General features: G+C 73.6%; 50 protein-coding genes (1 of these 50 only partly in view). 27 read left to right on the plus strand and 23 right to left on the minus strand.

Features of this window, described 5'->3' with window-relative positions; genetic code table 11:
- From AC6H2I_RS22345 to AC6H2I_RS22365, 5 genes are all read left to right on the plus strand, one after another.
- A partial coding sequence (locus AC6H2I_RS22345) for a type II secretion system protein GspD (protein ID WP_497502931.1) occupies positions 1-999 on the plus strand: 999 nt, incomplete at its 5' end.
- The gene (locus AC6H2I_RS22350) at positions 996-1,868 is read left to right on the plus strand and encodes a hypothetical protein (RefSeq protein WP_497502932.1); all 873 of its coding nucleotides are present in this window, start codon (positions 996-998) and stop codon (positions 1,866-1,868) included. The genes AC6H2I_RS22345 and AC6H2I_RS22350, both read left to right, overlap by 4 nt.
- Complete coding sequence (locus tag AC6H2I_RS22355; protein WP_497502933.1) at positions 1,865-2,656, plus strand: prepilin peptidase; 792 nt, start codon at positions 1,865-1,867, stop codon at positions 2,654-2,656. The genes AC6H2I_RS22350 and AC6H2I_RS22355 overlap by 4 nt, the downstream gene beginning before the upstream one ends.
- A complete protein-coding gene (locus tag AC6H2I_RS22360; protein ID WP_497502934.1) occupies positions 2,653-4,329 on the plus strand; it encodes a GspE/PulE family protein in 1,677 nt (558 codons plus the stop codon). Before AC6H2I_RS22355 ends, AC6H2I_RS22360 begins: the two co-directional genes overlap by 4 nt.
- Positions 4,326-5,585 (plus strand): type II secretion system F family protein, encoded by a 1,260-nt coding sequence (locus AC6H2I_RS22365; RefSeq protein WP_497502935.1) that lies wholly within the window; start codon positions 4,326-4,328, stop codon positions 5,583-5,585. Before AC6H2I_RS22360 ends, AC6H2I_RS22365 begins: the two co-directional genes overlap by 4 nt.
- A 30-nt stretch (positions 5,586-5,615) precedes the next feature.
- Here the strand turns inward: AC6H2I_RS22365 and AC6H2I_RS22370 are convergent, their stop codons facing one another.
- Entirely contained in the window at positions 5,616-7,565 is a 1,950-nt protein-coding gene (locus tag AC6H2I_RS22370) for a hybrid sensor histidine kinase/response regulator (RefSeq protein ID WP_497502936.1), read from the minus strand.
- Positions 7,566-7,742: 177 nt separating this feature from the next.
- Between AC6H2I_RS22370 and AC6H2I_RS22375 the strand changes: the two genes are divergently transcribed.
- Positions 7,743-8,762, plus strand: coding sequence for a chemotaxis protein CheB (locus AC6H2I_RS22375; RefSeq protein ID WP_497502937.1), 1,020 nt, complete (start codon positions 7,743-7,745; stop codon positions 8,760-8,762).
- Between the two features lie 18 nt (positions 8,763-8,780).
- Here AC6H2I_RS22375 and AC6H2I_RS22380 read toward each other — a convergent pair whose 3' ends face one another.
- Positions 8,781-10,349 (minus strand): PAS domain S-box protein, encoded by a 1,569-nt coding sequence (locus AC6H2I_RS22380; protein ID WP_497503028.1) that lies wholly within the window; start codon positions 10,347-10,349, stop codon positions 8,781-8,783.
- A 105-nt stretch (positions 10,350-10,454) separates the two neighbouring features.
- Entirely contained in the window at positions 10,455-11,174 is a 720-nt protein-coding gene (locus AC6H2I_RS22385; RefSeq protein ID WP_497502938.1) for a LuxR C-terminal-related transcriptional regulator, read from the minus strand.
- A gap of 438 nt (positions 11,175-11,612) precedes the next feature.
- On the opposite strand from AC6H2I_RS22385, the gene AC6H2I_RS22390 reads away from it, so the two are divergent.
- Complete coding sequence (locus tag AC6H2I_RS22390) at positions 11,613-12,416, plus strand: aminotransferase class IV (RefSeq protein WP_497502939.1); 804 nt, start codon at positions 11,613-11,615, stop codon at positions 12,414-12,416.
- 28 nt (positions 12,417-12,444) lie between these two features.
- Here the strand turns inward: AC6H2I_RS22390 and AC6H2I_RS22395 are convergent, their stop codons facing one another.
- Positions 12,445-12,633 (minus strand): DUF3008 family protein, encoded by a 189-nt coding sequence (locus tag AC6H2I_RS22395; protein WP_497502940.1) that lies wholly within the window; start codon positions 12,631-12,633, stop codon positions 12,445-12,447.
- 214 nt (positions 12,634-12,847) lie between these two features.
- Here AC6H2I_RS22395 and AC6H2I_RS22400 point away from each other — a divergent pair, with 214 nt between their 5' ends.
- Together AC6H2I_RS22400 and AC6H2I_RS22405 are read left to right on the plus strand one after the other, a co-directional pair.
- Positions 12,848-13,870: an AAA family ATPase gene (locus AC6H2I_RS22400; RefSeq protein ID WP_497502941.1), complete on the plus strand. Its 1,023-nt coding sequence runs from the start codon at positions 12,848-12,850 to the stop codon at positions 13,868-13,870.
- Positions 13,860-14,723, plus strand: coding sequence for a ParB/RepB/Spo0J family partition protein (locus AC6H2I_RS22405; protein WP_497502942.1), 864 nt, complete (start codon positions 13,860-13,862; stop codon positions 14,721-14,723). The genes AC6H2I_RS22400 and AC6H2I_RS22405 overlap by 11 nt, the downstream gene beginning before the upstream one ends.
- Before the next feature lie 9 nt (positions 14,724-14,732).
- Here the strand turns inward: AC6H2I_RS22405 and AC6H2I_RS22410 are convergent, their stop codons facing one another.
- From AC6H2I_RS22410 to chvE, 7 genes are all read right to left on the minus strand, one after another.
- Positions 14,733-15,671: a Gfo/Idh/MocA family protein gene (locus AC6H2I_RS22410; protein ID WP_497502943.1), complete on the minus strand. Its 939-nt coding sequence runs from the start codon at positions 15,669-15,671 to the stop codon at positions 14,733-14,735.
- 10 nt (positions 15,672-15,681) lie between these two features.
- Positions 15,682-17,424 carry an IlvD/Edd family dehydratase gene (locus AC6H2I_RS22415; protein ID WP_497502944.1) on the minus strand — a complete coding sequence of 581 codons (1,743 nt, stop codon included), beginning with the start codon at positions 17,422-17,424 and terminating at the stop codon, positions 15,682-15,684.
- Between the two features lie 11 nt (positions 17,425-17,435).
- On the minus strand, positions 17,436-18,869 hold the full coding sequence (locus AC6H2I_RS22420) for an aldehyde dehydrogenase family protein (protein ID WP_497502945.1): 1,434 nt from the start codon (positions 18,867-18,869) through the stop codon (positions 17,436-17,438).
- 26 nt (positions 18,870-18,895) lie between these two features.
- On the minus strand, positions 18,896-19,894 hold the full coding sequence (gene araD1 / locus AC6H2I_RS22425; protein WP_497502946.1) for an AraD1 family protein: 999 nt from the start codon (positions 19,892-19,894) through the stop codon (positions 18,896-18,898).
- A 28-nt stretch (positions 19,895-19,922) separates the two neighbouring features.
- On the minus strand, positions 19,923-21,140 hold the full coding sequence (gene mmsB / locus AC6H2I_RS22430) for a multiple monosaccharide ABC transporter permease (protein ID WP_497502947.1): 1,218 nt from the start codon (positions 21,138-21,140) through the stop codon (positions 19,923-19,925).
- Positions 21,141-21,144: 4 nt separating this feature from the next.
- The gene (mmsA, locus tag AC6H2I_RS22435) at positions 21,145-22,671 is read right to left on the minus strand and encodes a multiple monosaccharide ABC transporter ATP-binding protein (protein ID WP_497502948.1); all 1,527 of its coding nucleotides are present in this window, start codon (positions 22,669-22,671) and stop codon (positions 21,145-21,147) included.
- Between the two features lie 74 nt (positions 22,672-22,745).
- Entirely contained in the window at positions 22,746-23,840 is a 1,095-nt protein-coding gene (gene chvE, locus AC6H2I_RS22440; protein ID WP_497502950.1) for a multiple monosaccharide ABC transporter substrate-binding protein, read from the minus strand.
- 150 nt (positions 23,841-23,990) lie between these two features.
- Here chvE and AC6H2I_RS22445 point away from each other — a divergent pair, with 150 nt between their 5' ends.
- A complete protein-coding gene (locus AC6H2I_RS22445; RefSeq protein WP_497502951.1) occupies positions 23,991-24,959 on the plus strand; it encodes a LysR family transcriptional regulator in 969 nt (322 codons plus the stop codon).
- Positions 24,960-24,971: 12 nt separating this feature from the next.
- Here the strand turns inward: AC6H2I_RS22445 and AC6H2I_RS22450 are convergent, their stop codons facing one another.
- The gene (locus AC6H2I_RS22450; RefSeq protein ID WP_497502952.1) at positions 24,972-27,305 is read right to left on the minus strand and encodes an acetamidase/formamidase family protein; all 2,334 of its coding nucleotides are present in this window, start codon (positions 27,303-27,305) and stop codon (positions 24,972-24,974) included.
- A 281-nt stretch (positions 27,306-27,586) separates the two neighbouring features.
- Between AC6H2I_RS22450 and AC6H2I_RS22455 the strand changes: the two genes are divergently transcribed.
- Positions 27,587-29,035, plus strand: coding sequence for an acetamidase/formamidase family protein (locus AC6H2I_RS22455; RefSeq protein ID WP_497502953.1), 1,449 nt, complete (start codon positions 27,587-27,589; stop codon positions 29,033-29,035).
- Positions 29,036-29,114: 79 nt separating this feature from the next.
- Here the strand turns inward: AC6H2I_RS22455 and chrA are convergent, their stop codons facing one another.
- Positions 29,115-30,530 carry a chromate efflux transporter gene (gene chrA, locus AC6H2I_RS22460; protein WP_497502954.1) on the minus strand — a complete coding sequence of 472 codons (1,416 nt, stop codon included), beginning with the start codon at positions 30,528-30,530 and terminating at the stop codon, positions 29,115-29,117.
- 10 nt (positions 30,531-30,540) lie between these two features.
- Complete coding sequence (locus AC6H2I_RS22465) at positions 30,541-31,545, minus strand: chromate resistance protein ChrB domain-containing protein (RefSeq protein ID WP_497502955.1); 1,005 nt, start codon at positions 31,543-31,545, stop codon at positions 30,541-30,543.
- A 236-nt stretch (positions 31,546-31,781) separates the two neighbouring features.
- Here AC6H2I_RS22465 and ytfQ point away from each other — a divergent pair, with 236 nt between their 5' ends.
- The 6 genes from ytfQ (at position 31,782) to AC6H2I_RS22495 (ending at position 38,106) form a co-directional block, all read left to right on the plus strand.
- A complete protein-coding gene (gene ytfQ / locus AC6H2I_RS22470; RefSeq protein ID WP_497502956.1) occupies positions 31,782-32,744 on the plus strand; it encodes a galactofuranose ABC transporter, galactofuranose-binding protein YtfQ in 963 nt (320 codons plus the stop codon).
- An 86-nt stretch (positions 32,745-32,830) separates the two neighbouring features.
- A complete protein-coding gene (locus tag AC6H2I_RS22475; RefSeq protein WP_497502957.1) occupies positions 32,831-34,354 on the plus strand; it encodes a sugar ABC transporter ATP-binding protein in 1,524 nt (507 codons plus the stop codon).
- Positions 34,354-35,382: an ABC transporter permease gene (locus AC6H2I_RS22480; protein WP_497502958.1), complete on the plus strand. Its 1,029-nt coding sequence runs from the start codon at positions 34,354-34,356 to the stop codon at positions 35,380-35,382. The genes AC6H2I_RS22475 and AC6H2I_RS22480 overlap by 1 nt, the downstream gene beginning before the upstream one ends.
- A gap of 3 nt (positions 35,383-35,385) precedes the next feature.
- On the plus strand, positions 35,386-36,375 hold the full coding sequence (gene yjfF / locus AC6H2I_RS22485) for a galactofuranose ABC transporter, permease protein YjfF (protein WP_497502959.1): 990 nt from the start codon (positions 35,386-35,388) through the stop codon (positions 36,373-36,375).
- 1 nt (position 36,376) lies between these two features.
- A complete protein-coding gene (locus AC6H2I_RS22490; protein WP_497502960.1) occupies positions 36,377-37,240 on the plus strand; it encodes a FadR/GntR family transcriptional regulator in 864 nt (287 codons plus the stop codon).
- The gene (locus AC6H2I_RS22495) at positions 37,237-38,106 is read left to right on the plus strand and encodes an SMP-30/gluconolactonase/LRE family protein (RefSeq protein WP_497502961.1); all 870 of its coding nucleotides are present in this window, start codon (positions 37,237-37,239) and stop codon (positions 38,104-38,106) included. Before AC6H2I_RS22490 ends, AC6H2I_RS22495 begins: the two co-directional genes overlap by 4 nt.
- Positions 38,107-38,192: 86 nt before the next feature.
- On the opposite strand, the gene AC6H2I_RS22500 is transcribed toward AC6H2I_RS22495, so the two are convergent.
- A complete protein-coding gene (locus AC6H2I_RS22500; protein WP_497502962.1) occupies positions 38,193-38,642 on the minus strand; it encodes an RrF2 family transcriptional regulator in 450 nt (149 codons plus the stop codon).
- Between the two features lie 253 nt (positions 38,643-38,895).
- Here AC6H2I_RS22500 and AC6H2I_RS22505 point away from each other — a divergent pair, with 253 nt between their 5' ends.
- Positions 38,896-39,321: a PAS domain-containing protein gene (locus tag AC6H2I_RS22505; protein WP_497502963.1), complete on the plus strand. Its 426-nt coding sequence runs from the start codon at positions 38,896-38,898 to the stop codon at positions 39,319-39,321.
- A 79-nt stretch (positions 39,322-39,400) separates the two neighbouring features.
- On the plus strand, positions 39,401-40,420 hold the full coding sequence (locus AC6H2I_RS22510; RefSeq protein WP_497502964.1) for a transglycosylase SLT domain-containing protein: 1,020 nt from the start codon (positions 39,401-39,403) through the stop codon (positions 40,418-40,420).
- A 7-nt stretch (positions 40,421-40,427) separates the two neighbouring features.
- On the opposite strand, the gene AC6H2I_RS22515 is transcribed toward AC6H2I_RS22510, so the two are convergent.
- The 3 genes from AC6H2I_RS22515 to AC6H2I_RS22525 form a co-directional block, all read right to left on the minus strand.
- Positions 40,428-40,697: a DUF1858 domain-containing protein gene (locus tag AC6H2I_RS22515; protein WP_497502965.1), complete on the minus strand. Its 270-nt coding sequence runs from the start codon at positions 40,695-40,697 to the stop codon at positions 40,428-40,430.
- An 82-nt stretch (positions 40,698-40,779) separates the two neighbouring features.
- Positions 40,780-41,013 (minus strand): hypothetical protein, encoded by a 234-nt coding sequence (locus AC6H2I_RS22520; RefSeq protein ID WP_497502967.1) that lies wholly within the window; start codon positions 41,011-41,013, stop codon positions 40,780-40,782.
- Positions 41,014-41,255: 242 nt separating this feature from the next.
- A complete protein-coding gene (locus tag AC6H2I_RS22525; protein ID WP_497502969.1) occupies positions 41,256-41,987 on the minus strand; it encodes a Crp/Fnr family transcriptional regulator in 732 nt (243 codons plus the stop codon).
- 165 nt (positions 41,988-42,152) lie between these two features.
- Here AC6H2I_RS22525 and nirK point away from each other — a divergent pair, with 165 nt between their 5' ends.
- Together nirK and AC6H2I_RS22535 are read left to right on the plus strand one after the other, a co-directional pair.
- On the plus strand, positions 42,153-43,238 hold the full coding sequence (nirK, locus tag AC6H2I_RS22530; protein ID WP_497502970.1) for a copper-containing nitrite reductase: 1,086 nt from the start codon (positions 42,153-42,155) through the stop codon (positions 43,236-43,238).
- A gap of 95 nt (positions 43,239-43,333) precedes the next feature.
- Positions 43,334-43,765 carry a GlcG/HbpS family heme-binding protein gene (locus AC6H2I_RS22535; protein WP_497502972.1) on the plus strand — a complete coding sequence of 144 codons (432 nt, stop codon included), beginning with the start codon at positions 43,334-43,336 and terminating at the stop codon, positions 43,763-43,765.
- 96 nt (positions 43,766-43,861) lie between these two features.
- Here the strand turns inward: AC6H2I_RS22535 and AC6H2I_RS22540 are convergent, their stop codons facing one another.
- Positions 43,862-44,158 (minus strand): helix-turn-helix domain-containing protein, encoded by a 297-nt coding sequence (locus tag AC6H2I_RS22540; RefSeq protein ID WP_497502973.1) that lies wholly within the window; start codon positions 44,156-44,158, stop codon positions 43,862-43,864.
- Between the two features lie 25 nt (positions 44,159-44,183).
- Positions 44,184-44,405 (minus strand): hypothetical protein, encoded by a 222-nt coding sequence (locus AC6H2I_RS22545; protein ID WP_497502974.1) that lies wholly within the window; start codon positions 44,403-44,405, stop codon positions 44,184-44,186.
- Positions 44,406-44,530: 125 nt separating this feature from the next.
- On the opposite strand from AC6H2I_RS22545, the gene AC6H2I_RS22550 reads away from it, so the two are divergent.
- The 4 genes from AC6H2I_RS22550 (at position 44,531) to AC6H2I_RS22565 (ending at position 48,859) form a co-directional block, all read left to right on the plus strand.
- Positions 44,531-44,905, plus strand: a complete 375-nt coding sequence (locus tag AC6H2I_RS22550) for a DUF2087 domain-containing protein (RefSeq protein ID WP_497502976.1) — start codon at positions 44,531-44,533, stop codon at positions 44,903-44,905.
- A 93-nt stretch (positions 44,906-44,998) separates the two neighbouring features.
- The gene (locus AC6H2I_RS22555) at positions 44,999-47,284 is read left to right on the plus strand and encodes a nitric-oxide reductase large subunit (RefSeq protein ID WP_497502978.1); all 2,286 of its coding nucleotides are present in this window, start codon (positions 44,999-45,001) and stop codon (positions 47,282-47,284) included.
- 164 nt (positions 47,285-47,448) lie between these two features.
- Positions 47,449-47,922 carry a type III secretion system chaperone gene (locus AC6H2I_RS22560; protein ID WP_497502980.1) on the plus strand — a complete coding sequence of 158 codons (474 nt, stop codon included), beginning with the start codon at positions 47,449-47,451 and terminating at the stop codon, positions 47,920-47,922.
- 31 nt (positions 47,923-47,953) lie between these two features.
- Complete coding sequence (locus AC6H2I_RS22565; protein WP_497502982.1) at positions 47,954-48,859, plus strand: hypothetical protein; 906 nt, start codon at positions 47,954-47,956, stop codon at positions 48,857-48,859.
- A gap of 11 nt (positions 48,860-48,870) precedes the next feature.
- Here AC6H2I_RS22565 and AC6H2I_RS22570 read toward each other — a convergent pair whose 3' ends face one another.
- From AC6H2I_RS22570 to AC6H2I_RS22580, 3 genes are all read right to left on the minus strand, one after another.
- Positions 48,871-49,920 (minus strand): serine hydrolase domain-containing protein, encoded by a 1,050-nt coding sequence (locus tag AC6H2I_RS22570; RefSeq protein ID WP_497502984.1) that lies wholly within the window; start codon positions 49,918-49,920, stop codon positions 48,871-48,873.
- Between the two features lie 67 nt (positions 49,921-49,987).
- Positions 49,988-52,300, minus strand: coding sequence for a TonB-dependent receptor (locus AC6H2I_RS22575; protein WP_497502985.1), 2,313 nt, complete (start codon positions 52,298-52,300; stop codon positions 49,988-49,990).
- A gap of 104 nt (positions 52,301-52,404) precedes the next feature.
- Positions 52,405-53,388, minus strand: coding sequence for a FecR family protein (locus tag AC6H2I_RS22580; RefSeq protein ID WP_497502986.1), 984 nt, complete (start codon positions 53,386-53,388; stop codon positions 52,405-52,407).
- 184 nt (positions 53,389-53,572) lie between these two features.
- Between AC6H2I_RS22580 and AC6H2I_RS22585 the strand changes: the two genes are divergently transcribed.
- Positions 53,573-54,088 (plus strand): RNA polymerase sigma factor, encoded by a 516-nt coding sequence (locus tag AC6H2I_RS22585; RefSeq protein WP_497502988.1) that lies wholly within the window; start codon positions 53,573-53,575, stop codon positions 54,086-54,088.
- A gap of 225 nt (positions 54,089-54,313) precedes the next feature.
- Positions 54,314-55,890: the 5' portion of an ABC transporter substrate-binding protein gene (locus tag AC6H2I_RS22590; RefSeq protein ID WP_497502990.1), read on the plus strand. It continues 61 nt past the right edge of the window; the window shows 1,577 of its 1,638 coding nt (coding positions 1-1,577); it begins with the start codon at positions 54,314-54,316; its stop codon lies beyond the right edge, outside the window.

A 55,890-nucleotide genomic window follows, 5' to 3' on the forward strand; every position in this document is an offset into this window, starting at 1 on the left:
GGCGGCGACGCACCCGCCGCCGGGGCGGCGGCGCGGCCCGACGCCATGGCCGGGGCGGCGGCCGACGCCCGCCTCGCCACCGGGCCCCAGCCGCGCGGCCGGGCGTCCAGTGGCGTGCGCATCGTCGCCGACACCGCGTCGAACGCCCTGCTGATCCTGGCCCGCCCCGCGGTCTACGCGCAGATCGAGCAGAGCCTGCGCAAGCTCGACGTGGTGCCGGCCCAGGTGCAGATCGAGGCGACCATCGCCGAGGTCCGCCTCAACGACGCGCTGCGCTTCGGCGTCCAGTACTTCATCGAGAGCGGCAACCACGCGGTGCGCTTCTCCACCCTGGCCAGCGGCGCCGTGGCGCCGGCGGCGCCGGGCTTCTCCTACCTGTTCGCCGGCGGCAACGCCAACGTCGTGGTCGACGCGCTGAAGCAGATCACCGACGTCAACGTGCTGTCGACGCCGACGCTGATGGTGCTCGACAACCAGACCGCGCGCCTGCAGGTGGGCGAGCAGGTGCCCATCGTCACCCAGCAGGCGCAGAGCGTGACCGACGCCGACGCCCCCATCATCAACCAGGTCCAGCTCAAGGACACCGGCATCATCCTCGCCGTGACCCCGCGCATCACCGCCAGCGGCGTCGTGCTGATGGACGTCTGGCAGGAGGTGAGCGATGTGGTGCGGACCACCAGCTCCAACATCGACTCCCCCACCTTCCAGCGCCGCCGGGTCGAGAGCTCGGTCGCCGTGGCGAGCGCCGAGACGGTGGCGCTGGGCGGGCTCATCCGCCAGAACCGCGGGCGCGGCAACAGCGGCGTGCCGGTGCTGTCGGAGCTGCCGGTGCTGGGCGCCCTGTTCGGCACCCGCGACGACACCGTCGAGCGCAGCGAGCTGCTGGTGATGATCACCCCGCGGGTGGTGCGCTCCACCGGCGACGCCCGGGCGGTGACCCAGGAGCTGCGCCGCCGCCTCGCCGACCGGCCCTTCCTGCGCCCGGCGGTGCTGCCGTGACGGGCGCGGCGGCGGCGCGGCGACGCGGCTTCGCCCTGCTGGCGGTGCTGTGGGGGGTGGCCCTGCTGGGCCTGCTGGCGGTGGCCCTGGGCGCCACCGCCCGTAGCGAGGCGCGGCTCGCGGCCAACACCGCGGCGCGCGACGCCGCCCAGGCGCTGGCCGACGGCGGCGTGCGCTACGCCCTGGCCGCCCTGGCCGCCCCGGGGGCCGCGCTGCGCCGCGACGGCGTCCCGTTCCCGGTCGTCGTCGACGGGGTCGCCGTGCAGGTGTCGGTGACCGAGGCCGGCGGGCTCGTCGACCTCAACGCCGCGCCGGCGCCGCTGCTCGCCGCCCTGTTCCGCGCCGCCGGGGCGGAGGACGCGCGGGCGGCGCGGCTGGCCGATGCGGTGGTGGACTGGCGCGACGGCGACGACGCGCCCGGCCCGGCCGGCGCCGAGGCCGGGGCCTACGCCGCCGCCGGCCGGGCCGGGCCGGCCAACCGCCGTTTCGAGACCCTGGGCGAGCTGCGCGGCGTCCTGGGCGTGGACGCCGCGCTGTGGGCGGCGGCGCTGCCCTTCGCCACGCTCCAGTCCCGGCGTCCCGGGGTGGACCCGCGGGTCGCCCCGGCGGCGCTGCTGTCGGCCCTGCCGGGGGCCGACCCGGCGGCGGTGGAGGCGCTGGTGGCACGGCGGCCGCTGGGCCGCGACGCCCCGGTGGGCACCGGCGGCCTGCCGGCGGGGCTGCTCGCGGCCTCGGTCGGCGACGCGCTGGAGGTGGCGGCGCGCGCCGCCCTGCCGGAGGGGCCGGCGGCGACCCGGCGGGCCACGGTCCGCCTCACCGGCATGCTGGCCGATCCAGTGTGGCTGCACGCCTGGGAGGACGGGGCGTGACCGCCGGCGAGCCGGGCCTCGCCGGGCTGCCGGCCGCCGCGACGCTGTTCGCGGTGCTGGCCGCGCCCTTCGTCGGCAGTTTCGTGGGCCTGGTGGCCGACCGGCTGCCGCGGGGCGAGCCGGTGGCCGTGGGGCGCTCGCGCTGCCGCGCCTGCGGGCGCACCCTGGGCCCGCTGGAACTGGTGCCGCTGCTGTCCTGGCTGGCCCTGCGCGGCCGCTGCGCGGGCTGCGGCGCGGCGATCCCGGCGGCCCTGGCGGGGGTGGAGGCGGCGGCCCTGGCGGTGGCGCTGTGGGCGGTGGCGGTGGTGCCGCCGCCGGCGCTGTGGCCGACCCTGGGCCTGGGCTGGACGCTGCTGGCGCTGGCCGCGGTCGACGCCTGGACCGAATGGCTGCCCGACCGGCTGACCCTGCCGCTGGGCCTCGCCGGGATCGCGGTCAACGCCTGGATCGCCGGCGGCGTCCCGGTCGACGCCCTGGTCGGCGCCGCCGCAGGCTGGGCGGCCTTCGCCGCGGTGATCCTCGGTTACCGGCGCTGGCGCGGGCGCGATGGCCTGGGGTGGGGCGACGCCGCGCTGCTCGGCGCCGGCGGCGCCTGGGTCGGCTGGCCGGGCCTGCCCGGGGTGGTCCTGCTGGCCGCCCTGGCCGGGCTTGCGGCGGCGCTGGCGCTCGGCCACCGCCGCGCCGACGCGCGGCTGCCGTTCGGGCCGGCGCTGGCGCTGGCCATCTGGGTGGTGTGGCTGCACGGGCCGCCGCTGGTCGGGGCGGCGCCGGGGGGAGCGCCGTGGTGACGCCGTTCGATCCCGGCGCGCTGGCCGCGGCCCTGCGCGGGCGCGGCCTGGTCGACGCGGAATCGCTGGCCCGGGCGCGCCGGCTCGAGGCGGAGACGGGCGAGCGGCTGGACCGCGTGCTGACCCGTCTCGGCCTGGTGCCGGAGCGGGCGATGGCGGAGGTCCTGGCGGCGCTCCTCGGCCTGGCGGTGGCTGGCCCCGAGGACTATCCCGACGCGGCCGTCGCCGACGACCGCCTGTCGCCGCGCTTCCTGCGCGAGCACCAGGTGGTGGCGCTGGAGGCCGCGGACGGGGCGTTGCGCCTGGCCATGGTGGATCCGCTGGACGGCTTCGTGCGGGCCGCGGTGGAGATGGCGACGGGCCTGCCGGTGCGCCCGGTGGTCGCGGTGCCGGCCGATTTGGAGGCCGCCTTGCAGCGGCTGTTCCGGGCCGCCGACGGGCGTGCGGTGGTCGACGCGGCGGTGGCCGACGGCGAGGCGCCGGACGACGTGGAGCGGCTGCGCGACATCGCGTCGGAGGCGCCGGTGGTGCGCCTGGTCAACCAGATGATCGCGCGCGCCGTCGACCAGCGGGCGTCCGACATCCACATCGAGCCGTTCGAGACGCGGCTGGCCGTGCGCTACCGCGTCGACGGCGTGCTGCAGGAGCAGGAGGCGCCGCCGCGCCGTCTCGCCGCCGCCATTGTCTCGCGCCTCAAGATCATGGCCCGCCTCGACATCGCCGAGCGCCGGCTGCCCCAGGACGGGCGCCTCAAGCTGGTGGTGCGCGGCAAGGAGATCGACTTCCGTGTCGCCACCGTGCCGACCCAGCACGGCGAGAGCGTGGTGCTGCGCATCCTCGACTGGAGCGCGGTGCGCCTCGACTTCGCCTCCCTGGGTTTCGACGCCGGCGCGCCGCTGGACCGCTTCCTGCGCCAGCTCGACCGGCCCAACGGCATCGTCCTGGTGACCGGCCCCACCGGGTCCGGCAAGACCACCACCCTCTACGCCGCCCTGGCCCGCCTCAACACGCCGCAGCGCAAGATCCTGACCGTCGAGGACCCGGTCGAATACCAGGTCGAGGGCATCAACCAGATCCAGGTGAAGCCGGAGATCGGGCTGGGCTTCGCCGGCGCCCTGCGGTCCTTCCTGCGCCACGACCCCGACGTCATGATGGTCGGCGAGATCCGCGACCTGGAGACCGCCCAGGTCGCCACCCAGGCGGCGCTGACCGGCCACCTCGTGCTTTCCACCCTGCACACCAACGGCGCCGCGGCCAGCCTCAGCCGGCTGCTCGACATCGGGCTGGCCGACTACCTGATCGTGTCGGCCCTGGCCGCGGTGGTCGCCCAGCGCCTGGTGCGGGTGCTGTGCGGCGAGTGCCGCGAGCGCTACGTCGCGGCACCGGAGCTGGCCACCCGCCTCGGCCTGGCGCCGGGGTCCGCCCTGTGGCGGCCGCGCGGCTGCCCGGCCTGCGGCCACAGCGGCTACGCCGGGCGCACCGGCATCTACGAGGTGCTGGAGCTGGACGAGCCGCTGCGCCGCGCCGTTCTGGCCCGGGCCGACGCGGTGGAGCTGCACCGCCTCGCCGTGGCCGGCGGCATGCGCACCCTGTTCGCCGACGGGGTGCGCAAAGCCGCCGCCGGGGTCACCACGCCCGAGGAGGTGTGGCGGGTGACCGAGGACGCGGGGTGACCGGCGGCGACACCCTGTTCCGCTACACCGCGGCGACCCGCGACGGCGAGGTGCGCGACGGCGAGCGGCTGGCGCCGGGGCGTGCGGCGGTGGTGCGCTGGCTGCAGGAGCAGGGGCTGGTGCCGATCGCCGTGGAGGCCGCCGTGGAGGCCGCCGTGGCGGGCGCCGCCGCGCCGGCCGTGGCGCCCGCCATTGCGCTGTGGCGCCCGACCGCCGCCCGCCGCCCGCTGCGGCCGGCCCGCCACCTCGCCCTGGTGCGCGAGCTGGCGACGCTGCTCCAGGCCGAGCTGGCGCTGGAGGACGCGCTGGCGCTGATCGCGGAGCTGAGCGCCGACCGGCGGGAGCGGGCGCTGGTGGCGGCGGTGTTGGACCAGCTGCGCGCCGGCCGCCCGCTGTCGGCGGCGCTGGCGGACAGCGGCGCCTTCCCGGCGGACCAGATCGCCCTGGTGCGGGCGGGCGAGACCGGCGGCGCGCTGGCCGCCGTGCTCGGCAACCTCGCGCGGGCGCTGGAGCGCGCCCATGCGGTGCGCGAGCGGGTGCGCTCCGCCCTGATCTACCCGCTGATCCTGGCGGCCGCCGCGATCGGCTCGGTGGTGCTGCTGCTGACCGTGGTGGTGCCGGCGTTCGAGCCGCTGTTCGCCGACAGCGGCCGCGCCCTGCCACCGGCGACCCGGCTGCTGCTGGACGTCTCCGCCGTGGTGGAGGCCGGTGCGCTGCCCGGGCTGCTGGCGATGGCCGTTGCCCTGCTGGGGCTGGCGCGCGCCCGCCGCGTTCCGGCCGCGGCCGCGGCGCTGGACGGTTGGGCGCTGCGGGTGCCGCTGGTGGGCGGTCTGATCGCCCGCATCGACGCGGCGCGCTTCGCCCGCACCCTGGGCACCCTGTTGGGCAACGGGGTGGCCCTGCTGCCGGCCATGGATCTGGCCGCCACCGCGGTGGCCAACCGCCACCTCGCCGCGGCGCTGGCCGGGGCGTCGGAGCACCTGCGCGGCGGTGGCCGGCTGGGCGAGCGGCTGCTGGCGACGCCGGGCTGGCCGCGGCTGGCGGGCGCGCTGATCCGGGTCGGCGAGGAGACCGGGCGGCTGCCGGCCATGCTGCTGCGCGCCGCCGATCTGCTGGAGGAGGAGACCGGCCGCACCATGGACCGCCTGGTGGCGCTGATCACGCCGGCCGTCACCCTGGTGCTCGGCGGCGTCGTGGCCGGCGTGGTGGTGGCCCTGCTGTCCGCCGTCCTGGCCGTCAACGACGTGGCGCTGTAGGGCGGGCGCGCCGCGGGGGCCGGGACGGCCTCACCCCCTCAGGGCGTCGCACAGGGCGCCGGCCAGCTCGGCGGCCTCCACCGGCTTGTGCAGGAGCTGGCAACCGATCGACGTTGCCTCGCGCAGGCGCTCCGGCGCGGTGTCGCCGGTGACGATGACGGCGGGGATGGCCCAGCGCCGCCGCACCGCGTCGACGACGGTGCGCGCGGTGACCCCGGCGGGCAGGCGGTAGTCGGCGATCAGCAGGTCCGGGGCGGCCGTCTGCGCCTCCAGCACCGTGCCGAGTTCGTCGGCGTCGGCCGCCGCGATCACCGCGATCCCCCAGTCCTCCAGCAGCAGGGTCACCGCGTGGCGGACCGCCTGGTCGTCCTCGACCAGCAGCACCGTCCGGCCGCTCAGGCCGGCCATGTCCTCGGCCGAGGGGCCGTCGTGGTCGATCGCCCGCACCGTGCCGGCGTCGGACGCGGGCACAGACACGGCGAAGACCGATCCGCGGCCGAGTTCGGAGCGCACCTCCACCGTGGCGCCGATGAGGCGGGCGATGCGGGCCACGATCGCCAGGCCGAGGCCGAAGCCGCGCACCGGGTTGCGCTCCGGATTGTCGAGCTGGCGAAACTCCTCGAAGATCCGCTCGCGGTCTTCGGCGGCGATGCCCGGGCCGTTGTCCCACACCTCGAACGCCACCCGTTCCCCGGTGCGCCGGCAGCTCAGGGTCACCTGCCCGCCCTCGTCGCGCGCGCCGTGCTTGAGGGCGTTGGACACGAGGTTGCGCAGCACGCGCTCCAGCAGGTGCGGGTCGGTGGCCACCGCGTCCGTGCCGGGAATGCACCGCAGCGCGATGCCCGCCACCTCCGCCTCGGCCTGGAACTCGGTGGCGAGCCGGGTCATCAGCGTGTCGGGGACGAAGTCGACGACGGCCGGCTCGATGACCCCGGCTTCCAGGCGCGACAGGTCGAGCAGCCCGCTGAGCATGCGGTTCAGCCCCTCGATGGAGGCGCCGAGAAGGTCGAGCACCTCCTGGGCCGGCGAGCCGTCGACGTGGCGGCGCAGCACCTCAGCGTAGAGGGCGGCGGCCTGGATCGGCTGGCGCAGGTCGTGGCTGGCGGCGGCGAGGAAGCGCGTCTTGGCGTCGTTGGCGCGCTCCGCCTCGTCCTTGGCCTCGCGCAGCTTGTCCTCCAGCGCCTTGGTGGCGGTGACGTCGAGGGACAGGCCGACGATGCGCCGGGGCCGCCCGTCGACGCGCTCGACCACGCGGCCGATGGCGGCGATCCAGCGCAGCCCGGTGCGGGGGTGGCGCACCCGGAACTCCATCCGGAGCTCGTCGGTCGCCGCCGCCTGCACGGCCGCCGCCGCCTCCTCGGTGATGGTGCGGTCGTCGGGGTGGAGGACCGCCAGCCAGCGCTGGGCCGCCGGGACGCGGGGGTCGGCGTCGATCCCCAGAAGCTCCAGGCATTCCGCCGACCACACCACGTCGCCGCTGTCGACGTGCCATTCCCAGGTCCCCGCGCCGGCGCAGCGCTGCGCCAGGCGCAGCCGCTCGTCGCTGTCCCGCAGCGCGGCGTTGGCCGTGCTCAGCTCGGCGGTGCGCTCGTCCACCCGATGCTCGAGTTCCGCGTTCGCCTGCTCCAGCTCCTCGGCGAGCACGCGAAGCTCCTCGATGGTCGCCTGCAGCTCCTCCTCCATGGGGCCGATGCCATCGGCATCGCCTTTGCCTTCGCTTCGGCCGCGGCGCCGCGCGGAGGGCGCGGCAGCGGTCCGCCACCCCGCCGCGGCGTCGGCGAGCTGGCGGCGCAGGATCGCCATCCCGCGGTCGCGGGCGGCCAGGGAATCGAGCAGGCGGTCGCGCTCCTCGGCCAGCCGGCAGGCTTCCTCGCGGGCGTCCTCGGCGGCGACGAGGGCCTGTTCGAGGTCGCCGTCCAATTGCTCGAGGCGCCGACGCAGGGCCTCGGCTTCGTTGACCGGATCGTCGATGCGGTTCACTGTGCCCCCTGGAGTGCGGGTTGGGCGGTCGCCACGCCCGCTCGGGCGATGCCACCTTCGAGTGGCGCTCTTGGGACAACATCGCACGGCGGCGTTTTGTGCCGCATTCCTCCTTAGGTGATACAACCAGCGCGGCTGGGCGCGGGACGGCGCGCACGCCCGGCTGTTGAGGCCACCATGAGCGGTCACGACATCATCGTCATCGGGGCGTCGGCGGGCGGCGTCACCGCGTTGCGCACCCTGTTCGCGGCGATGCCGGCGGACAGCGCGGCCACCGTCTTCGTGGTGCAACACGTGGCGCCGGAGGCGCGCAGCGTGCTGCCGCAACTGCTGACCCGGGTGGGCTGGCTGCCGGCCTTCCACCCCGAGGACGGGGAGGCGATCCGCGTCAACCACGTCCATGTCGCCCCGCCGGACCACCATCTGCTGGTCAGGGGCGACCGCGTGCTGGTGCGCCGCGGCCCGAAGGAGAACCGGACGCGGCCGGCGCTCGACCCGCTGTTCCGCTCCGCCGCGGCCGCCTTCGGGCCGCGGGTGGTGGGGGTGGTGCTCACCGGCCTGCTGGACGACGGCACCGCGGGCCTCCGCGCGGTGAAGCGGTGCGGTGGCTGCGCCGTGGTCCAGGACCCGGACGACGCGGAGTGGCCGGGCATGCCGCGCAGCGCCCTGGCGAGCGTCGCCGTCGACCATTGCGCCGCGCTGCCCGCGCTGGCGCCGCTCCTGGCCCGGCTGATCCGGCTGCCGCCGGGGCCGGCGACCCCGGTCCCGGCCGACATCCTGCGGGAGGTCGCCATCTCCGAGAAGGAGTTCACCACCATGAGCCAGGACACGCAGAAGCTCGGCCGGGCGACCACGCTGAGCTGCCCCGAATGCGGCGGCGGGCTGTCGGAGATCGACGACGGCCCGATCCTGCGGTTCCGCTGTCAGGTCGGCCACGCCTTCAGCCCGGAGGCGCTGCGCGCCGCCCAGCACGAGGAGGTGGAGCGCGCCATGTGGGTGGCCCTGCGCACCCACGAGGACCGGGTCAACCTGTTCGACCGCCTGGCCGAGCACGCGCGCGTCGGCGGCCACGTCCGGGTCGCCGCCACGTGGGACGAGCACGGCCGTGAGGCGCGGGCCACGGTGGCGCTGCTGCGCCATGTGCTGGAGGGGGCGTCACCGCTGGAGGCCGAGGCGGTGCGCGGCGACGGCGATTGAGGGGGCGGCGGCTGCGCGCTACGCCTGTTCGTCGGCCACCGCCGGCTGGCCGCCGAGCCGGGTGCGCTCGGTGGTGTCATGGACGATGGCGACGAGGACCGGCGGCTGTTCGTCCGCCAGCAGCTGCAGGCAGACCTCCACCGGATGGGGCACCCCGTTGCGCGCCTCCATCCATGTCTCGAAGACCACCTCCGCCTTCTCGCCGCTGACCAGCGGCGCCACCAGGGACTGGAAGGCCGCCGCCGACACCTCGGGCATCAGCTCGTACAGGGCGAACTGGCGGAGCTGCTCCATGGTGTAGCCCAGCTTCGCCTCGGCGCCGCTGTTGACGACCTGGAAACGCAGCGTCGCCGGGTCGAGGATGTAGAGTTCGTTGAGGGACTGGCCGATGATGCGGCCGAGGTACTCCGCAAAGGTTTCGACGCGGCGCTGCTCGGTGATGTCCTCCACGATCAGCACGACGCCGCGCGCCTCGCGCGTGTCGTAGACAAGGGGGGTGAGCTGGACGCGGCATTCGATGCGCCGGCCGCGGCGGTCGATGGCGTCCAGGTGGATCTGCCGCGGCCGCGGGTCGGCCCCCAGGGTGGACTCCAGCGCGGCCTGCAGCTTGAGGACGGGCAGGCCGATGTCGAGATCGAGCAGCGGCTCACCGGTCACCTCCTCGCCGCGCAACCCCCACTGGTTCTCGCTCCAGCGGTTCCAGGACCGCACCTTGAGCGCGCGGTCGAGCACGATGATGCCGACGTCCATGCTGCGCAGCACAGACTCCGCGTAGCGCCGGTACTCCCCGGACTCCTCGCCATGGCGCCGCAGCTCCTCGTTGGCGACCTCCATCTCCTCGTTGGCGGAGCGCAGCTCCTCGTTCATGGTCTCCAGTTCCTCGTTGGTGGACTGGAGCTCCTCGTTGGTGGTTTCCAGGCTCTCCTGGGCGGCCTCCAGGTCCTGCTGCAGGGCGTAGACGCGGGTGGTGTCGGTGAAGGTGAAGAGGATGGCGAACAGCTTGCCATCGCGGCCATAGAGCGGCGCCGCCTCGATGGTCACCCGGATCGGGTCGGCCGGCGGGCGCAGGAACTCCTGATGCTCCAGCCGCACCATCCGGCCGGTCTTCTGCACCTCGTCCAGCCGGCTGCGCAGCTCCGCCGGGCGGTAGGAGACCACCAGATCCTGGAAGGGGCGGCCGATGTCGGCCTCGCCGACGTCGAGCATGCGGCGCGCCGTGGCGTTGGCGAACATCAGGTTGCCGTCGACGGCGATGGCGACGTAGGCGGCCGCGGCACCGTCGACGATGCTCTCCAGAAGGCGGGTCTGGCGGTCGGCGCGGCCGGCCGCGCTGTCCGGCGCCAGGGCCAGGCTGCCGCCCTTGCTGCGCCGCCATTCCTGCGGCACCTTGCGGAACAGGCGGCTCTTCAGGTCGACCGCCTCGAACAGCTTGGAGCGGGCGAGCTGCGTTTCGGCCTTGCCGAGGAACATGAAGCCGTCGTTGACCAGGGCGTAGTGGAGCCGCGGAAGCACCATGTTCTGCGTCTCGCCTTCCAGGTAGATCAGCAGGTTGCGGCTCCGTGCTGGGCATCGTCGCCTGTCGGGCAGGAGGAGGACGCCCGCAGCATAGAGGGGACGGCGCCGGGTCCTGCCCGGTCGGCCCCGTGGCGGCCGGCGTGTGCGGCCTGGGCGTGCAGGCCTGGGCGTGCAGGCCTAGGCGTGCAGGATGTCGCCGGCGCGCGCGGCCACCAGCGCCAGCTGGGTGCGGTTGCGCACCCGCAGCTTCTGCATGATGGCGCGCAGGTGGACCTTCACGGTTCCTTCCAGGACCCCCATCTCGCGGGCGATCTCCTTGTTGGAACGGCCGTCCATCAGCAGGGCGAGCACGGTGCGCTGGCGCTCCGTCAACTCGGACAGCCGGTCGGGGGCGCCGGCGCGCTCCGGCGCCGCGGCGGGGAGGGAGGCCATCACCACCATGGGGGCGTAGACGCCGCCGCCGAGCACCAGCGGCAGCGCATGGTCGAGCACATCGGCGTTGCAACTCTTGGGCAGCACGCCGCGGGCCCCGGCGCGCAGGCAGTCGCCGACGATGCGGCTGTCCAGCGAGCCGGAGACGACGATCACCGGCGCCGCACCGGCCGCCTGCAGCATGCCCTTGAGCCCGGTCACGCCGCTGGCGTCCCCCAACTGGAGGTCGTAGAGCACCGCCGACAGCGGGGGGCCGCCGGCCAGCCGCCGCGCCTGGGCCAACGACCCCGCCTCCAGCACGGTGCAGTCGGCGTTGCGCGCCTTCAGGGCCAGGGCCAGCCCGTGCCGGACCAGGCCATGGTCGTCGACCACCAGGAAGCGCTCGCCGACGGCGTCGCCGCCGTCGCGGCCGCAGGCCGTCTCGACGCGGTTGGTCCCGATGCGGAATCGATGCGTGTCATGCATGCCGACCTCCCTTTCCTCGCCGTGGCCCGTCCGCGGATGCTGTCGCCTGCCGCGTTTCCGGCCATCAACGCACTGGCTATTCCAACAGTTTCAAGACCCGCTGTGGCATTGCCCATCCTGTCACTGCCGAAAGGGGAGCGCGGTTGGCCGACCACGGCGACCCGTCCGCTGCGATGCCGCTCGACACGGTGGGCCATGTCCCCCGGCCGATGTTTATTGTTCCAAGGGCATCCTGGCACGTGGCGGGCACACCCACACTCCCACACCGACGGCATACGGATGTTGCTCCTTCGGGCATGTCGCGCAGTGGCGGCGCCAATGCAAGCCATGTCCCCCGCCGCGCTTTCGGGCATCGGTGGTACGCCATTGGTGGCCAGACCCGCCGCCTCTTCCCGTGCCACCGCGCGGTTGCTACCCTCCGCCCGGGGGGATGGGATCATGACGGTGTGGTTGAACGGACGGCTGACCGCCGCCGAGGCGGCGCGGATCGACCCGGCGGACCGTGGCTTCACCCTGGGCGACGGTCTGTTCGAAACCCTGCGGGTGACCGGCGGGCGGGTCCGCCACCGCGACCGGCACCTGGCGCGGCTGGCCGCCGGCGCCACCGTGCTCGGCATCGCCCTGCCGTTCGACGCGGTGGTGCTCGGCGACGCCATGGCCCGCCTGGTGGGGGTCCATGGGCTGGACGATGGCGCGCTGCGGCTGACGGTGAGCCGGGGCCCCGGTGCGCGCGGCGTGCTGCCGACGGCCGGGTCCGTGCCCACGGTTCTGCTGACCGCCGCCCCGGCGGCGGCGCCGGCCGGCGCGGCGCGGGCGGTGGTCGCCACCGTGACCCGGCGCAACGAGCACTCGCCGCTGTCGCGCCTGAAGACCCTCAGCTATCTCGATTCCGTCCTGGCCCGGCGCGAGGCGGCGGAGCGCGGCGCCGACGAGGCGCTGCTGCTCAACACCGCCGGCCGGCTCGCCGAATCCTCCGTGGCGAACCTGTTCGTGGTGGTCGGGGGCCGGGTGGCCACGCCGCCGGTGGGCGAGGGGGCGCTGCCCGGGGTGCGGCGGGCCCTGGTGCTGGAGGGGGGCGGGGTCGAGGAACGGGCGCTGACCCTGGACGACCTGGCGGCCGCGTCGGAGGCGTTCCTGACCAACAGCCTGGGGGTGCGACCGCTGGTCGCGGTCGACGGCCGGCCGGTGGGCGGCGGCGGCGCCGGCCCGGTGACGGCCCGGCTGATCGCGGCCGATCGCTAGAGACGGGAGCGCGCCGGCGGGCGGGCCGTCAATCCTCCTTCTTTCTTGGCAGGTCCTTGCGCTTGGTGTGGGCCATCTCGCTCAGCTCCTTCTCGCTCATGGACTCGGCCATGCCCTTGGCGGCGCCGCGCAGGCTGGCCTTCGGCTGCTCGCCGCGCTTGGCCGAGAGGGCGGCGCCCGCCGCCATCTGCTGCTTCTTGGAACGCGCCTTCACCATCGTGCCCTCCGTGACCGGTGGAAGCTGGTGGGACTCAACCCCCTCACCCTGGAAAAGATCGCGCGCGGCCCGGCCATGCGACGTCGCATGGCCGGGCCGGCCGCCATTACAGGGCCGGGGCCGGCCGATTGACGCAAGTGGCGACCCGCGTCTTGACAGGTTGCGTCAAGCGATCCAGCATCGCCGCCGACCGAAGGGAACCGCGGGGGGAAGGATGACCGGGGAGGACCTGCGCGCCATGCGCGAACGGCGCGGCGACGACCAGCAGGGGTTCGCGGCCTGGCTGAACGGCCAGCTCGGCCGGCGCTACGACCGCTCGCGCATCAGCCGGTGGGAGAGCGGGGCCGAACGCATCCCGCAGCAGGTGGCCGCACTGCTGTGGCCCGGTGTGCCGGCGGTCGCGCCGGCGGCCGCCGCGCCGCCGCGCCGCCGCGTCGTGCTGGCGGTGGCCAACCAGAAGGGCGGCGTCGGCAAGACCACCACCGCGGTCAATCTCGCCTACGCCCTGACCACCCTGGGCCGCTCGGTGCTGCTGGTGGACTGCGATCCCCAGGGCAACGCCACCGTCCATCTCGGCCTCGACCCGGGCGAGATCGAGACGCGCCGGCGCGGCCTTTACGCCTCGATCCGCGGCGGTCAGCCCCTCGACAGCATCCTCGTGCCGGTGTGCGGCGGCGCTTTCACCCTGGCGCCGTCGTCGATCGGCCTGGCCGCGGCGGAGACCGAGCTGGTGGCCGAGCCCGACAGCTCGCTGGTGCTGAAGGAGCAGCTGGCGGAGGTGCGCGGGCGCTACGACGTGGTGATCATCGACTGCCCGCCCAACCTCGGCCTGCTCACCATCAACGCGCTGGCGGCGTCGGACCTGGTGCTGATCCCGGTGCAGACCGAGGTGTTCGCGGGGCTGGGCGTGCCGCTGCTGCTGGAGACCATCGCCAAGATCCGCCGCCGCTCCAACCCCGCGCTGGAGGTGTTCGGGGTGCTGCCCACCATGTACTCGGCCCGCCTGACCCAGGACCAGGCCAGCCTGAAGGAGATCCAGGCCCATTACGCCGGGCGCACCCGGGTGCTGGCGCCGGTGCCGCGCGCCACCCTGTTCGCCCAGGCCTCGGGCGCCGGCCGGCCGGCCATCGAGGCCGACCCCGGGGCGGCCGCCGTGCGCGCCTACGCCGACCTGGCGGGCGAGCTGGACGCCTGCCTGGCACCCGTCGGGACGGGGAGTGCCGCCCATGTCGCGTAAGCTTGTCCGCACCAGCACGACGATCTTCGACAAGGCGGCGCAGCGCGGCGGCGACGCCCTGTTCGGCCTGTCCGCCGATTTCCCGCGCCTGCTGGAGATCGACCTGGAGCGCATCGAGCGCAACCCCGACCAGCCGCGCCGCCGCTTCGACGAGGCGGCGCTGGCGGAGCTGGCCCGCTCCATCGAGCGCCACGGGCTGAAGCAGCCGGTGCTGGTGCAGGAGGCGGGGGAGGGCCGCTACCGGCTGGTGGCGGGGGAGCGGCGGCTGCGCGCCTGCGCCCTGATCGGCCGGCCCACCATCTTCGCCATCCTCACCGACGGCGACCCCGACGAGCTGGCGCTGATCGAAAACATCCAGCGCGTCGACCTCGACGCCCTGGAGCTGGCCCGCGCCCTGGCCCGCCTGATCGAGCGCCACGGCTACACCCACGAGGCGCTGGGCACGGCGATCGGCCGCAGCCAGGGCGACGTCAGCCGCACCGTCTCCATCCTGCGCCTGCCCGAGGCGGTGCTGGCGGAGTACGAGGCGGGCGACCGCCGCGTGCCCAAGAGCGTGCTGACGGAGATCGCGGCGGTCGACGACCCGGCCCTGCAACGCCGCCTGTGGGAGGCCGCCAAGGACGGGCTGACGGTCAAGGCGCTGCGCGCCGCCAAGCGGGCGGATGGGGCGGCGCCCGCGGCGGCGTCTCCGGCCGAGCCGGTGCAGCGGCTGGTGGCCGCGGCGCAGCGGCTGGCCCGCGAGTTCGCCGCGGTCGATGCCGGCGACCTGCGCCGCCAGGGCCACACGCTCAGCGACGCCCAATGGCAGGAATTGCGCCGCCTGCACGCGCTGCTGGACCGGCTGCTGGCGTAAGCGGGGCGCTCAGCCCCCGCCGTGGAACGCGGCGACGGTGCGGCGGCGGCCGATCAGGAAGGCGTCGGCGACGAGGCGCAGAGGCGCCACGTCGACGTCGCTGCGCCCGCTCGCCAGCAGCTCGGCGAAGCGGGCGTAGAGGCCGGGGTATTCGCGGTCGGGGGCGTCCACCAGCACCGCGCCGTCGGCGACGAGGCGGCGGCCGCCCTCCGACAGGAGGAGGGTGCCGGTGTCGGTCTCGACCGCGATGTCCCAGGTCTGCGGCCCCTCCTGGCGCCAGTCGAAGTCGGCCGTGACCTCCCGGTCCGGGCCGGCGGTGAAGCGCAGCCGCGCGGCGATCGGCGTCTCGCAATCGGCCGGCACCTCCAGCTCGGCGTCCGCGAGGTGGAGCGGGAACGGGGCGATCGCGGTGAGGATCGACAGGGCGTTGATGCCCGGGTCGAAGACGCCGAGCCCGCCGGCCTGCCAGATCCACGCCTGGCCGGGATGCCAGCGCCGCACGTCCTCCTTCCAGGTCACGGCGATCCGGCGCACGGTGCGCCCGGCCAGCCACGCCGCGGCCTGGGGAACCGCGGCGGCGAACCGGGAATGCCAGGTGGCGAACAGGGTGACGCTCGCCGCAGCGGCCTGGTCCGCGAGGTCGGCCACCTCCGACAGGGTGGCGCCGGGCGGCTTCTCCAGCATGACGTGGCGGCCGGCCGCGATCGCCTGGGCGGCCAGCGAGTGGCGCACCTGGGGCGGCGTGCACAGGGCCACGGCGCCGATGTCGGGGCGGTCGCGCAGCAGGGCGCCCAGGTCGGTGTGGGCCGGCACGCCCTCCAGGCTGGCGTGGCGGCTGACGGTGGCGGCCAGCGTGAAGGCGGGGTCGGCGTCGATCGCCGGGCGGTGCTGGTCGCGGGCGATCTTGCCGACCCCGACGAGGACGATGCGGTGGGGGGCGGGCGGCATGGCGTCTCCGTCAGTGGGAATCGCGGCCGACCGCGCGGCCGCGGCAGCCCTTGAGGAAGTCGAGGTCGGCGCCGCGGTCGGCGCCCTCCACATGGGCGCGGAACAGGCTGGCGTAGCCGCCGCCGGGCGGCTCGGGCGGCGGCCGCCACGCCGCCAGCCGGGCCGTCAGCTCGGCGTCGGGGACCTCGAGGTGGAGGCGCCGGGCCGCCACGTCCAGGGCGATCACGTCGCCGTCGCGCACCACCGCCAGCGGCCCGCCCACGGCGGCCTCGGGCGCGGTGTGCAGCACCACGGTGCCGTAGGCGGTGCCCGACATGCGGGCGTCGGAGATGCGCACCATGTCGGTGACCCCGGTCTTCAGCACCTTGGGCGGCAGCCCCATGTTGCCGACCTCGGCCATGCCGGGATAGCCCCTGGGGCCGCAGTTCTTCAGCACCAGCACGCAGTCGGCGTCGACGTCGAGGGCGGGGTCGGCGATGCGCGCCTTGTAGTGGTCGATGTCCTCGAACACCACGGCGCGGCCGCGGTGGCGCATCAGCGCCGGCGTGGCGGCCGACGGCTTGAGCACGGCGCCGGCCGGGGCGAGGTTGCCGCGCAGCACGGCGATGCCGCCTTCCGCCGTCAGCGGCCGGTCCAGCGGGCGGATGACCTCGGGGTTCGCGTTGCGCGCGCCGGCCACCTCCTCGCCCAGGGTGCGGCCCGACACGGTCAGCGCGCCGCCGTCGACCAGCCCGGCGTCGACCAGGGCCTTGAGGACCACCGGCAGGCCGCCGGCGTAGCAGAACTCCTCCATCAGGAAGCGCCCGGAGGGCTGGAGGTCGACGATGGTCGGCACGCCGCGGCCCAGCCGGTCCCAGTCGTCCAGGGTCAGCGGCACGCCGACCCGTCCGGCAACCGCCAGGAGGTGGATCACCGCGTTGGTGGAGCCGCCGACGGCGCCGTTGGTGCGGATGGCGTTGGCGAAGGCGGCGGGGGTCAGCACGTCCGACGGCTTCAGGTCGTCCTTGACCATGGCGACGATGCGCCGCCCGGTGAGCTGGGCCAGCGCCCGGCGCCGGCTGTCGACGGCGGGGAACGCCGCGTTGCCCGACAGGGCCATGCCCAGCGCCTCGGCCATGGCGGCCATGCTGGAGGCCGTGCCCATGGTGTTGCAGCTGCCGGCCGAGCGGGACATCGCCTGCTCCGCCTCCAGGAAGTCGTCGGTGGTGAGCTCGCCGGACTTCACCGCCTCGCTCATCCGCCACAAGGCGGTGCCGGAGCCGACATCGGTGCCCCGCCACTTGCCGTTCAGCATGGGGCCGCCGCTCAGCAGGACGGCCGGCAGATCGACGCTGCACGCCCCCATCAGCAGGGCCGGGGTGGTCTTGTCGCAGCCCGCCATCAGGACCACGCCGTCGACCGGGTTGCCGCGCAGCGCCTCCTCCACGTCCATGGCGCAGAGGTTGCGGAACATCATGGCGGTCGGCCGCAGCGAGCTCTCGCCGGTGGAGAACACCGGGAACTCCAGCGGCAGGCCGCCGGCCTCCCAGACGCCGCGCTTGACCCGCTCCGCCAGGTCGCGCAGATGGGCGTTGCAGGGCGTCAGCTCCGACCAGGTGTTGCAGATGCCGATCACCGGCCGGCCGTCGAACACGTCGGCGGGCAGGCCCTGGTTCTTCATCCAGGAGCGGTGATAGATGTTGTCCCGGCTGGTGCCGCCGAACCACTCCGCCGAGCGGAGCCGGCGCGGCCACGGCGCCTTCTCGAACCCCATGACGCTCCCCTTCACGCGGCGACGTAGCCGGTCTTCACGATCGTGAAGAACTCGGCGGCGTGGCGGCCCTGCTCGCGCGGGCCGTAGCTGGATCCCTTGCGGCCGCCGAAGGGGACGTGGAAGTCGACGCCGGCGGTCGGCAGGTTGACCATCACCATGCCGGCCTCGGCGTTGCGCCGGAAATGGCTGGCGTGCTTGAGGCTGGTGGTGCAGATGCCGGCGGACAGGCCGAACGGCGTGTCGTTGGCGACGGCAAGCGCCTCGTCGTAGCCGGCCACCGCGATCACCGTGGCGACCGGGCCGAAGATCTCCTCGCGGCAGACGCGCATGGTGTTGGCGCAGCCGGTGAAGAGGGCCGGCTGCAGGTAGTGGCCGGGGGTGGAGCGTTGCAGCCGGGCCCCGCCGAAGGCGAGGACCGCACCCTCCTGCCGGCCCAGCTCGATGTAGCCGAGGTCCTGCTCGAGCTGGATCTCGTCGACCACCGGGCCGATGTGGGTGCCGTCCTTGAGCGCGTGGTCGACCACCAGCCCGTCGAGGCGCCTGGTCAGCGCGTCGACGAAGGCGTCGTGGATGCCGCGGGCGACGATGAGGCGCGAGGACGCGGTGCAGCGCTGGCCGGTGGAGAAGAAGGCGCCGTTGACCGCGCACTCCACGGCGGTGGCGAGGTCGGCGTCGTCCAGCACCACCAGCGGATTCTTGCCGCCCATCTCCAGCTGCATGCGGCGCATGTGGCGGGCGCACGCCGCCGCCACCCGCCGCCCGGTGGCGACCGAGCCGGTGAAGGTCACGGCGTCCACCGCCGGGTCCTCCAGCAGCGCCTCGCCGACCTCGCGGCCCGACCCCATGACCAGGTTGAGCACGCCCGCCGGCAGCCCGGCGCGGTGCAGGATGTCGGCCAGTTCCCAGGCGCAGCCGGGCACCAGCTCCGCCGGCTTCAGCACCACGGTGTTGCCGTGGCACAGCGCCGGCGCCAGCTTCCAGGCGGGAATGGCGATGGGGAAGTTCCACGGGGTGATGGCGGCGACCACGCCGACCGGCTCGCGGGTCACCTCCACGCTCACCCCGGGGCGCACGGAGGGCACCAGATCGCCCGTCAGGCGCAGCGCCTCGCCGGCGAAGAAGTCGAAGATCTGCGCGGCGCGCCCCGCCTCGGCCACCCCCTCGGCCAGGGTCTTGCCCTCCTCGCGGGCCAGCAGCCGGCCCAGCTCGTCGCGGCGCCGGGCGATCTCGTCGGCGGCGGCCCGGAGGACGCCGTGGCGCTGCAGGGGGCCGGAGCGCGACCAGGCGGGGAAGGCGGCGCGCGCCGCGGCCACGGCGGTGCGGGCGTCCTCGGCGCTGGCGCGGGCGTAGAGGCCGACCACCTCGTCGGTGTCCGACGGGTTGCGGTTGGGCCGGCCGTCGTCGCCGACCCAGGCGCCGTCGATCAGGTTGCGGTGCAGGTCCACGGGCGGTTCTCCTTGTTCAGGCGCGTTCACAGCACCCGCACGGCGACGGCGCTGCCGTCGGGCTGCGGGGCCTGGACCAGCGGGTTGCGCAGGGGCAGGCCGAAATCGGGCGCGTCGATCTCGAAGACGTCGCCCGGCTCGGCCCGCACCCCGTCGGCGAAGGAGATGGTGGCGGTGCCGAACATGTGGACGTGGACGTCGCCCGGCTGGCGGAACAGCGCGTACTTGAAATGGTGATGCTCCAGATTGGCGATGGTGTGGGACATGTTGGCCTCGCCCGACAGGAACGGCCGCTCCCACAGCACCGCCCCGCCGCGCCGCACCCGCGAGGCGCCGCGGATGTCGTGGGGCAGGGGACCAACCAGGATCTCCGGGCCGTAGGCGCAGGGCCTGAGCTTGGAATGGGCGAGGTAGAGGTAGTTGGCGCGCTCCATCACGTGGTCGGAGAACTCGTTGGCCAGCGCGAAGCCGACCCGCACCGGGGTGCCGTCGCCGGCGACCACGTAGAGCCCGGCGATCTCCGGCTCCTCCCCGCCGTCCTCGGCGAAGCCCGGGGAGAGCAGCGGCGCCCCGGGAGCGGCGACGGCGTGGCCGTTGCCCTTGTAGAACCATTCGGGCTGCACCCCGACCCGGCCGGCCGCCGGCTTGCCGCCGGTCAGCCCCATCTGGAACATCCGCATGCTGTCGGAGACCGCCGCCTCGGGGGTGACGGTGGCCTGGTGCATGGCGTCGCGCGCCGCCGCGGAGCCGAGATGGGTGAGGCCGGTGCCGGTGAGGTGGAGATGCGCCGGGTCGGGGTGGGTGAGCGGTGGCAGCATCCGCTCCTCCTCGTAGGCCCGGGCGAGGTCGACCGCCTCGTCGAAGCCCAGCGCGGCGATCCGCTGGGCCAGCGTGGCGCCGGCGCCGGCGGCGTCGAGGGCCAGGGCGTACACGCTGGCGGCGCCGCGCACCAGATAGGCTTCGTGGCCGTCGCGCGCGACCACCCGGGTGCGGCCGTCCTCGCCGCGGATCTGCGAAACGAACATGGAAAAGGTCCTTTCCAGTGGGATGGCCTCACGCGCGCGACTTCGAGGTGACGTCGAAAATGACGGCGGCCAGCAGCACCAGCCCCTTGATGAGCTGCTGCCAGTCGATGCCGATGCCGAGGATGGACATGCCGTTGTTGGTGACGCCCATGATGAAGGCGCCGACCACCGCCCCCATGATGGTGCCGACTCCGCCCGACATGGAGGCGCCGCCGATGAACACCGCGGCGATCACGTCCAGCTCGAAGCCCAGCCCCGCCTTGGGGGTCGCGGTGTTGAGGCGGGCGGCGAAGACCAGCCCGGCGAGGGCGGCCAGGAAGCCCATGTTGACGAAGGTGAGGAAGGTCAGGCGCTCGGTCGGGATGCCCGACAGGCGGGCCGCCTTCTCGTTGCCGCCGATGGCGTAGATGCGCCGGCCCACCGTGGTCCGCCCGGTGGCGAAGCCGTAGACGGCGATCAGCAGGGCCATGACGATCAGCACGTTGGGCAGGCCGCGGTAGGCCGCCATCAGCCAGGCCAGATAGACGATGGCGGCGGCGATCAGGCCGTGCTTGGCGGCGAAGACCGCCAGCGGCTCGTCGGCGGTGCCGTGGTGGCGGTCGCGCGCCCGGCCGCGCAGGGCCATCACCACCATGGCCGCCGCCAGGGCCGCCCCGACCACCAGGCAGAACAGGTTGAAGCCCTCCATTCCCGGCAGGGCGTCGCCCAGCAGGTCGGGCACGAAGCCCGAGGACAGCAGCCGGAACGCCTCGGGGAAGGGCCCGACGGACTGGCCCTGCAGCAGGGCCAGCGACAGCCCCTTGAAGACCAGCATGCCGGCCAGGGTGACGATGAAGGAGGGGATGCGGAAATAGGCGACCCAGTAGCCCTGGGCGGCGCCGATGGCACAGCCCGCCAGGAGGCAGAGCGCGCCCGCCAGCAGGAAGGGGATGCCGAACCGCACCATCAGCACCGCGGCCAGCGCGCCGATGAATCCCATCACCGAGCCGACGGAGAGGTCGATGTGGCCGGACACCACCACCAGCAGCATGCCCAGCGCCATGATGACGATGTAGCTGTTCTGGAGCACCAGGTTGGTGAGGTTGATCGGCTTCAGCAGGATGCCGTCGGTGGTCACCTGGAAGAACGCCATGATCACCAGCAGCGCGATCAGGATGCTGTACTCGCGCAGATGGCCGTGGATGAAGCCGACGCAGGCCGCGGCGGTGGAGCGCGCCGGCAGGCGGCTGTCCTGGAGCGAGGCCATGGGGTCACCCGTTCCGAGCGAGGATCATGTGCATGATGGTCTCCTGGGTCGCCCCGGCCGCCGGCAGCGCGCCGACGATGCGCCCCTCGTTCATGACGTAGATGCGGTCGCACATGCCCAGCAGCTCCGGCATCTCCGAGGAGATCATCAGGATGCCGGTGCCGGCGGCGGCGAGGTCGTTGACGATCTTGTAGATCTCGTACTTGGCGCCGACGTCGATGCCGCGGGTCGGCTCGTCCAGCACCAGCACCTTGGGGTCGGCGAACAGGGCGCGCGACAGCACCACCTTCTGCTGGTTGCCGCCCGACAGGGTGCCGGTGACCTGCTCGACGCTCGGGCTCTTGATCGCCATGCGGCGGCGGAAGCCGTTGGCCACCGCCAGCTCCTTGTGGTCGTCGACGATCAGGCCGGTGGCGATGCCGGGAAGGTTGGAGAGCGGGATGTTGCGGCGGATCGATTCGTCCAGCAGCAGGCCGTAGTGCTTGCGGTCCTCGGTGACGTAGCACAGCCCGGCGTCGATGGCGGCGCGCGGGCTGGCGGCGCGCACCGGCTGCCCGGCGATGCGCATCTCGCCAGCCAGGTAGCGGCCGTAGCTGCGCCCGAACAGGCTCATGGCCAGCTCGGTGCGGCCCGCCCCCATGAGGCCGGCGATGCCCACCACCTCGCCGCGGCGCACCGTCAGGTCGGCGTGGTCGACCACCAGGCGGTCGCCCTGGGTCGGGTGGCGCACAGTCCAGCCGCGGACCTCCAGCACCGGGTCGCCGATGGCGGCGGCGCGGGGCGGGAAGCGGTCGGTCAGCGGCCGGCCCACCATGTCGCGCACGATGTCGGCCTCGGCGACGGTGCGGCCGTCGCAGTCCATGGTGCGCACGCAGGCGCCGTCGCGCAGCACGGTGATGCGGTCGGCGACCCGGGCCACCTCGTTCAGCTTGTGGGAGATGAGGATCGCGGCGATGCCGCGGGCCTTCAGGTGCAGCAGCAGCTCCAGCAGCGCGTCGCTGTCGGTCTCGTTGAGGCTCGACGTCGGCTCGTCGAGGATCAGCAGGCGGACCTCCTTGGCCAGCGCCTTGGCGATCTCGACCAGCTGCTGCTTGCCCATGCTGAGGCGCCCGGCCGGGGTGCGCGGCGATTCCGCGAGCCCGACCCGGCCCAGCAGGGCGCGGGTGCGGGCGTGGGTCTCGTGCCAGTCGATGACCCCGGCGGTGGCCCGCTCGTTGCCCAGGAAGATGTTCTCGGCGATCGACAGCAGGGGGATCAGCGCCAGTTCCTGGTGGATGATGATGATGCCGAGCCGTTCGGAGTCCCGGATCGAGCGGATGGTGCGCTCGGCGCCGTCGAAGACGATGGCGCCGTCGTAGCTGCCGTGGGGGTAGACACCGGAGAGGATCTTCATCAGCGTCGACTTGCCGGCGCCGTTCTCGCCGACCACGGCGTGGATCTCGCCGGCGGCGACCCGCAGCGACACGTCCGACAGCGCCGTCACGCCGGGGAAGGTCTTGGTGATGCCGCGCATCTCGAGCAGGGGAGGCATGGCCGGATCTCCGCCGATGGCTGTCCTCCCGGCCCCCGGTCCCGGGGCGGGAAAGGGGGCCGGGCCGTTCCGCCTCACGGCTGGATCTGGTCCCGGGTGTAGTAGCCGGAACCGACCAGCACCTTCTCCCAGTTCGAGGCGTCCACCGGAACCGGCTTCAGCAGGTAGGACGGCACCACCTTGACCCCGTTGTCGTAGGTCTTGGTGTCGTTGACCTGCGGCGCGGAACCCTTGAGCAGGGCGTCGACCATGGACACGGTCACCTTGGCCAGCTCCCGGGTGTCCTTGAAGACGGTGGAGTGCTGCTCCCCCGCCAGGATCGACTTGACCGAGGGGATCTCGGCGTCCTGGCCGGTGATGATGGGCATCGCGAGATCGCCCGAGCCGTAGCCCACCCCCTTGACCGAGGAGAGGATGCCGATGGACAGCCCGTCGTAGGGGGAGAGCACGCCGTGCAGGCGGCGGTCGCCGCCGTAATGGGCGCTCAGCAGGTTGTCCATGCGGGCCTGGGCGACCGCGCCGTCCCAGCGCAGGGTGCCCACCCGGTCCATGCCCGTCTGGCCCGAGGGGATCGCCACCTCGCCCTTGTCGATGGCCGGCTGCAGCACCGACATGGCGCCGTCGTAGAAGAAATAGGCGTTGTTGTCGTCGGGCGAGCCGCCGAACAGCTCAATGTTGTAGGGGCCGGGGCCGCGGCCGCGCAGGCCCGCCAGAAGGGATTCCGCCTGCTGCACGCCGACCTGGAAATTGTCGAACGTGGCGTAATAGTCGACGTTGCCGCTGCCGCGGATCAGCCGGTCGTAGGCGATCACCTTGATGCCGCCGTCGGCCGCGGTCTGCAGCGCCTGGGACAGGGTGGTGCCGTCGATGGCGGCGATGACCAGCACGTTCACGCCCTTGACGATCATGTTCTCGATCTGGGCGAGCTGGTTGGGGATGTCGTCCTCGGCGTATTGCAGGTCGGTGGTGTAGCCGGCGTCCTGGAAGTACCGGACCATGCTCTCGCCGTCGGAGATCCAGCGGGCCGACGACTTGGTCGGCATGGCGATGCCGACGTAGCCCTGGTCGGCGGCGGCGGCCTGCGACGGCAGGGTTGCGGTCAGCGCGCCGGCGCACAGCACGGCGGTGGCCATGGCCAGCGCGGCCACGGCGGTCTTGGCGATCTTCACGGGCTCCTCCCTGGGGATGGGGCGCCGTTGGGCCGGCGCCCGGTTCTTTCCTGACGGGCGCAGGATCGATCCTTGCCATATGACTGTCAAATCAGTAGATCTGAACATCACATACCAGGATCGTTATAACTGCGAACAATGGACGCCGGGATGGACGCTGCTGCCGACAGCCCTTTCCTGCGCCGCGGGCTCAAGATCGGCCATCTGCGCCTGCTCGCCGCGCTGGCCCACACCGGCCAGATGAGCGCCGCCGCCGCGGCCCTGGGGGTGTCGCAGCCCGCCGCCTCGCGGCTGGCGGCGGAGGCCGAGCGGATCGCCGGGGTCAAGCTCTACGAGCGCACCAGCCGCGGCATCGTGCTGACGGTGTGCGGCGCGGCCTTCGCGCGGCGGGTCCGCCGGGTGATGGACGAGATCGGCCAGGCCGAGCGCGAGCTGGCGGAGATCGCCGCCGGGCGTGGCGGCACGGTCAACGTGGGCGCGGTGACCGGCCCGGCGGTGGAGCACATGCTGCCGGCGATCCGCGCCGCCCGGCTGTCGCATCCCGGCATCGCCGTCAACATGGAGGTGGCGACCAGCGACGTGCTGGTGGAAAAGCTGCTGGACGGCAGCCTCGACTTCGCCCTGGCGCGCCGGCCGCGCCACCTCGGCCCGTCGCTGTTCCGCGAGCGGGTGCTGGCGCCGGAGCCGGTCAGCCTGGTGGCGCGCACCGGCCATCCGCTGCTGCGCCGCGCCAGCCTGGGCCTGGAGGAGACGGTGGAGTACGACTGGGTGCTGCCGCTGGAGGGCACCTTGCTGCGCACCACCCTGGAGGCGCTGCTGGTGGCCCGCGGCGTGCCGCTGCCGCGCAAGGTGCTGAACACCTCGTCGATCCTGCTGACCCTGGTGATGGTCAACCAGACCAACGCGGTCGCCCCGATGGCCCGCTCCGTCGCCGCCTTCTTCGGCTCCTTCGCCGCCGCCGCCGGGCCGGTGCAGGCGCTGGCCCTGGCCGAGCGGCTGGAGGTCGAGCCCTACGCCCTGCTGCTCGACGCCGCCCGCCGGCTGACCCCGGCGGCCGCGGTGCTGCACGAGCTTGTGTCAAGGCAGCTTGACGCCCGGGCGGCGCCGGCGGGGGCGTGAGGAGGCGTCCGCTCAGCCCCTGCGGTCGGCGAACACCGCCTTGTCGATGGTGGCGTGCACCCCGAAATTGCCGTCGGCCACCTGGGTGACGCCGAAATCCACGGCGAGCGACATCAGGCTGACCGCCTCGTCCTCGTCCAGCCCGTAGACGTCGATCAGGAACCGCCGGGTCTGGCGGAAGGCGTTGCGCAGCGCCAGGTCGACGGTGGAGCGGCGGTAGACCTCGGTCTGGGCGTGGCGGCCGAGGTCGCGCAGGTAGTTCTCGAAGCTGAAGCTCTGGATCACCCACTGGGTCGGCGTCTCGATCAGCGGCGCGCGCAGGCCGCGCAGGTGGGCGGCGGCGGCACCCGGCTTGTGCAGGCGCAGGCGCACGTCGCCGGTCAGCGAGCATTCCAGGCCGGTGCCGTTGATCTCGCCGTCGGCCTGGGCGAAGTGGCCGTCGCCGATCGACAGCAGCGCCCCCTCCACCGAGACCGGCAGGTAGAGGCGGGCCCCCTTGCCGGCGCGCCAGTTGTCGATGTTGCCGCCGAAATAGCCGGGCGGGATGCTGTCCACCAGGTCGGCCTCGCGCGGGGCCACCCCGACGAAGCCGAAATGCGGCCGGGCCGGGATGCGGGCGCCGGCCAGCACGCCGTCGACCCGGGCGACGGTGGCGTGGTCGACGACGACGCCGGGATAGTCCATGCGGGCGTGCACCACGCCGAAGGGGTCGGTCTGCGGCGTCCAGCGGTAGCTGTAGAGGGCGCGGGCGTGGTCGGGATCGGCCAGGTCGATCTCGAAGATGGTCACGACCTCGCGCTCCGGCGCCCCCAGCAGGGTGTCGCCGTACTGGTAGCCCCACCAGGCCGCGGCGTTGCTGGCGAAGGCCTTGCCCGGGAACGCCGGGTTGGCGCAGGGGCGGGGCTGGATGTCGAGGATCTCCACCTCCAGCACGTCGCCGGGCTCGGCGTCGCGGACGAAGATGGGGCCGGTGCAGATGTGCACGCCGAACCCCTCGCCGGCGCCGCGGCCGAACACCCGGCCGTCCATCGGCCCGGCGCCGCGGCGGTCGACCGCCTTGCGTTCGCGCGTCCAGGCGAAGACGCTCTCCGCCGCCGCGTCGCCGGCGATCATCCGGGCGTGGTCGTCGCCGCCGTGCTGGGTCAGCGTCTCGACCCGCACCACCGCACCCGAGGGGACGCGCAGCACCGGCGGCAGGTGGCGGCTGAGATAGCCCCAGTGCACCGTCTCCGGGCACACCGGCAGGTAGTGGTGGCCGTCCGGCACCGCCGGCCGTTCGGGCACCGGGGCCGGGCCGCCGCAGGGCGCGGCGAGGACGCCGCCGCGCGGCCGCGCGCCGCCGGTGTCGGCCGCCTTGCGGGCGCCGGGGTGGCCGCGCAGCGGGTAGGCGGTGAACACCGGCCCGGCCGAGCGCGCGGCGCGCGGCGGCACCCCGTAGGCGGCGCTGAAGGAGCGGCTGAAATGGGCCTGGTGGGTGAAGCCCCAGCGCAGGGCGATGGCGGCGACGCCCTCGTGGGCGTGGTTGGGGTCCTGGAGGTCGGTCTTGCAGCGGTCGAGCCGGCGCTGGCGCAGATACGACGAGAAGCTCTCGTCGCGCCGCTCGAACAGGCGCTGGAGGTAGCGCACGGACATGCCGACCTGGGCGGCGACGTCGGCCAGCGCCAGCTCGGGTTCCGCCAGGCGGCCCTCGATGCAGGCGGCGACGCGCCGGAAATGGGCGGACTGGACCTCGGTCATCGTCCCGTCCGGCGCCTTCAGCTCCGACAGCAGCGCGCTGACCACCAGCTCGGCGACCGCCGCCTCCGCGGCGCCCAGGCAGGCCTGCTCCACCGCCTCGGCGTTGCCGGCGAGCACCCGCAGCAGCGCCTTGGCGCCCTGCGCCGCCACGGTGCCGCCCAGCACCAGGGGCAAGGCGACGCGGTTGCGGCCGAGGCGCGGTTCCACCGCGGCCCGCGGCAGTTCCAGCAGCACCGCGTGGAAGTCCTGGCGCCAGCCGATCCGCCAGGACTGGCCCAGGTCGAGCACGGCGAGGTCGCCGTCGGCGAACTCCGGCGCGCGGCCGCCGGCGTGCAGGCTGCCGCGTCCCTTGAGCGCCAGCATGAGCAGGAAGGGGGAGGCGTCCGCCCCGCCGCCCGCGGCGGCGGGGCGCGGGCCGAGGCGCTGCGGCGGCCCGGAGACCAGGGCGAGGCAGGCGCCGCTGGCCGAGGGGGTCAGGCGGATGGTGCCGGACACGTCGCGCCCGTCGGTGTCGCGGGCGGTGAGGCAGAGGTCCTCCAGCGCCGCGTCCCACGCGGCGCGCCGGTCGGCGCTGGGCACGGTGTCGACGTCGAGATGCCGGGCGGACATGGGCGTCACCTCTCGTGCGGGGCGGTCGGCGATCATCCTAAGCCTATTCGCAGCGGCGCATTTGACGCAATGCGAACAAACTCTTGATCCTGGCCGACGGGGGGCCGCCGCGACGGGTCAGCGCGATGCGGGCAAGGTGTTGGGACACATGGGAAAATCCGCTGTCCGGTGGCGCGGGGGAGGCGGTCCGGCGTGCCGCCAGGGCGGTTGCCGCGCCGCCTTGGGTCGGCCGATAGTCGTCGGGCACCCAGCCCATTCCCCCTTCCGACGGAGGCTCGACCATGTGCCGTGGCGACGATGTGACCTGCCCGGATTTCGCGGCCCACCACAAGGCGTTCAAGGAGGACATCGACGTCGAACGCCGCGGCTTCCTGCGCAGCGGCGTGTACGCGACCGGCGGGCTGGCGGCGCTGGCCGGCGGCGGCCTCAGCGTGGTGACGCCGGGCCTGGCCCGGGCGTCGACGGCGCGCCAGCCGCTCCAGCGCACCCACCACCACCTGCCGGCGACCGCCGACACCGTGCATTGGGGCTATTTCAGCAAGACCCTGAAGCCGCAGGTCGAGGTCGACAGCGGCGACTACGTCACCATCGAGACGCTGACCCACCACGCCGGCGACGACCTGGAGCGCATGGTGCAGGGCGACCCCGGGGCCGAGAGCGTCTATCTCTGGACCAAGGACAAGAAGGGCGTCGACCGGCGCGGCGCCGGGCCGACCGACCCGACGGTCTACAAGAAGGGCTCCGGCGAGGGCATGGGCGTGCACATCATGACCGGCCCGGTCTACGTGCGCGGCGCCGAGCCCGGCGACGTGCTGGAGGTGCGCATCCTCGACTGCGCGCCGCGGCCCTGCGCCAACCCGCCCTTCGCCGGCAAGGCCTTCGGTTCCAACGCCGCGGCCAACTGGGGCTTCCACTACAACGACATGCTGGACGGCGCCAAGCGCGAGGTGGTGACCATCTACGAGGTCGACGCCAGCGGCGGCCGGAGCTGGGCGGAGGCGGTCTACAGCTTCAAGTGGGTGCCGCAGACCGACCCGTTCGGGGTCGAGCACGCGACCATCGACTACCCCGGCGTGCCGGTGGACCACAGCCTGACCAGCCGCAACTTCGACGTCCTGAAGGGCGTGCGGGTGCCGATCCGCCCCCATTTCGGCACGCTGGGGCTGGCCCCGGCGGAGGCCGAGTTCGTCGACACCGTGCCGCCCAGCTACACCGGGGGCAACATCGACAACTGGCGCATCGGCAAGGGTGCCACCCTCTACTACCCGGTCGCGGTGGACGGGGCGCTGCTCTCGGTGGGCGACCCCCACGCCTCCCAGGGCGACAGCGAGCTGTGCGGCACCGCCATCGAGTGCTCGCTGACCGGCACCTTCCAGCTGATCCTGCACAAGAAGGCCGACCTCGCCGGGACGCCGCTGGAGGAGGTGGACTATCCGCTGCTGGAAACCCAGACCGACTGGCTGGTGCACGGCTTCTCCTTCGCCAACTACCTGAAGGAGCTGGGGCCGGACGCCCAGAGTGCCATCTACGGCAAGTCGTCGGTCGACCTGGCGATGCGCGACGCCTTCCGCAAGATGCGCCACTTCCTGATGACGGCGAAGGGGTTGACCGAGGACGAGGCGGTGTCGCTGCTGTCGATCGGCGTCGATTTCGGCATCACCCAGGTGGTCGACGGCAATTGGGGCGTCCACGCCATCATCAAGAAGGACATCTTCTCCGGCCGCGGCTGACGCGGCGGTTCTCCGCCCCCCGGCCCCGGGGGGCGGAGGACGCGCGCTCGGCACCGCCGCCGTCTTCCCGCCGCCCCCGTCATCCGCTGCCGCTGGCGGCGAACCACGCCATGCCCGCGGCCGCGCAGGCGGCCAGCACCGGGATCATGCCCACCTTGAAGCGGAACACCGCCAGCAGGGCGCCCACGGTCAGCGCCAGCGACGGCAGGTCGATCGATGCCGGAGCGGGGAGATCGAGCGCCACCGGCCCGAACCGCACCTCGGTCACCGCGCCGAACAGGACGTGCAGCGCGAACCAGAGCGCCAGGTTGAGAATCACCCCGACCACCGCGGCGGTGATCGCCGACAGGGCGCCGCCCACCGCCCGGTTGCCGCGCAGCGCCTCGGCGAACGGAGCGCCGAGGAAGATCCACAGGAAGCAGGGCGTGAAGGTGACCCAGGTCGTCAGCAGCCCGCCCAGCGTGCCGGCGAGCATCGGCGGCAGCGCCCCGGGCTCCCGGAACGCGGCCATGAAACCGACGAACTGGGTCACCATGATCAGCGGGCCCGGTGTGGTCTCGGCCATGCCCAGGCCGTCGAGCATCTCGCCGGGCCGCAGCCAGCCATAGGTCTCCACCGCCTGCTGCGCCACGTAGGCCAGCACCGCGTAGGCACCGCCGAAGGTGACCACGGCCATCTTCGAGAAGAACACGGCGATGTCGGTGAAGACGTCGCCCGGCCCGAACACCAGCAGCAGCGCCGCCACGGGCGCGATCCACAGGGCCAGGAAGATGCCGGCGACCCGCAGCGACCAGCCCGGCGTCGGGCGGGCGTGGGGCGGCATGGCCTCGCCCAGCAGGCTGTCGGCGTCGGCGAGGCTCGCCCCGCCGGACGCGCCGTGCCCGCCGCCGGCCAGGAAGGCGGGCATCCCCGCCCGCCCGCCGCTGAAGCCGATCAGCCCGGCCACCAGGATGATCACGGGGAACGGCACGTCCAGGGCGAAGATCGCGACGAACGCGGCGGCGGCGAGGCCGAGCATCACCGGGTTCCGCAACGCCCGCCGGCCGATGCGCACCACCGCCTGGAGGACGACGGCCAGCACCGCCGCCTTGAGGCCGAAGAACAGGCCCTGCACGAGGCCGACGTTGCCGAGTGCCGCGTAGACCCAGCTGAGCGCCATGATCGCCACGGCGCCCGGCAGCACGAACAGGACGCCGGCGATCAGGCCGCCCGGCGTGCGGTGCATCAGCCAGCCGATGTAGACGGCCAACTGCTGGGCCTCCGGGCCGGGCAGCAGCATGCAGTAGTTCAGCGCGTGGAGGAACCGCCCCTCGCCGATCCAGCGCTTTTCGTCGACCAGGATGCGGTGCATCACGGCGATCTGGCCGGCCGGGCCGCCGAAGCTCAGCGCCGCGATCCGCGCCCACACCCAGGTGGCCTCGCCGAGGCTCACACCGTGCCCGTCGCTGCCGGTGTCGCGCACCGGGCTGTCCGCAGCCGCATCCGTCCGGGCCATCGCGCTCTCCTCAGTCATGCGCCGCGTGGAAGTATTCGTAGAGGTCGTCGAAGACCGCGCCGCCGCGCTCCAGCCGCCGCAGGTCGTCGTCCGTCGCCGCCGCGATCCCGGCGACGAGCGTCCTGACCCCCGCCGCCTCCTCGCGCCCGAACTTGCCGTCCTTGAGGTCGATGTCGTGGACGATCTCGGCGATCGCCGAGAGCGCCGGATCCGGCCGCCAGAGCTTGGCCAGCAGCACCTCGAAGGTGCAGCGGTCGCCCTCGTGGGTGTATTCGGCCTCGAACATGTCGAAGCGGATCGCCTCGGGCTCCGGCACGGACCCGGTGTCCGCGACGAAGGCGAACCGGGCGGCCGGGTCGATGAACCGGCGGATCAGCCACGCCGAGGCGATGCGGTCGACGTGGACCCCCCGTCGCGTCACCCAGGTCCGGGCGTGCGGTGTCTCCACGGGGATCGGCACCGCCCGCGCCGCGCCATCGTCCTCCGCCGCCGCCGCCGGGGCCGCCACCAGCCGCCGCTCGACGGCGGACAGCAGCCCTTCGGCCGCCTCGTGTCCATGGGCCCCGAAGAAATCGATCGCCACGATGTCGGCGAGGCGCCGCCGCAGCCGGGCCGCCTGCGTCCGGAGCTCCGCGGGGCGGCCGCGCCATCCCGCGGGATCGGCCTCCACCGCGTCGGCGATCGCCCGGACCTCGGCGGCGAGGGCGTCGTAGTCGGCGTCCCGGGCGCTGTCGAATAGCGCCCTGATCTCCAGGTCGCTGAGGCCGTCGACGGCCCGCGCCTCGAACACCGCGGCCTCGCCGCCGCCCTCCTGGATCTCCCGCAGCAGCCACCGGAAATCCTCGCGCGATTCGCTGGTCGACGGCAGGGCATAGAGCGACGCCTTGATCGCCACCGCCCCGAGCCCCTGGAGCCGGCGCCAGATCTTGACGCGGAAATAGGCCGGCTTGGGCGGCAACTGGTGCGCCAGGAGGAGCCAGTCCGACGGGGGTTCGGGAGCCTGGGACAGCGTCATGCGGCAACTGTATCTTTGGCGATGGAATGATGCAACAGCTGTATCATATCCCGGCGGGCGCCGCATCAGGGCCGCGTGAGCGATAAGTTGCAGAACGGATTGTTCGTGCTCTTGCGTTTCAAATAATCATACAATATGCTTATTGCTGCCTCGGCGATCGCACCAACGGCCGGTTGCCGGCACCGGGCGCCATCAACGGCCCCACCCGAGGCGGACCCAACCAAGGGAGGATACCGATGATTCCGTTCATGCGCCTGGCGCCGCTCGCAGTGGCGTGCGTCGCGCTGGCCTCGACCGCCCATGCGGCCGATCTCACCGTGGGATTCTCGCAGATCGGCTCGGAATCGGGCTGGCGCGCCGCGGAGACCACCGTCACCAAGCGGGAGGCGGAGAAGCGTGGCATCGACCTGAAGATCGCCGACGCCCAGCAGAAGCAGGAGAACCAGATCAAGGCCATCCGCTCCTTCGTGGCGCAGGGCGTGGACGCCATCTTCCTCGCCCCCGTCGTCGCCACCGGCTGGGACACGGTGCTGCAGGAGGCCAAGGAGGCGGAGATCCCGGTGGTGCTGCTGGACCGCACCGTGGACGCCGACACGAGCCTCTACCTGACCGCCGTCACCTCCGACACCGTCCACGAGGGCCGGGTGGCGGCGCAGTGGCTGGCCAAGGAGGTGGGGTCCAAGCCCTGCCGCGTGGTCGAGCTGCAGGGCACCGTCGGCTCCAGCCCCGCCATCAACCGCAAGAAGGGCTTCGACGAGGTCGTGGCCAAGCACGACACCCTCTCCATCGTTCGCAGCCAGACCGGCGACTTCACCCGCACCAAGGGCAAGGAGGTGATGGAGAGCTTCCTCAAGGCCGAGAACGGCGGCCGCGACATCTGCGCCCTCTACGCCCACAACGACGACATGGCGGTCGGCGCCATCCAGGCGATCAAGGAGGCCGGGCTGAAGCCCGGCAAGGACATCCTGGTCGTGTCCATCGACGCGGTGCCCGACATCTTCAAGGCGATGGCCGACGGCGAGGCCAACGCCACGGTGGAGCTGACGCCGAACATGGCCGGCCCGGCCTTCGACGCCGTCCTCGCCTTCAAGGAGAGCGGCAAGCAGCCGCCCAAGTGGATCCAGACGGAGTCGCGGCTGTTCACCCAGGCGGACGACCCGATGGCGGTCTACAAGGACAAGCAGGGCATGGGCTACTGAGCCCGGAGGGAGGGGGCGGTCGCCGCCGGCCCCCTCACCCCCCCGGACCGGGTCCGGCCGCTTCCACACACCGCATCGGGTGCGCCATGGCATCATCCCCGCCCCTGCTGGAGGCCAGCGGGATCACCAAGAGCTTTCTCGGCCAGACGGCGCTGGACGGCGTCGACTTCACCCTGCACGCCGGCGAGGTCCACGCCCTGCTCGGTGAGAACGGGGCCGGCAAGTCGACCCTGGTCAAGGTGCTGACCGGGGTCCACCGCCGCGACGCCGGCACCGTCCGCATGGCCGGCGCCGCGGTGGCCCCGCACGGCACCGGCGAAGCGCAGGATCTCGGCATCGGCACGGTCTATCAGGAGGTCAACCTGCTGCCCAACCTGTCGGTGGCGGAGAACATCTTCCTGGGCCGCCAGCCCCGCCGCTTCGGGCTGGTCGACCGCCGAACCATGGAGCGCCGGGCCCGGGCGATGCTGTCCGGCTACGGCCTCGACCTCGACACCGCCACCCTGCTGGGCGACCATTCCGTGGCGGTGCAGCAGATCGTCGCCATCGCCCGCGCCGTCGACCTCTCCGGCAAGGTGCTGATCCTCGACGAGCCGACCGCCAGTCTCGACCACGGCGAGGTGGCGACCCTGTTCGCGGTGGTGCGGCGGCTGCGCGCCCGCGGCCTGGGCATCGTCTTCATCACCCATTTCCTCGACCAGGTCTTCGCGCTGGCCGACCGGGTCACCGTGCTGCGCAACGGCCGGCGCATCGCCACCGTGGCGGTGGCCGACACCGACCCCATGGCCATCGTGCGGATGATGCTGGGCCGCGCGCTGGAGGAGGCCGAGCACGCCGGCGGCCGCGCGCCGCACGCCGGCGCCGCACCGGCCATCGCCTTCGAAGGCGTCGGCCGCCGCCGGTCGGTGGCGCCCTTCGATCTTGCCATCCGCCCCGGCGAGGTGGTCGGCATGGCCGGGCTGCTCGGCTCCGGCCGCACCGAGACGGCGCGCCTCCTGTTCGGCCTGGACGCGGCCGACAGCGGCACCGTGCGCGTCGACGGCCGCCCGGTGCGCCTCGCCTCGCCGCGCCAGGCGGTGGCGCTGGGCTTCGGCTTCTGCCCCGAGGACCGCAAGACCGACGGCATCGTCGGCGACCTGTCGGTGCGCGAGAACATCATGCTGGCGCTGCAGGCGCGGCGCGGCTGGCTGAGGCCGCTGCCGCGGGCCGAGCAGGCGGCGCTGGCCGACCGCTTCGTCCGGGCGCTGGACATCCGCACCGCCGACGTCGAGACGCCGGTCAAGCTGCTGTCCGGCGGCAACCAGCAGAAGGTCGTCCTGGCGCGCTGGCTGGCCACCGAGCCGCGCCTGCTGATCCTCGACGAGCCGACCCGCGGCATCGACGTCGGCGCCCACGCCGAGATCGTCCGCCTGATCACCCGGCTGTGCGACGACGGCATGTCGCTGGTGGTGATCTCGTCGGAGTTCGACGAGCTGGTCGCCTGCTCCAGCCGCATCGTCGTGCTGCGCGACCGCCGCCATGTGGGCGAGCTGGCGGGCGGCGGGCTGAGTGCCGCCGCGATCATGCGCACCATCGCCGACGGCGGCGCTCCGCGCCCGGAGGCCGCGTGATGCCCGGCGCCCTCGCCCGCGGCCGCGCCGGCGTCCGCCACCGCGGCGCCGCGTGGCCGCAGTTCGCCGCGCTCGGCCTGGTCCTGCTGGCGAGCTGGCTGGCCTTTCCCGGGTTCTTCGACCTCACCATCACCGACGGCCGCCTCTACGGCAGCCTGATCGACGTGCTGAACCGCGGCGCGCCGGTGGCCATCCTCGCCGTCGGCATGACGCTGGTGATCGCGTCGGGCGGCGTCGACCTGTCGGTGGGCGCGGTCATGGCGGTGTGCGGGGCGGTGGCCGCGACCCTGATCGCCGACGGCCAGCCGCTGGCGGTGGCGCTGGCCGGCGCCCTGGCCGCGGGGATGGCGTGCGGGCTGTGGAACGGGTTCCTGGTGGCGGTGCTGGACATCCAGCCGATCGTCGCCACCCTGATCCTGATGGTGACCGGCCGCGGCATCGCCCAGCTCGTCACCGAAGGGGCCATCGTCACCTTCGTCGACCCGGGGATGGTGTTCCTCGGGTCGGGGGCGGTGGCCGGGCTGCCCATGCCGGTGGCCATCGCCGCGGCGCTGACCGTGGCGGCGGTGCTGCTGGTGCGGCGCACCGCGCTGGGCGTGTTCATCGAGGCGATCGGCGTGAACCGCCGCGCCAGCATCCAGGCCGGGCTCGACGCGCGGCTCGTGCTGATCGCGGTGTATGTGGCGTCCGGCGCCTGCGCGGCGGTCGCCGGGGTCATCGCGGCGGCCGACATCCGCGGCGCCGACGCCAACAACGCCGGGCTGTGGCTGGAGCTGGACGCCATCCTGGCGGTGGTGCTGGGCGGCACGTCCCTGTTCGGCGGGCGATTCTCCATTCCCATGTCGATCGTCGGCGCGCTGATCATCCAGGCCATGAACACCGGCATCCTCATGTCCGGCCAGCCGCCGGAGTTCAACCTGCTGATCAAGGCGGCCATCGTCCTCGCCATCCTCGTCCTCCAGTCGCCCCAGGCGGCGCGCGCCGCGTCCGCGGCCGCCCGGCGGTGGCGCCGCCCCGGGAGGGGCTGAGCCATGAACGCCCGCACCCTGCCGCTGCTGGCGACGCTGGCGATCTTCCTCGCCGCCTACGCCGCCTGCGCCCTCCAGTTCCCCGCCATGCTGTCCACCCGCGTGGTCGCCAATCTGCTGACCGACAACGCTTTTCTCGGCATCGTCGCGGTCGGTATGACGTTCGTCATCCTGTCCGGCGGGATCGACCTGTCGGTGGGCTCGGTGATCGCCTTCACCGGTGTGCTGCTGGCCGTCCTGATCGGCCGGCTGGGCGTCCATCCCCTGGCCGCCTTCGCCCTGGCGCTGGCCCTGGCGACGCTGGGCGGGGCGGCGATCGGGGCGATGATCCATTTCCTGGAGATGCCGCCCTTCATCGTCACGCTCGCCGGCATGTTCCTCTACCGCGGCGTCGCGTTCGTGCTCACCACCGACTCCCTGGCCATCGACCACGCCGCCTACGACGCCCTGCACCAGCTCTACTGGCGGCTGCCCGGCGGCGGCCGGCTCACCCTGATCGGCTGGGTGCTGATCGCGGTGACCCTGGCCGGGGTCGTGCTGGCCCACCGCACCCGGTTCGGCGCCAATGTCTACGCCCTGGGCGGCAACCGCGTCTCGGCGGAGCTGATGGGGGTGCCGGTGGCGGCCACCACGGTGGCGGTCTACGCCCTCTCGGGCTTCGCCGCCGGGCTCGCCGGCATCGTCTTCTCCCTCTACACCTCGGCCGGCTACCCGCTGGCGGCGGTGGGGGTGGAGCTGGACGCCATCGCCGCGGTGGTGATCGGCGGCACCCTGCTGACCGGCGGCGCCGGCTTCGTCGCCGGCTCCTTCATCGGTGTGTTGATGCAGGGACTGATCCAGACCTATATCGTGTTCGATGGAACCCTGTCGAGCTGGTGGACCAAGATCGTGATCGGCGCCCTGCTCTTCGCCTTCATCGTGCAGCAGCGCGCCCTGGTGTGGCTGTCGGGCCGCCGCCCCGCCGCGGCGTCGGGCGCCGGAGGCCCGGCCTGAGATGGCGGGCGGAGCGGGAGGCGGGGCCGCCGCCGGCGCCGACGGCGTTCCCATCGGCATCGCCTCGCTGGGCCGCCCGGCGGTGCGCACCCATCACGCCCACGTGGTGCGCGAGCTGGCCCAGGAGATCATCGGCGGCCATTTCCCGCCGGGCAGCATCCTGCCCAGCGACGCCGCCCTGATCGCCCGCTTCGGGGTCTCGCGCACGGTGCTGCGCGAGGCCATGAAGACGCTGGCCGCCAAGGGCCTGGTCCAGGCCAAGGCGCGCATCGGCACGCGGGTTCTGGAACGCTCCCACTGGAACCTGTTCGACCCGGACACCCTGGCCTGGCACCTGCAAAGCGGCGTCGACCGCCCCTTCCTGGCCGCCCTGGCCGAGGTCCGGCTGGCCCTCGAGCCCGAAGCGGCCGCACTCGCCGCGCGGCGCCGTGCCGCGGCCGACGTCGCCGAGCTCTACCGCCTGGCCGAGCGCATGGCCGCGGCGGCCAACACCGCGTCCAGCTTCGCCCACCACGACCTGGCCTTTCACCTGGTGGTGGCCCGCGCCTCGGGCAACCCGTTCATGCGCTCCATCAGCGCCCTGATCGAGGCGGCGCTGGCGGCGGCGTTGCGGATCTCCTCGCCGGCCGATGACCCGGCCAAGATGGCCGTCTCGGCCGAGGAGCACCGGCGCATCGCCGCCGCCGTCGAGGCCGGCGACGAGGACGGCGCGCGCGCCGCCATGCGCCAGGTCATCCGCTCCGGCGCCGACCGCATTGCCGCGGCGCTGGGCACCGGGCCGGGCGTGGCGGCGGAGGTCACGGCCGACCTGTCGGCGGACCGGACGGCGGACATCCCCGCGGGCGAGACGGCGGGCGCGCCATGATGCGCCTGATCGCCGACTGCGCCTGCGAGCTGGGGGAGGGCGCCCTGTGGCACCCGGAGCGCGGCGAGCTGCTGTTCGTCGACATCCTCGGCCACGCCCTCCACGCGCTGGCCGCCGACGGCAGCCCGCGGGGGCGGGTGGGCTTCGACGACCCGCCCTCGGCCATCGGCTGGATCGACCGCGCCCGGGTGCTGGTCGCCACCGCCCGCGGCTTCGTCGAGGTCGACCTGGACCGCGGCACGCGCACGCCGCGCCATCCCCTGGAGGCGGACATCCCCGCCACCCGCTCCAACGACGGCCGGGTCGACCGCCACGGCGCCTTCTGGATCGGCACCATGGGGCGGCGGGCCGAGCCCGGGGCCGGCGCGCTCCACCGCTTCGACGGCGGTGCGGTGGAGACCCTGCGCCGCGGCCTGTCCATTCCCAACGCCTGCTGCTTCAGCGGCGACGGGCGCACCGGCTATTTCGCCGACAGCGCCCGGGGCATCGTCTGGCGCTGGCCGCTGCACCCGGCGACCGGCCGGCCGGTGGGGCCGCCGGAGGTCTTCGTCGACCACTCCGGCCGCCACGAGAGCCCCGACGGGGCGATCACCGACGCCGAGGACCACGTGTGGTGCGCGCTGTGGGGCGGCGGCCGGGTGGCGCGTTACCGCCCCGACGGCAGCGAGGAGCGCTCGGTCCCCCTGCCGGTGGCGCAGCCGAGCTGCCCGGCCCTGGGCGGACCCGGCCTGACGACCCTCTACGTCACCACCGCGTGGGAAGGCTACGACGCGGCGCGGCGGGCGGCCGAGCCGGCGGCCGGTGGCGTCTTCGCCGTCACGGTGGACGTGCCGGGCCGGCCGGAGCCGCGCTTCCGGGCACGGTAGCCGGGCGCTGTATCCGGGCACGGGCATCCCGGCCCGGAATCCCGGCCCGGAATCCCGGCCCGGAATCCCGGCATGGCCGCGGTGTCTCAGCCGTGGGCCACCGGCAGGTCGAGCAGCCGGGCCAGCGCGTTGCGCGGCGCCACCACGTCGGCCAGGGTGTGGCGGTCGAGCACGGCCAGGAAGGCGCCGAGCGCCTCCGCCAGCACAGTCTTGAGCAGGCACGCGCTCAGCAGCGGGCAGGGCCGGCCGGTGGCGGCGTTCATGCACTCGGCCATGCACATCTCCTCCTCGGTCAGGCGCACCACGTCGCCGAGGCGGATGTGCTCGGCCGGGCGGCCCAGGCGCAGGCCGCCGTTGCGGCCGCGCACCGCCTCGACGTAGCCGGCCTGGCCGAGGTGGTGGGCCACCTTCATCAGATGGCTCTTGGAGATGGCGTAGCGGTCCGCCACGTCCTGGATGGTCATCAGCTCGTCCGGCCGCAACGCCAGGCACATCAGAAGCCGCAGGGCGTAATCGGTGTAGGTGGACAGGCGCATGGCCGGCGTCCTCGGGCGTCTGGCGGAGCGGTGCGTGCACCGCAGTGTGTCGCGCAACGGCCCAGAAATGAAGGTTTTTTCGAGGAAACTTCCGCTTCCCAGAAAAACAGTCATGAATTATGAATGTTTTGGCGCCGCGCGGCGTTTCCGCCATGCGGGAAGCCCGCGGCGCGGCGGCGGCGGCAGCCCGGCGGCGCTGGACCGGCGTGCCGGCCGCCACACATTGTCACCAGGCACAAGGGGGGAGGACGCGATGAACGAGAACGACCTGCAGCGGTTCGGGCTGGCCCTGCTGAACAGCCCGGCGGAAGCGATCGTCTATTCCGACCGCGAGGGGATGATCCGGTACTGGAACGCCGGGGCGGAGCGCATGTTCGGCTTCACCGCCGACGAGGCGCTGGGCCAGTCCCTGGACATCATCATTCCCGAGCGCCAGCGCCAGCGCCACTGGGAGGGCTACGACCAGGTGATGAAGACGGGCCAGAGCCGCTACGGCAGCGGCGACCTGCTGTCGGTGCCGGCCCTGCGCAAGGACGGCAGCCGCATCTCGGTGGAGTTCACCATCGTTGCGCTGACCGACGCCGACGGCGCCATGCTGGGCATGGGATCGGTGATGCGCGACGTCACCGCGCGGTTCACCGAGCTGAAGGACCTGCGCCGCCAGCTGGCCGGCCGCTGAGGGCGCGGCGCCGCGCGTGTTTACGCGCGGTCGTGAATTTGCGATGCTCCCCCATCTATGGGGGTAGGGGGAGCGGGTCATGGATCGCGACGGCGGGCGCACGACCGTGACGGGACGGACCGGACGGGGGCGGGCGCTGGGTCTGGCGGCCACGGTGGTGCTGTCGCTGCTGGCGGCCGCCTGCGGCAGCAGCGGGCGCGGCGACTACAGCGGCGACCACAACCAGCACATCGCCGAGGCCGCGGGCCGGTTCAACATGCCGGAGCAGTGGATCCGCGAGGTCATCCGCCAGGAGAGCGGCGGGCGGACGATGATGAACGGCCGCCCGATCACCAGCCACGCCGGCGCCATGGGGCTGATGCAGGTGATGCCCGGCACCTACCAGGAGATGCGGCGCAAGCACGGGCTCGGCTCCGACCCCTACGAGCCGCGCAACAACATCCTGGCCGGCACCGCCTACCTGCGGGAGATGTACGACCTGTTCGGTGCGCCGGGGTTCCTCGCCGCCTACAATTGCGGGCCGCGCTGCTACGGCGACTACCTCGCTGGCAAGCGCACCCTGCCGGGCGAGACCCGCCGCTACCTCGCCGCGGTGGGGCCGCGGCTGGGCGCGCCCAGCACCGCCACGGTCATGGTGGCCCAGGCCCCGGTTCCGGCCCCGGCCCCGGTGGTGGTGCCGGCCACCCCGCTGCCCGCCGCACCGGCGCGGCCGGTGGCGGCGCCGGTGCCCCTGCCGGCTCCGGCGCCGGCCCCGTCCTACCCGCCCTCGACCATCACGGTCGCCGCCGCCCCCCTTGCCGCGGCGGCGGCCCCGCCCATGGCGACCTCGGTGGCGGCGCCGCTGGCGGCCGGCGTGTGGACGGTGCAACTCGGCGCCTTCCGCTCCCCCGACGACAGCGCCCGGGTGATCGAGCGGGCGCAGCGCAGCCTGCCGACCCTGCTCGACCGGACGACGCGGGTGGTGCAGCCGGTGGACACCATCGAGGGCCCGCTGTTCCGGGCCCGCCTGGCCGGCCTGACCGAGCAGGAGGCGGCGCGCACCTGCCTCAGCCTGGCGGCGATGGGGATGGCGTGCTTCGTGGTGCCGCCCAGCGCGTGACGCCGGCTCACCCCGCCGCCGCGGCGTGGGGCAGGGGCGGGGCGAAGGGGCCGTCCGGCGGCGGCCCGGTCCGCGCCGCCTCCAGCGCCGCCAGCAGGGCGGCGGGATCGGCGCCGTAGGATTGCGCGGCCTCGCCCAGGGTCATGAAGGCGGCCATGGCGCAGCCCGGGCAGGCCATGCGCCGCTGCAGGAACACGGCGGCCAGGGCGGGCCAGCGCTCGAGCACCGCGGCGACGGTGAGGTCGGGGCCGAGGGGCGGCAGGGGTGCGGCGGGCATGACGGGTCTCCGACGGAGGGCGGGACGGTCAGCCTAGGGCCGCCCGTCCCGCCGGTCGTTGCGCTGCCGCAAACGCCGCCCCCTATTGCGCGTCGCCGGAGCCGCCGCCGCCCTGGGTGACCGGGTCGCCGGTCATGGTGCCGGTGCGCTTCTCGGCCAGCGACCCGTCGGGCAGGTCCCCGGCGGGATCGGCGGTGGTGGGATCGGCGGTGGCGCTGTCCTCCATGGAGCCGCCGTCGCCCTGGGTCACCGGCTCGCCGGTCATCGTGCCGGTGCGCTTCTCCGCCAGGGAGTCGGCGGGCAGCTCGCCGGTCACCGCGGCGCCGCTCTCCGGAGCCGTCGTCGCGGCCGGGGCGTCGGACTGCGCCGCCGCGGCGCCGGCGAACGAGGAGAGGCCCAGCGCGAGGGCGGACGCGAGCGCCAGATGGCGGGGATTGGTAATGGCCGTATCCTCCGGGTGTTTGACAAAGGGTGGCCGAGGCGTTGGCCGCCCCGGCACTGCCCCGACAACCGGAGGCGGAGCGGTGCGTTCCCGGGATCGTACCAAGGTCTAAGCGTCTAGGCCTCGCCCGGCGCCGGCTGCCGGGGCGGCGCCGGCAGGTCCTCGGCGATGGCGACGAGGCGGTGGGGGGCGCGGATCAGCACGTGCTGGCGGCCGCCCTCGACGATGCCCTGGCCCTCCCAGCCCGACAGGGTGCGGCTGACGGTGTGGAGGGTGGTGCCGGTCATCTCCGCCAGGTCCTGGCGCGACAGGGGGAAGTCGATCTCGACCCCGGCCTCGACCCGGCGGCCGCCCTGGCGGGCCAGGCGCAGCAGGGCGCGGGCGATGCGCCGCTCGACCCGCTCGGTCGACAGCTCGCGCAGGCGGCTCTGCATCTCGCCGAGGCGGCGGCCGATGATGCCCAGCGCGTTGAGCGCGATGCGCGGGTGGCGCTCCATCAGCGCGGTCATCGCCGCGGCCGGCCAGTGGATCTCGACGCAGTCGGCCACCGCCACCGCGTCGGCCGGGTAGACGCCGCCGGTGAACATGGCCAGTGTGCCGTACATCTCGCCGGGGCCGAGGAAGCGCAGCACCACCTGCTGGCCCTCCGCCCCGGTCTGCACGATCTTGACCCGGCCGTCGATCAGCGCGTGGCCGGCGGCGGCCTCGTCCCCTTGCGCGAAGATCTGGGTGCCCTTGGGCAGGCGGCGGGTGTGGGCCCGGGCCACCACCTCGGCCAGGGCCGCGCCGTCCAGCCCCGCGAACAGGGCCATGCCGTGGAGGACGGCGGGGTCGGGGGTCGGCGGCATGGCGGGCGGCTCCCTGCTGGCGGTGCGTGCGGCGGCCGGTCGCAGTCTAGCGCAACCCGTGCGCTCTTTGCGCCCCGACAAACACGGCTCCGGGGCGCGGGCGCATCGTCGGTCCAACAGCGCGGCCGACGCCGGCCGCCGCCCCAAGGAACGGAGCGAACCGCCATGACCCCCCGTACCCTGCTCGCGTCCACCGCCGCCGCCCTGGTGCTCGCCCTGGCCGGCCCCGCCCCGGCCGACACCGCCCCGGCCGACACCGCCCTGACCGAGACCGTCCCGGCGCCGGTCGACATCGTGCGCGACGCCGCCGCGGTGCCCGCCGCCACCGGCCGCACCGCCCCGGCCACCGTCCGCCTCGACCTGGAGACCAAGGAGGTCCTGGGCACACTGGCCGACGGCACGAGCTACCGCTACTGGACCTTCGCCGAGGCCGGCGGGGCGCCCAAGGTGCCGGGCCCGCTGGTGCGCGTGCGGGTCGGCGACACGGTCGAGGTGTCGCTGACGAACGACGACGACAGCATGATGATGCACAACGTCGACTTCCACGCGGTGACCGGCCTGCACGGCGGCGGCAGCGCCACCCGGGCGGCCCCCGGCGAGACCAAGGGCTTCACCTTCAAGGCGCTGAAGCCCGGCCTGTACGTCTACCACTGCGCCGTGCCGATGGCCGCCCAGCACATCGCCAACGGCATGTACGGCATGATCCTGGTGGAGCCCGAGGGCGGCCTGCCGCCGGTCGACCACGAGTTCTACGTCATGCAGGGCGAGATCTACACCGAAGAGGCGTACGGCAGCGCCGGCGAACTGACCGAGAGCTACGACAAGCTGATGGACGAGCGGCCCGAATACTACGTCTTCAACGGCGCCGCCGAGGCGCTGACCGGCGACCGCGCCCTGCGGGCGACGGCGGGCGAGACCGTGCGCATCTACTTCGGCGTCGGCGGCCCCAACAAGACCTCGAGCTTCCACGTCATCGGCGAGATCTTCGACCACGTCTACGACCTCGGCTCGCTCACGGCGCCGCGGCTGAGCGACGTGCAGACCATCACCGTGCCGCCGGGCGGCGCCGCGGCGGTGGAGTTCACGGTCGAGGTCCCCGGCTCGTACCTGTTGGTCGACCACGCCCTGTCGCGGGCCGCCCGCGGCCTGATCGGCACCCTGGTGGTCGACGGGCCGGAGCGCCCCGACCTGTTCAAGCCCGGCCTGCCCGACCAGACCGCCCAGGCCGCCCAGGCCGACGCGGCGCACTGACGCGGACCGCGGTGCCGCACCCTCTTGGCAGGGGTGCGGCGCCGCGCCATCATGGGCAGACCAACCGGACGCAACCCAAAAAAAGAGTGTTCCCAATGAGTTCGCCCACCCCCGACGGACCCGTTCCCTACGGTCTGCCGATCCCGCTCGCCGCCGCCAAGCGGGTGGCGGAGGCCGCCGAGCGCGAGGCCCTGCGCAACGGCTGGCCCATGGTCATCGCCATCGTCGACGGCGCCGGCCGCCCCGTGCTGCTCCACAAGATGGACCACGCCCAGAACGGCAGCGTCGCCATCGCCGAGGGCAAGGCCCGCACCGCCGCCGATTTCAAGCGGCCGACCAAGGACCTGGAGGACACCCTGGCCAAGGGCGGCCTGCACCTGCGCCTGCTGGCCGCACCGGGGATGACGCCGCTGGACGGCGGCCTGCCGCTGCTGGTGGACGGCCGCATCGTCGGCGCCATCGGCGTGTCGGGCATGGCCCCCCACCAGGACGCCGTGGTCTCCCGCGCCGGGGCCGACGCGCTGTAGGCGCCGCCCACCCATCACCATGCGACTGTTGCCGCGGCGGCTTCGGTCCGCCGCGGCGACGGCGCAGCCGAAGGGGGAGGGTGCCGGCCGGCGGTGTCAGTCGGCCAGCGCCCGCCGGACCGCCACCGGCTCGCGTGCGATCACGCGCAGAAGCGCGCGCGCCGGCCCGCGCGGCGTGCGGCGGCGTTGCTCCCACTGGCGCAGCGTGTGCACGCTCACCCCGAAGGAACGCGCAAACTGTTCCTGCGTCATGCCAACGGACGCCCGCACCGCGGCAACGTCGACGTCCTCGACGTCGACCACGTGCACCCGCATTCCCGGCACCTCTTCCCCTCTGGCGTGCGCCAGAGCCTCTTGCAGTCCGCGGATGATGCTTTGTCCGATGTCGCTCATGGTTCCTTCCTCCGCGCCGCATCCTTTACACCACCCGGCCGCCGCCACGCTTGCCGTGGCCACCCACGGCTATCCGGACCTTCCGGATGCCGGCGCCATGGGGAATGAGCGTCCCGCATTCCGGGTCGCTCGCCAGAAGATCGATGACCGCGGCACGCTCGCCTTCCGACAGGAGTTCCGCGGCGCGCGCCGCGAATTCGGGCGTCTCGGCCACGGCTTGGGGGATGGTGGAGCGGGTGGTGGTCATGCCTGCGATTGTAGAGGTCGCCGCCACTATACACCACCCCGGTACTCCGCCAATGACATACTCCGGCGCATGGCCGTCACGTCTGGCTGCCGGCAGTGTATCTTGGCACCGGCCCTTGCCCGTGCGTGCGCGGCTGCTCACGCTGCGACACCCTGAGGGTCCTGCGGGTCGCCCGCCATGTCGACGCCGGCGGCGGCCTGCTGCGCTGGCCGGGCCGGCGGAACGAGCGACTGCTCGGCCTATGGGTGATGTGGGCGCGCCTGCCCGCCGCCGCGGTGCTGGACGAGCCCGCGGTGAACCGCCACCTGGCCGCCCATCACCGCTTCGGCGACCACGCCCTGCTGCGCCGCGAGCTGTGCGACCTGGGCCTGCTGGTGCGCACCCGCGACGGGCGGGAGTACCGGCGGATGGAGCGCCGCCCGCCGCCCGAGGCGTGCGTCCTGATCGGCCACCTCAAGCCGCGGGTGGCGCCGGCGGCGGCGGCCGGAGCGGCGGCGTAACGGCCATCGCCGGCGAGTTTGCGCCAGCGCAAAAAGTGGACCTGGCGGGTGTGGTTTTCTCCCCTGGACCGAACTCCAGGGGAGACCCCTTCCATGATCAGCACCAGGACGCTCTGGCTGGTCCTCGGCCTCGTGATGGTGGCGTCGTTCGCCGCGCTCGGGCTGATGGGCCGGCAGATGCACCGCGAGGCGCCGCCGCTGCCCGACCGGGTGGTCGCCGCCGACGGCGGTGTCCTCTACACCCTCGACGACATCCAGCAGGGCCGGCTGGCCTGGCAGTCCATGGGCGGCATGCAGGTCGGCTCGATCTGGGGCCATGGCGGCTACGTCGCGCCGGACTGGTCGGCCGACTGGCTGCACCGCGAGGCGGTCGCCCTGCTCGACCTGTGGGCGGGGCGCGCCCATGGCGTGCCCTACGCGGCGCTCGACGCCGAGGAGCAGGGGGCGCTGCGCGAGCGGCTGGTGCGGGAGATGCGCACCAACACCTACGACCCCGCGACCCGCACCCTCGCCGTGTCGGCCGACCGCGCCGCCGCCATCCGCGCGGTGGCGGCCCACGTCCAGGCGCTGCTGGGCGACGACCCCGCGTTGGAGTCCCTGCGCGAGCAGTACGCCATCGCCAACGACGCGGTGCCCGACGCCGGCCGGCGCGCCGACATCGCCGCCTTCTTCTTCTGGACGGCCTGGGCCGCCGGGACGGAGCGGCCGGGCGACACCGTGACCTACACCTCCAACTGGCCGCACGAGCCGCTGATCGCCAACACGCCCTCGGCCCCCAACGTGATGTGGTCGGTGTTGAGCGTGGTGCTGCTGGTGGCCGGCATCGGCGCCCTGGTGTGGCGCCACGCCGCCACCCGCCGCGAGGACCACGTCGTCCCGCCCACCGCCGACCCGCTCAAGGCGCTGGCGCCGACCCCGTCGATGAAGGCCACGGCCAAGTATTTCTGGACGGTGATCGGCCTGTTCCTGCTGCAGATCACCCTGGGCGCCATCACCGCCCACTACGCGGTGGAGGGGCACGATTTCTACGGCATCCCGCTGGCCGACATCCTGCCCTACGCCGTCACCCGCACCTGGCACACCCAGCTGGCGGTGTTCTGGATCGCCACGGCGTGGCTGGCCACCGGCCTCTACATCGCGCCGGCGCTGTCGGGCCACGAGCCGCGCTTCCAGAAGCTGGGCGTCGACGTGCTGTGGGGGGCGCTGGTGTTCGTCGTGCTGGGCTCGCTGGCCGGCGAATGGCTGGGGGTGCAGCAGGTCCTCGACCTCGACACCAACTGGTGGTTCGGCCACCAGGGCTGGGAGTACGTCGACCTCGGCCGGTTCTGGCAGACCCTGCTGTTCGTCGGCCTGATGCTGTGGCTGGTGCTGGTCGGCCGGGCCCTGTGGCCGGCGCTGACCCGGGCCGACGAGAGCCGCCCGGTGATGATGGTGATGTTCCTGTCCACCGTCGCCATCGGCCTGTTCTATGCGGCCGGCTTCATGTGGGGCAAGCACACGCACATCTCCATGGTCGAGTACTGGCGCTGGTGGGTGGTCCACCTGTGGGTGGAGGGCTTCTTCGAGGTCTTCGCCACCGCCGTCATCAGCCTGCTGTTCGTGCGCCTGGGGCTGGTGCGGGCGATGACCGCCAACGTCGCCGTGCTGGCCTCCACCGTGGTGTTCCTGTTCGGCGGCGTGCTGGGCACCGCCCATCACTGGTACTTCTCCGGCACCCCGGTGTCGGTGATCGCGGTGGGTGCGGTGTTCTCGGCGCTGGAGGTGGTGCCGCTGGCCCTGGTGGGCGGCGAGGCCTTCGAGACCTACCGCCACACCAAGGCCGCACCCTGGGTTGCCACCTACAAATGGCCGATCCTGTTCTTCGTCGCCGTGTCCTTCTGGAACCTGCTGGGCGCCGGGGTCTTCGGCTTCCTCATCAACCCGCCGATCTCGCTCTACTACGTCCAGGGCCTGAACCTGACCGCCAATCACGGCCACACCGCCCTGTTCGGGGTGTACGGTATGCTGGGCATCGGGCTGATGCTGTTCTGCCTGCGCGGTCTGGTTCCGGCGCACGCCTGGAACGACGGCCATCTGAAGTGGACGTTCTGGCTGCTCAACGGCGGGCTGGCTATGATGTCCTTCCTGTCGCTGTTCCCGGCGGGCGTCTACCAGGCCTGGGCCAGCGTCACCCAGGGGCTGTGGTACGCCCGCTCACCCGAGATCGTCCACTCCACCCTGATGGAAACGCTGGTGTGGATGCGTGTGCCCGGCGACATCGTGTTCAGCGCCGGCGCCGTCATCCTGGCCCTGTTCGCCTGGCGCCTGGTGCGCGCCGGCCTGGCCCGCACCAGGGCGGCGCCGGTTCCGGTGGCGAGCCCCGCCGTGCCGGCGGAGTGAGCGACGCCCGCCACGGTGGAGCCCGTTAGGGGGGCGGCGGTCCGGCAGCGATGCCCGGGCCGCCGCCCCGCGGCGTTTCCGGTGGGAACGCTTCCCCGCGGCCGGTCACTAAGGCCGCGGGAACAGTCGCCATGGTGGCGGCGCCCGCAGCGACGGAACGGCACATGGACAGCAAGGTGTTGGATGCGGTGCGGCAATGGCTTCACGGGGCCAGCGGCGGCGCGGTGGCCCTGACCACGGTCGACGGCAGCGGCTTCGCCGCGGTGGCGGTCGACGGGGTCGACGTCGTGGTGGAGGTCGACGCGGCGTACGACCTCGTGCGGTTCACCGCATCGGTGCACGAGGCGACTGACTCCGCCGGCCCGGCCGTACGTGCCCTGGCGCTGGAGCTGAACTTCACCACCCTGTTGCCCGCCGGCATGGGGCTGGGCGCCCAGCCCGGGGGGAACGAGCTGTTCCTGTCCATGGCGATCCCCGCGGCCTTCGTCGCGCCGGACCGCCTGACCATCATCCTCAGCCGCTTCGTCGCCGAGGCCCGCGCCGCGTGCGAGCGGCTGGCCGAGGCGGGCCGGAGCGCGGCCGCCATGGTGCCACCGGCCTTCGCCGGGGCGTCGCCCCAGGACTTCATCCGCGGTTGAGCGCCGCCGTGCGGCAGACAGGAGACGGCAGATGATGGGGTCTATCGGCGGGCTCGCCCCGCGCGCCACCACCCTCTTCGCGACCGAGGGCGGGCCGGCGTTCATGAAGCTCGCGCAGACCGGGATGAAGGCGTTCTCCACGGTCAAGACCGGGGTGCACCCGTTCGACGCGTCCTTTCCCACCCCGGGATTCAACAACGTGCTGACCGGCTCGGGCGCCATGTCGCCGGGCACGATGATGCACATGGCGACCAAGTACAGCCGGATGGTGCCGGAGGCGATGGGGCACATGACCGGCACCGGGATGACCGGCGCGCTGGGCAAGCTCGGCTACTCGCAAAAGGAGATCGACGCGATGGTCGCCCAGAGCCATCGCTACGCCGAGACCGCGGTGGACGGGCCGGAGCGCGACCCCGGCCAGGTGCTCAACGCCACCCTCACCGGCCTGATCAAGCAGCTGCCCACCGACCAGAAGGAGCAGGCCTTCGTCGACGTCCTCGACGGCATGCGCAGCACGGTGCTGAGCGGGCGCGACTGGCAGAGGGCCGAGGCGAAGGAGGGCAACCTCTTCGTCGGCTTCCGCGAAACGGACAACCCGTACTCCATGTACTATTTCAACGTCGATCAGGCGCGGGACCTGGTGCCGGAGCTGGTCGTGACGGACCCCAGGGGCGGGGTCACGATGGACCCCGAACGCCTGAAGGATCTGGCGGCCCTGCCCGGCGGGGCGAATCCCAGCCGGATCTTCCTGGCCGAAGCCACGTCCGACTTCACCTACCTGACCTCGACCGTCAACCCGCTGACCGCCACCGCGACGGGCGGCGACCAGCAGGTGCGCCCGGGCGGCGGCGGCCAGTCGCAGGTGCGGCCCAGCCAGCTTTCCGACCGCACGGAGGTCGACCTGACGACGCTGATGAACCGGCTCGACCTGGACTGATCCGCCGCCCGTCAGGCCGCTTCCGCGGCGGGGATGATGGCCTCGGCCAGGAGCGCGTTGAGGGCGCCGACATGGCCCTCGCTGCGGGCCGGGCGCGTGGGGTCGGAGGTGACGACCACGGTGAGCGCCAGGGAGGGCACGACGTACAGCATCTGCCCGCCATAGCCGCGGGCGTAGGCCAGCGTGTGGCCGCCGGCGGCACCGAGGAACCAGCCGTAGCCGTAGGCGTCGCCGGAGAAGGGGGAGCGGGTGCGCGGCGTCCACGACGCCCGCACCCAGTCCTGGGACAGCACCCGCCGCCCCTCCCACACGCCGCCCTGGCGCCACATCTCGCCGAAGCGGAACAGGGCCAGGGGCGAAAGCGCCATGTTGTTGCCGCCGAGATAGAAACCCTGGGGGTCGCGGGTCCACGGCGCCACCGCGACGTCCAGCGGCGCGCCCAGCCAGTCGCGGGCGAGGTCGAGCAGGCTGCGCCCGGTGACCCGGGCCAGCACCGCCCCCAGCACGTGGTAGCTGCCGGTGGAGTAGAGCATGCGCTCCCCCGGCTCGGCCACGAAGGGGCGGGACAGCGCGTGGGCGACCCAGTTCGCGCTGGCCACCCAGGGGCCGTAGCCGGGACCGGAGGTGCGCTCCAGCCCGGCCTGCATGGTCAGCAGCTGGGCCACCGTCAGCCCGGCCACCCGCGGGTCGGCACGGCGTGGCACCAGCCCGGGGGCGAGGCCGCCCAGGGTCGCCTCCACGCCGGCGAGCGCGCCGCGGTCGATGGCGGCGCCGGTCAGCGTGGCCACCAGCGTCTTCGACACGGATTTGACGTTGACCGCCCGGTCCGGTGCCGGGCCGCGGAACGCCTCGGCCAGCGCGATCCGGCCGTGGCGGCCGACGACCAGGGCGTGCAGCTGGTCGAGCCCGGCGGCGCGGTCGGCGGCGCGGCGCAGCAGGCCGGGGTCGAAGGCGGCGCCGGTCGGCGGGGCCGGGGCCGCGACGGCCGGCCGCGCCAGGGCGGGCAGGGCGGCCGCCGCCGCGGCGGCGAGCAGGGTCCGGCGGGGGAAGGGGCGGGGCATGGAAACCATGCCCTGCCATGTGGGGCCGCCGGCGGGCGTGGAAAAGCCCGGCCCCCGGCCGGCGTGGTCAGAAGGTCGCCGACGCGGTGAGCAGGAAGGAGCGGCCCGGCTCGTAGAGCGGGGTCACCGTGCCGAACTCCTGGCCGTAGGTGGCGCGGTTGGCGTAGGTCTCGTCCAGCAGGTTGCGGACGTCGGCGCGCAGGGTGAGGTTGGAGAGGCCGGGGATGCGGTACTCCACGAACAGGTTCACCACCTCGTAGCCTTCCAGCGGCTGGTGGCCGGCCGCCACGTCGTGGTGGTCGAGCGCGATCTCCACGTCGGCGCCGATGGTGAGGTCGAGGTCGCGCAGGGTGTGCGCCCCGCCCACCGTGAGGATGCGGCCCACCGGGGTGGCCAGATAGGTGCCGAGGTCGGAATCGGCCGGCTCCCCGTCGATGGTGACGTCGATGTCGGCGTAGGTGGCGCGCACGTAGCCGTCGCCCCAGTCGTAGCCGACCCCGACCTCGAAGCCCCGGGACGTCACGTCGCGCGCCAGCGTGCCGCTGCCCGCGGCGTAGCGGGCGGCGCGGGCGTCGTGGATCATGGTGCGGAACACCCGCCCCGCCACCGTGACGCCGTCGTGGCGGGCCTCCAGCCCCAGGGTCACGTTGTCGGCGGTCACCGGGTCCGGCCCGTCGGGGCCGTAGTCCCACACCGTGTTCATGATGTAGTTCTCGGCCAGCGGGATGCCGGCCCAGGTGTGGGAGTAGCCGCCGGTCGCGGTCAGCCACTCCTCCACCAGGTCGACCGCGGCCGAGGCGTTGTAGCTGACCCCGGAGTTCGTCCACTCCTCGCCCGTCGTGCCCTCGAACACCTGGCGGTCGCCGCGCAGGCCGAGCGACAGGCGCAAGCGCTCCACCGGCTCCAGCCGCGCCTGGGCGTAGAGGCCGAGGTTGCGGGCCCGCTCGCCCACCGCGTAGGTGGGGTCCTCGTAGGTCGCCTCGTCGCGGTAGAAGTCGGCGCCGGCGGTGAGGGTGCCCAGCGCGAAGCCGAACACGTTCTCCGCCTTGCCGTTCAGGGACTCCGTGGTGCCGCCGCCGGGATAGCTGCCGGCCACCGTGCTGGGGGCGACCGGGCGGGTGAAGATGTCGGTGTCGATGTCGGTGCGCCCGTAGGCCACCACCACCCGCGGGTTCCACACCTCGTCCGGCTGCTCGTCGGTGTAGGTGAAGACGAGGTTGCGGCGGTCCATGGAGTAGTCGCGCACCTTGGGCTCCCACGCCGGGCGGCCGGAGATGGCGCCGATGTTGGCGCGGAACGGCCGCGGGGCGTCGTCGCGCACCTGCTCGTAGCTGAGCTGGAAGCGGTGGCCGCCCTCGGTCTGCACCGCCGCCTTGGCGAGGCCGCTGATGAGGTCGGTGTCGGTGCCGGCCATGGTCTGGCCGTTGCCCGCCTCGACGCTGTCGCCGGTGCCGTAGGTGACGTAGCCCAGGGCGTCGAAGCCCTGGTGGCGGGCGAAGGCCGAGGCGCTGCTGGTCAGGGTCGGGCCGTTGCTGTTGGCGGTGGCCTTGACGAAGGCGCCCAGCCCGTCGGCGGCCAGGAAGTCGCGGGCGCCCTTGGTCTCGTAGGCGATGGCGCCGGCCAGCGCGCCGGGGCCGGCGTCGGCGGGCGCGACGCCGGCGTCGACGCGCACCGCCTTCAGGAAGGCCGGATCGATCAGGGTCGTGCCGCTGTGGTGGAACACCTTGTTGTTCTGGCGGCTGCCGTCGATCGAGACGGCGAGGTTGGTCTCTTCCACGCCCTGCACGTACACCTTCTGGGACATGGGCAGGGAGCTGCCGACCTGGATGCCCGGCTCTCCAGCGAAGACGCCGGCGATGTCGGTGGCGTTCTTGCGCTCCAGCTCGGCCGCGGTGATCACCGTGCGCCCGGCCCCTCCGCCCTGGCCGGCGGCACCGGCGACGGTCACCGGGGCGAGGAGGAGGGCGCCGTTGCCGGCGGGCGCCGCGGTCAGGGCGACCGACGCCGGTCCGGTCATGCGGTAGGCGACGCCGGTGCCGTCCAGCAGGGTGGCCAGCGCCTGGGCCGGCGTCATGGAGCCGGTGACGGCGCGCGCGGTGAGGCCCGACGCGAGGCCGCTGGAATAGCCGACCTGCCAGCCGGTCTGGCGGGCGAAGGCGTCGAGGGCGGCGGCCAGCGGCTGGGCCGGCAGGGCGAAGTCCAGCACGGCGCCCTGGGTCTGGGTGGCGCCCTGGGCCGTGCCCTGGGCCAGCGCCGGGGCCGGTGCGGCCAGCAGGCCGGCCAGCGCGGTGGAGGCGGCGAGCGCCAGGGCCAGGGGCCGGACCGGGGCGGCGGGGGCGCGCCGGAAGATCGTGTGGGTGGACGCGGTCCGGCAAGCCATGGCTGCTGCTCCTCTCGTTCGTGCGGGCGGCGGGGCGGGGCGCGTGGGCGCGACCACCCCCTGTTCCGCCTGACGTCCGAGGACCGGCAGCCTCACAAAAAAACCTAACCCAAAAGGACGATGCCGCCGGGCAGCACGGTGATGCGCACGCCGGCGATGCCGGCCAGCGCGCGCAGGGCGTCGAGCGGGGCGTCGGTGCGGTAGCTGCCGCTGACCCGGGTGCGCTCCACCCGGTCGTCGAGCACGAGGATCGGCCCGTCGTGGTAGCGGCCCAGGGCGTCGACCACGGCGGCCAGGGGCTGGTCGTGGAAGACGTAGCGGCCGTCGCGCCAGGCGAGCGCCACGGCCAGGTCGGCCGGCGCCGGCGGCGACAGCCTCGCGTCGCCGGCCGTGACCCCCTGGCCGGGGGCCAGCGTCACGGGGGTGCCCCGGCCGTCGCCCCGGCGCACCGTCACCCGGCCGTGCTCCAGCACCACGGCGTCCTCCCGGTCCCCGGTGTGGACGGCGAAGGCGGTGCCGGTCACCTCGACGCGGCTGTGCGCGGCGGCCACCCGGAACGGGCGGTCGGGATCGGGCACCACGTCGAAGAAGGCCTCCCCCCGCAGCAGCCGCACGTCGCGCCGGTCGCCGGCGAAGTCGACCGCCACCGCCGAGGCGGTGTCGAGCAGCAGGCGCGAGCCGTCGGGCAGGGTCACCGCCCGCCGCTCCCCGGTGGCGGTGAGGTGGTCGGCGCTCCACCGCACCGCCAGCACGGGCACCAGGTGCAGGCCGATGGCGGCGAGCACGGCGGCGGCGGCCAGCGATCCCCACCACACCCCCGGCCGCGCCCGGGGCGCCCGGCGCGGCGGGCCGGCGGGCCGGGCGGCCTGCCGGGTGGCGGCCTGCAACTCCGGCATCGCGCCGACCGCGGCGACCGCGTCCCAGGCGGCGGCGTGGCGCGGATCCGCCCGCCGCCAGGCCTCGAAGGCGGCCTGCGTCGACGGGTCGGCCGGCCCGCCCTGGAGCGTGACGAACCACGCCAGCGCGGCGTCGACGGCGGGGTCGGGGTGGTGGTAGCCCTCGTTCCTGTCCTGGTCCACTCGCTCCATGCCGCGTCCCGTCGTCGTGCCCCGCCCTCCATCTTAGACGTTCGAGGCGGCGGATGACACAAAGAGCCGGCCTGCCACCGGGAGGGCAGGGGGCACGACGGTGCGGCTTGACAGCAAAATCCAGCGAATGATAATCGCTCGCATCTTGTTGCCGTCCGGCCCCATCGATGGTGCCCCTTCCCCCATGCCCGTCCGCCTCAACGCCGTGTACGTCGACCACCGCCGGTCCCTGCTGGGGCGGGCGATGAGCATCGTGCGCGACCGGCAGGTGGCCGAGGACCTGATCCAGGAGTGCTATCTGCGCGCCCACAGCGCCGCGCAGAAGGGGCCGATCGCCAACATCGGCGCCTTCCTGCACCGCACGGTGCAGAACCTGGCGCTCGACCACCTGCGGCGGCGGCGCACGCGCGAGCGGTTCGAGGTGGCGGCGGCGGACGGGGCCGACGCCCTGCAGGTGGTGTGCGGCGCCCCCACGGCCGAGGAACGGCTCTTGCAGCGCGAACGCGTCGTTCGCTTCAAGGACGCGCTGGACCGCCTGCCGGAACGGGCCCGCCGGGTGTGGCTGCTCAGCCGGGTCGAGGGCTGGCCCTATCCCCGGATCGCCCAGCACCTCGGGGTCTCCCAGGGCACGGTCTTCAACGACATGAAGCTGGCCATGGGGCACATGGTGGACGCCCTGGCGCGCGGCGACCGCGGCTGAGGGCGCCCCGCGCCGCGTCCGCAAATGCACAAAACGGCGCCATTGTCGCGCGGTGAGGTCATTTGCCCATGATTTGTGCGTTGCCGGGCCGGGCCGGGCCCGGCGGTGGCCGTCCGCGAACGGCGCAAACGCTTGGCGTGGCAGGTCCGGGGCCGGTCCGGCCGGGGTGGCCCACAAAGTGCATACACTTTGCAAACACCTGCTCCACGGAAAGGACTCCTCGCGATGATGAACCGGCGTGATTTCCTCGGCAGCGTTTCGGCGGCGACCGCGACGGCGGCGACGGCGGGGGCCGGCGTCCTGCCCTTCCTGCGGGCCCTGCCCGCGGCCGCGGCCACCGGCGACACCCTGGTCGTGGTCACCGGCACCACCATCAACAGCCTCGACCTCCACCGCACCGGCACCAACCGGCCCAGCTACCAGATCTCGGTCAACTGCTACGACCGGCTGCTGTCGTTCGGCACCAAGACCATGCCCGACGGCTCGCTCAGCTACGACTACGCGACCCTAAAGCCGGAGCTGGCGGAGAGCTGGGAGATCGCGCCCGACGGGATGTCCGCGGTCTTCCATCTGCGCAAGGCGACCTTCTGGGACGGCAAGCCGGTCACCGCGGCCGACGTGAAGTGGTCGCTGGACCGCGCCGTCACCGTGGGCGGCTTCCCGACCACCCAGATGAAGGCCGGCGCCCTGGTGTCTCCCGACCAGTTCGAGGTGGTCGACGAGACGACGGTGCGCATCAAGTTCATCCACCCCTCGAAGCTGACCCTGCCCGACCTCGCCGTGCCGGTGCCCTTCATCATCAACGCCGAGGTGGCCAAGAGCAACGCCACCAAGGACGACCCCTGGGCCATGGAGTTCCTGCACCGCACCCCGGCCGGCTCCGGCGCCTTCAAGGTGGAGCGCTGGGACCCCGGCCAGCAGCTGGTCTACACCCGCAACGAGGAGTGGGCGTCGGGCCCGGTGCCGGCGGTCAAGCGGGTGATCATCCGCGAGGTGCCGTCCCAGGCGACGCGGCGCGCCCTGATCGAGCGCGGCGACGTCCACATGTCCCACGACATCCCGGCCAAGGACGCCCGTGAACTGGCCGAAGGCGGCAAGGTCAAGGTGGTCGGCACGCCGGTCGAGAACTGCATGAACGCCCTGTGCCCGAACCTGATCTTCGAGCCGTTCAAGGACAAGCGGGTGCGCCAGGCCGTCGCCTACGCCATCCCCTACGCCGACATCTACGCCAACGCCGCCTACGGGCGCGGCACCAAGCTGTGGGGCGGCGCGGGCGGCGAGCCCACCGACATCGCCTGGCCGCAGCCGTCCCCCTACACCACCGACTACGACAAGGCCAAGGAGCTGCTGGCCCAGACCGACTACGCCAGTGGCTTCGAGGTGCCGCTGTCCTTCGACCTGGGCACCGCCGAATGGGGCGAGCCCACCGCCCTGCTGATCCAGGAAGGCCTCGCCAAGATCGGCATCAAGGCCACCATCGACAAGATCCCTGGTGCCAACTGGCGCACCGTCGCCCTGGTCGACAAGAAGCTGCCGCTGCACCTGGAGAACTTCGGTGGCTGGCTGAACACACCCGATTATTACTTCTACTGGGCGTACGTGAAGGGCAACCTCTTCAACTCGTCGAACTACGACGACGCGGAGATGAAGACGCTGGTCGACGAGACGCTGCACATGGCCGTCGACAACCCGGACTACGCGCCGAAGATCAAGCGGATGATCGCCAAGGCCTTCGACGACGTGCCGCGCATCCCGCTGTGGCAGCCCAGCATGGAGGTGGCGATGCGCCCCGACGTGACCGG

This window comes from Azospirillum sp. NS33 (genome assembly GCF_059703765.1).

Coding starts and splice junctions, on each gene's coding strand:
- AC6H2I_RS22580 (WP_497502986.1), bottom strand. CDS start 53,388: ATGGAGCGAGTGGACCAGGACAGGAACGAGGGCTACCACCACCCCGAC.
- AC6H2I_RS22490 (WP_497502960.1), top strand. CDS start 36,377: ATGGCGGGCGGAGCGGGAGGCGGGGCCGCCGCCGGCGCCGACGGCGTT.
- nirK (WP_497502970.1), top strand. CDS start 42,153: ATGACCCCCCGTACCCTGCTCGCGTCCACCGCCGCCGCCCTGGTGCTC.
- AC6H2I_RS22560 (WP_497502980.1), top strand. CDS start 47,449: ATGGACAGCAAGGTGTTGGATGCGGTGCGGCAATGGCTTCACGGGGCC.
- AC6H2I_RS22565 (WP_497502982.1), top strand. CDS start 47,954: ATGATGGGGTCTATCGGCGGGCTCGCCCCGCGCGCCACCACCCTCTTC.
- AC6H2I_RS22465 (WP_497502955.1), bottom strand. CDS start 31,545: ATGACGCTGTCCCAGGCTCCCGAACCCCCGTCGGACTGGCTCCTCCTG.
- AC6H2I_RS22455 (WP_497502953.1), top strand. CDS start 27,587: ATGTGCCGTGGCGACGATGTGACCTGCCCGGATTTCGCGGCCCACCAC.
- AC6H2I_RS22575 (WP_497502985.1), bottom strand. CDS start 52,300: ATGGCTTGCCGGACCGCGTCCACCCACACGATCTTCCGGCGCGCCCCC.
- AC6H2I_RS22450 (WP_497502952.1), bottom strand. CDS start 27,305: ATGTCCGCCCGGCATCTCGACGTCGACACCGTGCCCAGCGCCGACCGG.
- AC6H2I_RS22410 (WP_497502943.1), bottom strand. CDS start 15,671: ATGCCGCCCGCCCCCCACCGCATCGTCCTCGTCGGGGTCGGCAAGATC.
- AC6H2I_RS22475 (WP_497502957.1), top strand. CDS start 32,831: ATGGCATCATCCCCGCCCCTGCTGGAGGCCAGCGGGATCACCAAGAGC.
- AC6H2I_RS22405 (WP_497502942.1), top strand. CDS start 13,860: ATGTCGCGTAAGCTTGTCCGCACCAGCACGACGATCTTCGACAAGGCG.
- AC6H2I_RS22535 (WP_497502972.1), top strand. CDS start 43,334: ATGAGTTCGCCCACCCCCGACGGACCCGTTCCCTACGGTCTGCCGATC.
- AC6H2I_RS22545 (WP_497502974.1), bottom strand. CDS start 44,405: ATGACCACCACCCGCTCCACCATCCCCCAAGCCGTGGCCGAGACGCCC.
- AC6H2I_RS22375 (WP_497502937.1), top strand. CDS start 7,743: ATGAGCGGTCACGACATCATCGTCATCGGGGCGTCGGCGGGCGGCGTC.
- AC6H2I_RS22585 (WP_497502988.1), top strand. CDS start 53,573: ATGCCCGTCCGCCTCAACGCCGTGTACGTCGACCACCGCCGGTCCCTG.
- AC6H2I_RS22495 (WP_497502961.1), top strand. CDS start 37,237: ATGATGCGCCTGATCGCCGACTGCGCCTGCGAGCTGGGGGAGGGCGCC.
- AC6H2I_RS22570 (WP_497502984.1), bottom strand. CDS start 49,920: ATGCCCCGCCCCTTCCCCCGCCGGACCCTGCTCGCCGCCGCGGCGGCG.
- AC6H2I_RS22510 (WP_497502964.1), top strand. CDS start 39,401: ATGGATCGCGACGGCGGGCGCACGACCGTGACGGGACGGACCGGACGG.
- AC6H2I_RS22555 (WP_497502978.1), top strand. CDS start 44,999: ATGATCAGCACCAGGACGCTCTGGCTGGTCCTCGGCCTCGTGATGGTG.
- AC6H2I_RS22515 (WP_497502965.1), bottom strand. CDS start 40,697: ATGCCCGCCGCACCCCTGCCGCCCCTCGGCCCCGACCTCACCGTCGCC.
- AC6H2I_RS22395 (WP_497502940.1), bottom strand. CDS start 12,633: ATGGTGAAGGCGCGTTCCAAGAAGCAGCAGATGGCGGCGGGCGCCGCC.
- AC6H2I_RS22500 (WP_497502962.1), bottom strand. CDS start 38,642: ATGCGCCTGTCCACCTACACCGATTACGCCCTGCGGCTTCTGATGTGC.
- mmsA (WP_497502948.1), bottom strand. CDS start 22,671: ATGCCTCCCCTGCTCGAGATGCGCGGCATCACCAAGACCTTCCCCGGC.
- AC6H2I_RS22480 (WP_497502958.1), top strand. CDS start 34,354: ATGCCCGGCGCCCTCGCCCGCGGCCGCGCCGGCGTCCGCCACCGCGGC.
- AC6H2I_RS22385 (WP_497502938.1), bottom strand. CDS start 11,174: ATGCATGACACGCATCGATTCCGCATCGGGACCAACCGCGTCGAGACG.
- mmsB (WP_497502947.1), bottom strand. CDS start 21,140: ATGGCCTCGCTCCAGGACAGCCGCCTGCCGGCGCGCTCCACCGCCGCG.
- yjfF (WP_497502959.1), top strand. CDS start 35,386: ATGAACGCCCGCACCCTGCCGCTGCTGGCGACGCTGGCGATCTTCCTC.
- chrA (WP_497502954.1), bottom strand. CDS start 30,530: ATGGCCCGGACGGATGCGGCTGCGGACAGCCCGGTGCGCGACACCGGC.
- AC6H2I_RS22505 (WP_497502963.1), top strand. CDS start 38,896: ATGAACGAGAACGACCTGCAGCGGTTCGGGCTGGCCCTGCTGAACAGC.
- AC6H2I_RS22390 (WP_497502939.1), top strand. CDS start 11,613: ATGACGGTGTGGTTGAACGGACGGCTGACCGCCGCCGAGGCGGCGCGG.
- AC6H2I_RS22540 (WP_497502973.1), bottom strand. CDS start 44,158: ATGAGCGACATCGGACAAAGCATCATCCGCGGACTGCAAGAGGCTCTG.
- AC6H2I_RS22415 (WP_497502944.1), bottom strand. CDS start 17,424: ATGGGGTTCGAGAAGGCGCCGTGGCCGCGCCGGCTCCGCTCGGCGGAG.
- AC6H2I_RS22445 (WP_497502951.1), top strand. CDS start 23,991: ATGGACGCTGCTGCCGACAGCCCTTTCCTGCGCCGCGGGCTCAAGATC.
- ytfQ (WP_497502956.1), top strand. CDS start 31,782: ATGATTCCGTTCATGCGCCTGGCGCCGCTCGCAGTGGCGTGCGTCGCG.
- AC6H2I_RS22525 (WP_497502969.1), bottom strand. CDS start 41,987: ATGCCGCCGACCCCCGACCCCGCCGTCCTCCACGGCATGGCCCTGTTC.
- araD1 (WP_497502946.1), bottom strand. CDS start 19,894: ATGTTCGTTTCGCAGATCCGCGGCGAGGACGGCCGCACCCGGGTGGTC.
- AC6H2I_RS22400 (WP_497502941.1), top strand. CDS start 12,848: ATGACCGGGGAGGACCTGCGCGCCATGCGCGAACGGCGCGGCGACGAC.